Consider the following 57,671-nt stretch of genomic DNA (forward strand, 5'->3'; position numbering starts at 1 on the left):
CCGGCTTACCCCCTTCCATGACACCTCCACTCGGCCTGCACCGAAGTCGCGTTTTGCGGCGTCTGTGAGGGCGATGCTTGAAAAGCAAAAGCGACGCCAGATCGGATTGCTTTGGTCTAAAAGATCAGTATTGCGGCTAAAGCCGCTCCTGCCCGGTCTAATCGAACAGTATTTCTGGCGGTGCCTGGGGCAGCGACCTGATGGCGCGAGACGAGTCAGACGCAGCGTCCCGTCAGCCGATCGCCCGCAAGTGCACGGCAAAGCGTTCGGCCAGCCATTGCGCAGCCGGGCCCAGAGGCTCGTCGCGGCGCCAGGCCAGCTCCACCACCAGCGCTGGCGGGCGCCATTCGCTGGGCAGCTCGACCATGTGCGCCTGGTAGGTCGGGTACTGCACCACATGGCGTGGCAACCAGGCCCAACCCAGTCCGCGCATCAGCCATTCGGCCATGGCGTAGAAGCTGTCGGCCCGCCAGACCTGGGAACTGAGCGCCTCGCCGCCGGGGTAGTCACTTTCCTGCGCGGTGATCAGCAGTTGCCGATGGCGCGCCAGATGCTCGCAGCTCACCCGGCGCTCCCTGGCCAGCGGATGACCGGCAGCGCAGACCGTGACCATTTCCACCGAACCCAGCGAGCGGCGCTCCAGGCAGTCGGGCACCCGCTCATGGTTGAAGAACAGGCCGATGTCGACGCGACGCTCCACCAGCTTGCGCGCTACATCGCCCTGGGCACTGTTGGCCAGTTGCACCTGCAGGTAGGGAAACTGCGCAGCCAGCTCCTCAAGGCTGTCGATCACCGGCTGGTAGGGCATCGCCTCGTCCTGGGCAATGCGCAGCAAGGCTTCCTGGCCGCGCATCAGTGCCGTGGCGCGGCCATCGAGGCGCTCGCAGTGACGCAACAGCTCGCGGACATCCTCCAGCAGCGCCTCGCCCTGGGAAGTCAGGCGTGGCTGGCGACCACTGCTGCGCTCGAACAAGGTGATACCCAGGTCGGCCTCCAGCAGCGCGATGGCATTGCTGATCGCCGACTGCGCCTTGCCCTGCTCCCGCGCCACGGCAGAAAACGAGCGGCGCTCGGCCACCCGGGCGAACAGGCGCATGTGTTCCAGATTCCAGACTCCGGCCATCAACCTATCTCCAAAACAGATGGGTAATGACTTTACCCCATGCATGGCGGGCTTAGAATCGCCCCATCGCAACCGGAGTACGACCATGAATGCCTATTACCTGCTGGCCATCGCCATCTGCGCCGAAGTCATCGCCACCACCTCCATGAAAGCGGTCAAGGGCTTGAGCACGCCGCTGCCCTTGCTGCTGGTCATCGTCGGCTACGCCATCGCCTTCTGGATGCTGATCATCGTCGTGCGCAGCATCCCGGTGGGCGTGACCTACGCCATCTGGTCGGGGATGGGCATCGTCCTGGTGAGCATCGCGGCGCTGTTCATCTACGGCCAGAAACTCGACCTGCCCGCCATGCTGGGCATGGGCCTGATTGTCCTGGGTGTGGTGGTGATCCAGCTGTTCTCGAAAACCGCCGGGCACTGATGGGCGGTTCAGCCGCGCTCATTACCCTTATAATGGCCGGCATCGTTTACGCCATGAGGTGCCCATGCCATCTGTTATCTCCACCGACGTCCTGATCGTGGGCGGCGGTGTCGCCGGTCTCTGGCTCAACGCCCGCCTGCGTCGCGAGGGGTTTTCCACGGTGCTGGTGGAAAACGCCAACCTGGGCGGCGGGCAGAGCCTCAAGTCCCAGGGCATCATCCATGGCGGTGCCAAATACGCTCTGCACGGGGCGCTGACCGGCGCTTCGGAGGCCATTGCCGACATGCCGCGGCGCTGGCGCGAAGCGCTGGCCGGCCAGGGCGAGATCGATCTGGCCGGCGTGCACCTGCTGTCCGAGGCCCATTACCTGTGGTCGCCGGGCACCCTGGCCGGCAACCTCACCAGCTTCTTCGCCAGCAAGGCGGTACGCGGCCGCGTCGACCAGGTGAAGGGGAATGACCTGCCCCCTGCCCTGCAACACTCGAAATTCAAAGGCAAGGTCTACCGCCTGGCCGAGCTGGTGGTCGACGTACCGAGCCTCATCCAGCGCCTGGCGCAACTGGCCGGTGACAGCCTGCTGGCCGGCCAGCGCATCGAGCCGCTGCTGGAGAATGGCCAGTTGGCCGGCCTGCGCGTCGATGAGCGGGAAATTCGCGCCCAGCGCGTAGTGGTCAGCGCCGGTGCCGGCACCGCCGACCTGCTGCAGGCCCTCGGTATCGCCCAACCGAAGATGCAGCGCCGCCCGCTGCACATGGTGCTGGTCAAGGGGCCGAGCCTGAAGCCGCTGTTCGCCCACTGCCTGGGCGGTGGCCCCAAGCCGCGCATCACCGTCACCACCCACCCGGCCGCCGACGGCCAGAACGTCTGGTACCTGGGTGGCGACATCGCCGAGGCCGACGGTGTGGCCCGCGAACCGGCGGCGCAGATCGCCGCCGCACGCCAGGAACTGCACAACCTGCTGCCCTGGGTCGACCTGGAGCAGGCGCAATGGGCGACCCTGCGGGTCGACCGTGCCGAGCCCGAGCAATCCGGCCTGGTGCGCCCGGACAACGCCTTCCTCGATGTGCAGGGCCCGCTGCTGGTCGGCTGGCCGACCAAGCTGGCCCTGGCGCCGGATTTCGCCGACCGGGTCATCGCCGCGCTGGCCAGGGACGGCGTACTGCCGACCCACGCTGCACTGCCCGCCGACCTGCCCAAGCCCCCCGTGGCCACACCTGTCTGGGACCAACTGCTGCCATGAGCCTGCCAACCCTGCACGAGCTGCACCGCCCGCTGGGCAACACCGGCCTGAGCGTCTCGCCGCTGGGCCTGGGGACCGTCAAGCTGGGCCGCGACCAAGGGGTCAAGTACCCCAGCGGCTTCAGCATTCCCGATGACCAGCAGGCCGCCGCCCTGCTGCGCCAGGCCCGCGAGTTGGGCATCAACCTGCTCGACACCGCCCCGGCCTACGGCATCAGCGAAGAGCGCCTTGGCCCACTGTTGCGCGGCCAGCGCCATGACTGGGTGATCGTCAGCAAGGTCGGCGAAGAGTTCGACAACGGCCTGTCGCATCACGACTTCAGTGCCGCCCATACACGGATGTCGGTGGAGCGCAGCCTGAAGCGCCTGCACACCGACTTCATCGACATGGTGCTGGTGCATTCCGACGGTAACGACCTGGCGATCCTCAACGACAGCGAGGTCTACCCGACCCTCGCCGCGCTCAAGCGCGAGGGCAAGATCCGCAGCTATGGCTTCTCTGGCAAAACCGTCGAGGGTGGCGTGCTGGCCCTGCGCGACGGAGACTGCGCGATGGTCACCTACAACCTCAACGAGCAGGGCGAAAAACCGGTGCTGGACGAGGCGGCGGCGTTGGGCAAGGCGATTCTGGTGAAAAAGGCCCTGGCCAGCGGTCATATCTGTCTGGAGCCCGGCGTAGACCCGGTGCGCGCCAGTTTTGAACTATTGTTTGGGCACCCCGGAGTCGCCAGTGCCATCGTCGGGACCATCAACCCGGTGCATCTGGCGCACAACGTGGCCAGCGCCGCAGCGGCCATTCGCCGCTGATTGCAGGCGGCCGACCCCAACGCGAGAAGGAGCCGATATGCCGCGAACCCTGATCAGGAAGAACCCCTCCAACTTCAAGACCCTGTCACTTTATGTAGAAGCGACCCCCGAGGGCTTGAGCTATGAAAGCATCGGCATGCCGCTCAACTTCACCCAGACCCTGCAGCGGCGCCGCAAGGTCGAGGTGCCGGACACCGAACGCTTCGCCCTGGAACTGGCCAACCTGGGCGTCTCGGTGCGCCTGACCCTCAGCTGGCAGAACCGCGACTACTGGGTGCTGGTACGCCAGAAGCGCAAGGACCGCGGCGACGTGGTGCTCAAGCTGATTTCCGGCTACGTGCCGGCCCATGAACTGAACCTGCCGCTGCATACGGCGATTCAGGAAGTCGCCGAGGAATGCCTGATCGAAACGCCGCAGGGCTGGCTCAGCGGTCGTTACCAGGACACCTGGCTGCCGGCGCCCTACGCCGCCGCGCTGCATTACCGCGAAGCCATGCCGTTCCTGCTCAGCCCGCTGTCCGGTGCGGCGCGTCCGGTGCGCTGTGGCAACCTGGCCCTGCTGGAACGCCCCCGCGCCTATGTGCACCTGCCCACGGCCTCACTGCAGCTGATCTACGACCTGCGCCTGGAGATCCCCCGTGAAGCGCGGCCGGTGAGCCTGTTCCATGTCGATGAAAGCCTGGAAGATCAGCACCTGGTCGCGCGCCTGAACCGCAGCAAGCCCGACCTGTACCTGATGCCGCTGGAGAACGGTGAGCCACTGCCAGAGCTGTACACCCTGCGTCGCGACCAGCTGTGTGCGGTCAACACCCGCGGGTTGTACCTGGCAGAAAGCTTCGCCCGGCAGGACGGCTGGGTGGTGAGCGAGGAGCGGATTCGCTGGAAGGACTGGCTGCGCCAGCAAGGCATGACCCCGCCGCCAAAGAAGAGCGGCCTGACCCGCCTCACCGGCAAGGCCCGCGAGCTGGTGCAGCGCGCGCGTTCACGGTTGCAGAAATGACCCGGCGCCGGGCTACGGAAAGTCCGCAGCCCGGCGCCGACAGACGCTGATCACTGTTGGCGGATCTTCTCGACGATCGCCGTGGTCGAGCTGTTTTCCACCAGGCCCAGCACTTTCACCTCACCGCCGTTGGCGCGGACGATATCGGCACCCACCACCTGGTCGACACTGTAGTCGCCGCCCTTGACCAGCACGTCGGGCTTGATGTGGCTGAGCAGGTTCTCTGGCGTGCCCTCGGGGAAGCTGATCACCCAGTCCACCGCGCCCAGGCCGGCCAGCACGGCCATGCGCCGGTCGACGCTGTTGATCGGCCGACCGGGGCCTTTCAGGCGGCTCACCGAGGCGTCGTCGTTGATCGCCACGATCAGTCGATCACCTTGGGCGCGGGCCTGCTCCAGATAGGTCACGTGACCCGCATGGAGGATGTCGAAGCAGCCGTTGGTAAAGACGATCTTCTCGTTGTGCGCGCGGGCATCCTCGACCGCCAGCAGCAGTTGCTCCAGCCCCAGCACGCCACGCTCGGTGCCCTCTTCACGCTGGATGGCGCGGCGCAGCTCGGGCGCGCTGATGGCGGCGGTACCCAGCTTGCCGACCACGATGCTGGCGGCCAGGTTGGCCAGCCCGACCGCATGCGGCAGCTCTTCACCGGCGGCCAGGGCGGCGGCCAGGGTGGAAATCACCGTATCGCCGGCGCCGGTCACGTCGAACACCTCACGGGCACGGGCCGGCAGATGCAGCGCCGGGTGCTCGGCACGCAGCAGGGTCATGCCGTGTTCGCCACGGGTCACCAGCAACGCACCCAGGTCCAGCTCGCGCATCAGTTGCCCGCCCTTGGCCACCAGCTCGTTCTCGTCGCGGCAATGGCCGACGATGGCTTCGAACTCGCTGAGGTTAGGCGTGATCACGCTGGCACCACGGTAGATGGAAAAGTCCTTGCCCTTGGGGTCGGCCAGCACGGCGATACCGCGCTCACGGGCGGCCTTGATCAGCACCTGATGGTTCTTCAGCGCGCCCTTGCCGTAGTCGGACAGCACCAGCACCTTGACACCATCGAGCAGGTTGTCGACCTCGACACTCAGGGCCAGGGCATCGGTGGCGAAGGGTTCTTCGAAATCGATGCGCAGCAGCTGCTGGTGGCGGCTCATGACCCGCAGCTTGACGATGGTCGGCTGGTGCGCAATGCGCTGGAAACGCGCCTGCACGCCAGCCGCCTTGAGGCTGTTGGCCAGGCTGTCGGCGGCTTCGTCCTCGCCGGTGACCCCGACCAGCGACGCCGGGGCGCCCAGCGCGGCGATGTTCAGTGCCACGTTGGCTGCACCGCCGGGACGGTCCTCGATCTGGTCGACCTTGACCACTGGCACAGGCGCCTCGGGAGAAATGCGCGAGGTGCCACCATGCCAGTAACGGTCGAGCATGACATCGCCCACCACCAGGACAGGCGCTTGATCGAAACGCGGCATGGATAACTTCATAGGAGCGACTCTTGGCAGAACGGAACAGGGGGCGAATCTTAGCACAGGGGGCTGACCCGCCAAGGCTGGTTAGCCGACGTATGCCGTCGGCACGGATGGATGACCCTGGCGGCCACGCGATGGCTGCGCCGAAGCCCCTCAACAATTGATGACTGCGGCCGTTAAAAAGGCAAAGGACCCACCAGACTTCAAGGAGAAATCATGATCGGCATCCACTCGGTCACCCTTCAGCTGCGCTCCCAGGCTACTGCCACCTCAGCGATCAGCACTGCAGGCAACCAGACCGGCGCCGGCAATCGCGTCTCGTCAACCGCAACCAGCAGCCTCACGGCGCTGGGCAGGCAACTGGCCGAGGCCGCCCAGCGCGCCGATGCGCGGTATGCAAGCATGGACCGCCAGAGCCTCGGCGCCTGGGCCAGCAGCCGCCTGGCGCAGATCGGCGGCGCATCCTGGGAAATCAACAAGGCCAACTACGCCAACGAGAAGCCGGAATCCGACGACCCCGAGCGCCTGGCCCTGGCCCGCCAGGCCAGCGAAGCGGTCAGCGGCAATGCCGGTGCCAGCAACCCCTTTCAGTCGCTGCCCGACGATCAGCTGACCCTGATCATCTACGACGACAGCGGCGCCTTCACCGTCAACGAACGGCGCGCCGCGCTTAAAGTCGACAGTGAGCGCGAGTATGCCTGGCGACGCATCGCCGTCGCCAAGGCCATGAACGAATACAACAGCACTGGCAAGCTGACCAAGTTCTTCGGCGAGGTGCTCGACCACTACAAGGGCCTGCCAGCTGTCGAACAGGCTCAGTACCCGGCTGACTATGCGCCGCGCCTGCAGCACTGGATCGACCTGGACTTCAACTACAAGACCCACCGCGCCGAAGGCCACGCTGGCGCTTCGACGGCTCTGGTGGAGCAGCTTCTGGCGGCAGGAGCGACGAGCACGAGCGGCTCGCCGGATGAGCTCGAAGCCCTCTGGAAGAACCTGAGTGAGCAGCTTTGAGACCGCTGCTGCGCCCGCCACCGAGGGCTTTCGTGGTATGGGCCGCGAAAAGATCAACGACCCTGAGCCGGTCTTGGCGACCAGGCGGCCACGGCGTGGCTGAAGCCAGTGGCGATCAGACCGCGCCGACCGGCGCCGGCTCGTCCAGGCCCATGGCGTGCAGGCGTGCGTAGTAGCCGTTCTGCGCCAGCAGCTGGGTATGGGTCCCGCGCTCGACGATGCGGCCGCCGTCCATGACCAGGATCAGGTCGGCTTTCTCGATGGTCGACAGGCGGTGGGCGATCACCAGGGTGGTGCGGCCCTTCATCACTTGGTCCAGCGCCGCCTGGATGTGCCGCTCCGACTCGGTGTCCAGCGCCGAGGTGGCTTCGTCGAGGATCAGCAGCGGCGCGTTCTTCAGCAGTGCCCGGGCAATCGCCAGGCGCTGGCGCTGGCCACCGGACAGCAGCACGCCGTTCTCACCCACCTCGGTATCGAAACCGGCCGGCAGGCGGTCGATGAACTCCTTGGCATAGGCGGCGGCGGCAGCGGCCTCGATGTCGGCGCGCGGGGCGCCGGCCAGGTCGCCATAGGCGATGTTGTTGGCCACGCTGTCGTTGAACAGGGTGACGTTCTGGTTCACCTGGGCGATGTGGCGGCGCAGGTTGGTCAGGCGATAGTCGTTGATATCCACGCCATCGAGGAGAATCTGCCCGGTTTCGTGGGCATAGAAGCGCGGAATCAGGTTGGCCAGGGTCGACTTGCCGCTGCCGGAACGGCCAACCAGGGCGACCATCTGGCCGGGCTCGGCGGTAAAGCTGATGTCGTCGAGCACCAGGCGGTCGGTTTCCGGGTAGGTGAAGCTGAGGTTCTGCACCTCCAGGCGACCTTGTACACGCTCGATCGTGTAGGTGCCGGTATCGACTTCCGGGGTCACGTCGAGCTGTTCGAAGATGCTTTCCGCACCGGCCACGCCTTTCTGGATGGTCGAGCTGACTTCGGACAGCTGGCGGATCGGCTTGGGCAGCAGACCGGCGGCGGTGATGTAGGCCACCAGGTCACCGGCGGTGGCCTCGCCACGCAGGAACAGCACCAGGAACATCAGTACCGCCATGGCGGTATAGATCACCAGCTGCAGCATGGGGGTGTAGACCGCGCCGGTCTTGGTCATGCGCAGCTGTTTCTCGGTGTTGCTGTCGCTGGCCTTGGCGAAGCGCTCCATCTCGTACTTTTCGCCGCCGAAGCTGCGCACCACCCGGTAACCCTGGATGGTTTCCGAAGCCACGTGGGTGACATCGCCCATCGCCACCTGGATCTTCTTGCTCTGCTTGCGGAATTTCTTGCTGGCACTGCCGACCATCACCGCGATCAGCGGCAGGATGGCGAGCATCACCAGGGTCAGCTTCCAGTTCATCCACAGCAGGTAGATGAACAGGAACACCACGGTCAGGCCTTCGCGGATCACCACCTTGATGGCATCGGTGGCGGCGCCGGTGACCATGGTCACGTTGAAGGTGATGCGCGAGATCAGGTGCCCGGAGTTGTGCGTATCGAAGTAGCGGTTGGGCAGCACCATCAGCTTGTTGAACAGCTCGACGCGCAGGTCGTGCACCAGCCCCAACGAGACCTTGGCCAGAAAATAGTTGCCCAGGAACGAACCCAGGCCCTGCCAGGCGGCGATCAATACGATCAGCAACGGCACGGCCTGCAACAGCTGCAGGTCCTTGAGCCAGGGCACATTGGGGAACAGCACGGCTTCAGGGTTGGTCAGGCCGTCGACGAAATACTTGAGAATGCCGGCCAGCATGGGCTGGGTAGAGGCGAAGATCACGAAACCGACGATGCTGAGCAGGAAAATGCCCACATACGGACGCACGTAGGACAACAGGCGCAGGTAGATCTTCACGCTGGACGGCGCGGACGATTCATTGGCTGACATGGGAATCCGTCGAGTCAAAAAGAGGCCGGATTGTATCACAAGGCTTTTTACCGACTGATTGCGCCCGGCTGAACGACAGCTGGTGGTTGCCCACAAAAAAGGCTGGGCGAGGCCGTGCAGCGAAGCGGCCTGGCAGAGCCTGTTCGCGACGCCGTGCCGCGCAAGGCAGCCGTTTTCCGCCAGCCTGGGTTAACATACCCGGCTTTCAGCCCTTTATCGGGCGCAGAATCCGGAGTATCGATGCAAGCGCTTGACCATGCCCGCTACCTTGACCTGGTCCAGGACGCCGAAGTCCTGGAGGCCGATGGCACGGGCGACAAGGTGCTGCGCCTGGCCGACGGCTCGATGCTCAAGCTGTTCCGCCGCAAACGCTTGATCAGCTCTGCTGCCTGGTACCCCTACGCCACCCGCTTCGCTGACAACTGCCAGACCCTCGCCCAGCGCGCCATCCCCTGCCCACAGGTGCGCAGCGTGTTCCGCGTGGCGGCGATCCAGCGTGACGCGGTGCACTACGACCCGCTGCCCGGTCGTACGCTGCGCCAGCTGCTGGACAGCGCCGCCAGTGACGACGAGCTGCGCGGCAGCCTCGGGCGTTTCATCGCCGAACTGCATGGCAAAGGCATCTATTTTCGCTCGGCGCACCTGGGCAACGTGGTGCTGACGCCCGAGGGCGAGCTGGGGCTGATCGACATCGCCGACATGAAGACCTTCCGCCAGCCGCTGCGCAAGTCGCTGCGCCTGCGCAACTTCAAGCACATGCTGCGTTATTCGCAAGACCGCCAGTGGCTGCTGGGCGACGGCAACCCGGTGTTCGTCCAGGCCTACCTGCAGGCCCAGGACCTGTGCAGCGAAGCGGAGCTGCAACAGGCCATTGGCTGATCGGTATCGCCCTCAGCCGGGCAGCGCTTCGCGGCCAGGCGCGATGCCAGCATTCTTCTGTACCTTGCGGGCCAGGATCATCGCCGCCGGCAGCAGGATCAGCAGCCACAGCTCGTCGGGGTTGCCGACCAGCTTGCTGCCGTCGAAGTTGAGCATCACCAGCGCGCACAGCAGGTAGCAGCCCCACGGGTCACGCTGGCGCCAGGCCTGCCAGAGGGTCAGGCCCATCACCGCGACGAACAGCACCAGCGACACCGCCCCGAAGTACAGGCCCATGGCCACGAAGACGTTGTGCGGGTGCTGGATCGGAATGCCACCGGTCAGCGTCCGGGTGGTCTGGAAGTCCACGCCGCAGCCCAGCAGCCAGCCGCAATGCCGCCACTCGTCGGTCATGATCTCGAACAGCTCGATGCGGAACGAGTCGCCGCGCACGAACAGCAGGCGCACCCACTGGTCTTCCCAGCACAGCCAGACGACGGTGACGACCACCAGCACCGCGCCGACCAGCGCCAGGCTGCCACGGCGCGGATAACGGTAGAGAATCCACAACGCCCACAGGCCGAACACCACGGCGATCCCCACCAGCGCGGTGCGGGTCTGCACCACTACGGCGGCGGCCAGCAGGGTCAGCAGCACCGCGCAAAAGGCTTCGATCCAGCGCCGCTGGCGAACCCACAGCGGCAGGGCCAGAGCCAGGGCACAGACCAGCAGGGCACTGGCATAGATGACGTTGCTCAGCCGCCCCGGCAGGATCGCGACGCGCTGGCCGAAGACGAACTGGCCGGTCATCCAACTGTGCAGGCTGCTGGCGTAGAGATACAGGCACACCGCCCAGAACAGACCGCGCACGAACAGCCCGCCGTTGAACAGGCGCACCGGCACCAGCGCGGCAATGATGAACACGAACAGACTGACGTAGGCGATGTGCTTGTAGAACTGGAAGTCCCCGGCGTACACCGCCGGCACCAGGAACCACAGCATGAAAGCGGCCCAGACACGCCCCAGCGGCTGGCTGAACACCCCGCCGCCCTTGCTCTTGAGCAGGAAGAACAGCCCCGGCAGCGCCATGCAGGCGTAGAACAGGTTGTTGGTGAACTTGGCCGAGTCGTACAGCAGGAAGCTCAGCAGAAAAGCCGACAGCACAGAGCCGAAGTAAAGCTGGAGTTTGCTGAGCGGAACGCGGGCAGCTTCAAGCGACATGATTGAGTAACCAACCTATTAGCAGGCCCGCAACCAGCGTGGCGAGCAGCTTGACCCGTTCGCGGCGCTTGCGGCGTTGTTTATCCAGGCGCTCCTGGGGAACCACCACATGACTGCCGAAGCCGGTGTGCAATACCGCGTCGTTTTCCAGGATCAGGGCGTAGCGATTTTCGTCAGCATAGACCCGCGAAAGTTTCTTTTCGCCGCCGTGATCGGCGTAGGGCGCATGCTGCTGGTAGTCCTTGAGCCGGCGCAGGCCGGGGTTGAAGGAGAACCCCTGCCACTCTTCCTTGTGCGAACCGAGCTTGTAGAACGGGATGCCCTGCAGCACCTCGCGCTCGTGCAGGAACACATAGGGACTGTGCACCATCAGGTCGTGGTTGAAGCTGCGCAGCCACACCTGTAAAGCCTGCGGGTCGTTGACCAGCAGGGTCATGGACTCTTCGATGAAGCCGGGACGGTAGAAGTCCCAGTCGTCTTCGCAATGGAACACCCATTCGGTTTCGATCAGCGCGTAGGCGGCATCCACCGAGCGCATCTGGCCGAGCTTGGGGTTGTTGACGATGAACCGAGTGTGCGCGCGCCAGTGCTCGGGAATGCAGGCCCTGACCTGCTCGTCACCGGAATCCTCGGTGATCAGCACATGACGGATGGGCGCTGTATTGAAACGGTCGAAGGTTTCCAGGGTGCGCTTCAACAGGTCGAAACGGCCACAGCTGGTGACGACCAGCGTGATATCGCTGTTTTCGCTGAATACCATCTTGGGTTCCCAATTATTGTAGGTTCGGAGGCATTACACGCCGAGCCAGGCACGGACACGGTCCAGCAGGCCGGGCACCGGGCGTGGCCGCAGCGGCGCCTGCATGGCGTCCACGATGGCCTTGCCAAGGGCGTGGAATGTATAGCGTTGCTCGGCCAAAGTCTGCCCGTTTCGCGAGATTTCCACGGCCTTGGCCGGGTCTTCACGCAACTGCTGCAGCTTGCCGCGCAACTCGTCGATGTCGCGGTACAGCACGATGTTGTGCATGTCTTCGAAGCCCAGGGCGCGGTTCTCCTCGGCGCCCTGGTCGTAGGCGAACAGCACGCAGCCGCAGGCCATGGCCTCGAAGTTCTTGATCATGTATTCGCCCATGCCTACGTCGGCACTGACGAAGAAGCGGATACGGTTGAGAGTATCGCAGTACTCTTCGCCGGATTTGGTGCGGGTGACCAGCAAGGGCTCGACCTGGGCCAGCTCGTCGAGAAACGCCTTGCGGCCGCTGTAGGCCACGCTGCGGGTGCTGCCGACGAACGCCAGCTCGATGTCGCGCTCACGGCCCTGGCCGTGTAGCAGGGTCTGGTCGTAGCCTTTGGGCACGAACACCGCATCGAAGCCTTCCTGGCGCAGGCGCTCGGTGACCATGAAGCCCGAGCTGATCACCCGCGCCCACGGCAGTTGCCGGTAATGGGCGCTGAACTTGCCGGTGTACTTGCACGGGATGTAGTTCTGGTAGGCGTCGTGCTCGAGGATCACCAGGTTCGGCAGGCTGCGGATGAACGCCACCTGGCGCACCTCCTGCTTGAAGCGCAGGAAGAACAGGATCCGGTCGTACTGGCTGACGTCCACCTCGCGGCGGAAGTAGCCACGCAGGTCGCGCTGCTCTTCGGAACTCAGCCAGCGCAACTCGCAATCGCAATGCGCGGCGACACCGTCGTACAGGCGGTCGAGGATGGCGCGTTGTTCTTTCTGGACCAGAAATAGGACTTTCATCGGTTTCCTTGCAGTACTGCTGCCTGCTCAAGCTGAATCAGATATCGCTGCGCCAGAACAACTCGTGTCGACGTACAGCCTTGCGGAAAAACTCGTTTTCGCCCTCGGCCGGCCAACGCCGTCCGGCCAGCCTCTTTTGCAGGGCACGACGCAGGCGGCGCTTGAACGGCATGGGCGGCTGCAGGTCGTGCATCATGCCCAGCGCCATGGCCTTGTCGCGGCGCACCTCGGCAGGCAGCACCAGGCTGTAGGGCTCGCGCAGCGGCTCGGCCTCGAAGACCGGCGGCAGGCTCACACCGGTATGCGCATCGCCCATCGGCCAACGGTCGTTGTCGTGCAGGTGGTTGGCATAACAGAGGATGGTGCGAGGCTGCCAGTCCAGGCCCTGCAAGGCCTCGCGCACGGCAGCCTGGGCACAGATATGGTCGGGATGCGGGTCGATGAGCGGGTCGGGCATCACCAGCACCTCCGGGCGCGCCGCGCTGATCAGGGCGCGCAGGTCGGCCAGCAGGTTGTTCCAGCTCGGTACGCCGTCATCACCCGGCAGCGCCAGGGCATTGAACTGGCGGAACAGCCGGGTATCGTCCAGCTCGGCTTCGCGCGAGGCCACCGCCCGGTCAGGCTCGGCCTGCATGGCCGGCAATTGCAAACAGAAGTAGCCCAGTTGCACGCAGCGCTGCTCGGGCACACCGGCCCAGCGCGGCACGGCAATGCTGTCCCAGGCGCGCAGGCGGCCTTTCAGGCGCGCCGCGTCAGCGCGGCTCATGCCCATGCGCTGATAGTGCTCGGCTTCGATTTCCCCGGCGGTGAGGGTGACGATCCAGGCTTCGTCGGCCTGACTGTACAGGCCGTAGGCTGCCAGTTCGGCGTCGTCGGCATGCGGGGCGATGACCATCACCCGCTGGCGCCGTGCATCACTGGCGCCGAACACCCACAGGCGCGGCTCGCCGACCAGCCGACAGAAGCGCCCGCGCAATTGCAGACGACCTTCGCCCAGCGCACCGCCCAGCCCGGTGAGATTCAGGTAACGCAGGCCATTGACGCCACGCTCGAACGCCTGCACATCGGTTTCATCGCCAGCCGACAGCTGCACCTGCGGATCGAAAAAGCGTCCCAACCAGCGGCTGCGCAGCGTCACGGCCAGGATCAGCGTTTCATCCCCCTGCAGCGGCTGCGGCAGCGTGACCGCCAGGCGCTCGCCGTGCAGGCGCACCCCCGGCACTTCGGCCTCGGCGCTGAAGCGGTATTGGTAATCTTCGCCGGGGGCGTAGAACAGGTGGTCAGCGAACCAGGCATCATGGGCGACCCAGGCCAGCAGCGCCAGCAGCGGCACCAGCCACCAGCCCAGCCACGCGCCACAGGCGAGCAGCATGAGCAGGCCGACCAGCAGGCCGATGCGCTTGTTGCGCCGATGGCGCCGGAGTAACTGCTGCTTGCGGCTCAAACCTGGAATACCGGTACGGGGTTGCACCAACGTTCCTTGTACTCGCGGTCGGCACGGCCGAACGAGAAGCGCAACGGTTTGTTCAGGGCCCGGGCGCTTTCCCAGGCGCTCTGGGTGTTGATGAAGCTCAATACGCTGCCAGGGCTGAAGGCCTTGGTGTCGGGGTCTACGCCACCGTTGACGTACTCGACGCTGACCCAGTCTGGCGCTTCGACCCTGTAGATCAGCTGAATGGCAATCGGACGGCCTTCGAGGAACAGCACCGAGCCGATCAGCCAGTCACGCAACAGGCCAAGCACCTCGGCCATGCGCTCGGCACCGGTGGCCGCGAAGCCCCAGCGCCGCTCGAACAGCTCGCAGTACATGCGCGCCAGGGTGGCGCTGTCGAACTCGCTGACCGCATGTACCGTGCCACCGGCCTCTTCGAGCAGACGCAGTTCACGACGCTGGTTGTAGCGGAATTTCTTGGACAGGTCTTCGGGCTCGCGGGCCATGGCCAGCGACTCGGCCTGGGGCTTGAGGGTCGCCACCCGCCCCTGGTTGAGCGTCGACAGGTAGCGTCCGGTGTGGCGCACGGCGGCCTCGGCACCTTCGGCCAGAGGCAGGATGATTTCGGCGTTGCCGAGGTCGAACAAGCCTTTGCTGCCGCGCCGCTTGAGTTCGTTCTTGTCCAGGGCCAGGCAACGGCCCCAGGTGGCAATGGCGCCCTGCAGCTGGCCGCCCTGCTCCCAGCTCAGGTAGCGCACCGGAATGCCGGCCAGTTCGGAAAGCCGCGCCACCACGTCGGGGTGAGTGGCCACACTGCCGCCATGGCGCTCCCAGGCTTGTCGGTAGGTGTGTGCATCGCTGAGCGACCAGCCGCGTTCGCGCCAGCCCTGAAACAGGTTGAGCATCAGGACCCCGCAACCAGACGGCTGACCTGCGGCAGGTGCCAGAACACCTTGCGCACCGCATGATCGGAGAAGCGTTCGCGCAGGCGCGTCAGCATCTGTTCTGCACAGTCCTGGCGCTGCGCCTCGTCGAGCCTCGACAGGTGCACCAGGGCCTGGGCCAGGTGCTCGGCATCACCGAGCGGGAACAGCACGCCGACGCCTTCCACCACCTCCTTGGCGCCACCGCAGGCGGTGGCCAGCACCGGCACCCCGGCGACCATGGCCTCCAGCAGCACCATGCCGAACGGCTCGTGATCGGAGCTGAGGGCGAACAGGTCGAACGCCTTGAAGTAGCGCCGTGCCTCGGGCACCTGGCCGAGGAACAGCACCTGCGAGGCGATACCCAGCTCCATGGCCAGGTCCTTGAGCGACTGCTCCAGGCGCCCCTTGCCGAGGATCACCAGGCGGCTGTCTGCCGGCAACTGCGGCAGGGCCAGGGCGAAGCCACGCAACAAGGTCGCCTGGTCCTTGTCCGGGTGCAGACGCCCGACATTACCGACCAGCCAGGCATCGGCGGGCAGTTGCAACTCGCGGCGCGCGTCTTCGGCACTGAACTGGCTGCCCTGCAGCTGCTCCACATCGATACGGTTGTACAGCGTCTCGATACGCTCGGCCGACCACCTGGGCAGGCTCTTGCGCATGTCGTCGCGCACCGCGTCGGACACCCCGAGCAGGCTCAGGCGCTGGCGGAACAGGTTGGCGAACAGCCGGCGGCTGCCGCGCTGGTAGTCGCCGAAGGCATGGTGCACGCCGATCACCGGCAGGCGGGTGGCCAGCAGGGCGATGTACACCGGCTTGAAACGATGCGCGATGCAGAACTCGAACGACCGGCTGGCGGCGATATTGCGCAAGGCAGCGATGGCGCCCAGCTTCAGGCCACGAATGGCGCTGGAGCTGTACTCCATGAACAACACTTCGTCCGAGCCGCAGTCAGCGATCACGTCCGGGTCGTGCTCGCCGGTGAGGAACACCGTGGTCACCCGGTAGCCCTGGCCGGCGAACAGGCTGGCGTACTGGCGTGCGCAGTCCAGGAACGGCCCATCATAGCCGTGGCAGAACTGCAGGACGTGCCGCTCAGCCACGTGGCTCATACGGGTCCACACCGTCTTTGACGACCAGGATGTCTTCCATGATCAGGTATTGCAGGTCAGAGCCGTAGAACATGTTCAGCGCGTCGGTCGGCGAGCAGATCATCGGCTCGCCACGGCGGTTCAGCGAGGTGTTCAGCGACACGCCGTTGCCGGTGAGGTTTTCCAGCGCCTTCATCATGTCGTAGTAGCGCGGGTTGTACTCGCGCTTGAGCACCTGGGCACGGGACGTGCCGTCTTCGTGGACGACTTCCGGCACGCGGGTCTTCCACTCCTCGGCGACCTCGAAGGTGAAGGTCATGAACGGCGCCGGATGGTCGACCTTGATCATCTGTGGGCCGACGGTGTCGAGCATCGATGGGCAGAAGGGTCTCCAGCGCTCACGGAACTTGATCTGTTCGTTGATGCGGTCGGCCACGCCCGGCACGCTCGGGCAGCCGATGATCGAGCGACCGCCCAGGGCCCGCGGGCCGAACTCCATGCGGCCCTGGAACCAGGCCACCGGATTGCCGTCGACCATGATCCGCGCGATGCGCTCGGGCATGTCGTCGATCTTGCGCCACTGCGGCGCGTTCGGATGGCGCGCGCAGGCGGCGATCACGTCTTCGTTGCTGTACGCAGGGCCGAGGTATACGTGTTCCATCTTCTCGACCGGCACGCCACGGGCATGCGACACATAGGCCGCCGCACCGACGGCAGTACCGGCGTCGCCGGAGGCCGGCTGCACGAACAGTTCCTTGACCTCGGGACGGGCGATGATCTTCTGGTTGAGCTTGACGTTCAGCGCGCAGCCGCCGGCGAAGGCGATCTTGCCGGTTTCCTTGAGGATGTCGCCCAGGTAGTGGTCCATCATCTGCAAGGCCAGCTTCTCGAACAGTGCCTGCATGCTGGCGGCGTAATGGATGTATGGCTCGTCGGCCACGTCACCTTCACGCTTGGGACCCAGCCACTCGATGAGTTTGGGCGAGAAGTAGAAGCCCTTGCCCTTCTCTTTATAGCGACGCAGGCCGATGACGTTGGCCAGCTCGGTGTTGATCACCAGCTCGCCGTTCTCGAAGCTCGCCAGGCGCGAGAAGTCGTACTTGCTGGCGTCGCCGTACGGCGCCATGCCCATGACCTTGAACTCGCCGTCGAGCATCTCGAAGCCGAGGAACTCGGTGATCGCACCATACAGGCCGCCCAGGGAGTCCGGGTCGTAGAACTCCTTGATCTTGTGGATCCTGCCGTTCTCGCCGTAGCCGAAGAAGGTGGTGGCGTATTCGCCCTTGCCGTCGATGCCGAGGATCGCGGTCTTTTCCTTGAAACCCGAGCAATGGTAGGCACTGGCGGCGTGGGCCAGGTGGTGCTCGACCGGCTCGATCTTCACCTTCTTGGTGTCGAAGCCCAGTTGCTCCAGGCACCAGACGATCTTGCTGCGGTAGCGCTTGTAGCGGCGGTTGCCCATCAACAGTGCGTCGAGCGCGCGGTCCGGGGCGTACCAGTAACGCTTGGCATAGTGCCAGCGGGCCTTGCCGAACAGGCTGATCGGCGCGAAGGGAATCGCCACCACGTCAACGTCGGAAGGCTTGATGCCGGCCTGCTCCAGACAGAACTTCGCCGACTCGTAAGGCATGCGGTTCTTTGCGTGCTTGTCGCGGACGAAGCGCTCTTCTTCCGCCGCGGCAATCAGCTTGCCGTCGATGTACAAGGCAGCGGAAGGGTCATGGCTAAGGGCGCCGGACAGGCCCAGGATCGTCAATGCCACTAGGGTCTAGCCTCTTTAGTCTGCATGCAGGCGCCGAGCGCCCGCAAAAATGTGTGCCCTGCACGGTCGGCGAGGGTCGGCCAAAGCGCGGGATTATAGCTTATAAGCTATCAATTTGGCGTGAAGCCTCATCGAGACAGCCTGGAGGAGACAGAATGCTCCACGCAATAACTATGTAGCGCCCGCATGGCCGCACACCGGGATTGATTGCCTGAACGATCAATGGGCTTCGCGCCCTCCCCATGTGTGCCCATACAGGAAGACTGCACCTCATGACCCTGACTGAAACATCTCCCGCCAGGCTGGCCGCCCTGGTCGAACGCCTCGAAGGTCGCGCTGCCAGCCAGCTACGTCAGTTTGAAGAACTGCCCCGGCCGACGGCTGGCGACCAACCGGACCTCAAGGACCTGCTCAAGCACCTGCACCGCTACTGGAAAACGCCCGACGCCCAGGGCACGGCACGCCGCCAGGCACAGGCGCAGGCACTGCGCGATGACATCCACGACGAAGCGCTGCTGAGGATCGCCGACGGCAGCCTGCACCCCGGCTACCTGGACTGCCTGCTGCCTGCCGTCGGGCACACGGACGAACATCCGGATGCCCAGCTGATCTATCTGGCCGCCGAGGACAGCGCTGGCCAGCCCCTGCACGGCGCACTGCTAGCTCGCCGCGCCGATGGCGCCTGCCTGCTGTACGTGCCGGGGCATGGTATCGAGGGCTTCGTCAGTGAAGCGCAACTGCGCGAGGAGTTGAGCGGCTGGCTGAACGACCAGGCCCTGCGCAGCCTGCTGCTGCAATGCACAAGCCGCGAGTACCAGCAGTTGACGCAACAGATCGACGCCGACCCCGACCTGGATGCACGTCCCTTCAGCACCGAAGACCTGCTGCTGGTGCCGGTTGCCGGCGATCCTTTCCAATGCGCCATCGATCAGTTGCTCGACAAACAACGCCAGGACCTGGGCCACGTATGCGCTCAATTCCCGACTCAGGAACAGGACCTGCCGGCCTGGCAGCTGGAACTGCAAGCCGCATTGCACATCTCCGGGCTGCTGGGTCCAGCGGCGATGCTGCGGCGACGTCAGCAGGAACAGGCGCAGCGCCGTCAGGCCCGACAGCTTCCACACTGGTTGCGCTACGCGACGCCCGAAGAAAAGCAGCGTTACCTGAACGCACTGCTGGCCTACGACCGTGCCCGCATCGCCCTGGACAACCTGATGCAGGGCTGCGGCTCAGCCGCGTCCTTTGCCCGCACACGGCTGACCGCCTGCATCCAGAGCGAGCTGGGTTACGACCTGGACCCCGATCGCGTGGTCGCGACCACTCGACGCCTGAGCCCACTGGGCAGCGAGCCCTACGAGACGCGGCGCAGCCTCACTGACCTCGCGCTGTACGGGCTTTACGAGGGCGACCTGAACAACGACTCCAGCTTCCAGACCGCCACCCGCCTGAGCCTGGATGACCAGCCGCTGCAGAGCACCTACCCGTTGCTGACGCCCGCGTGGCTGGCCGGGACTGTCGCACGCCTCGACCTGCGCGCCCGCTTCGGTGAAGCGCAGCGCCAGCGGTATGGCAATGCCCAAGTGAAAAGCGCCATGGACGAAGTGCTGCGTCAGAAATTGCTGGTGCAGGCCACCGCTGCGCTGTACCAGGGCCATATCCAGGCCAGTGACTTTCTGTTCAGTGAAGCGCTGCTGGGTCAGCCGGGCAGCCCCCGGTTCACGGTCCATCAGGTGCGCTTGAACAATACGCAGGTGCTGGCCGACCTGCTGCTGATCAGCCTGCCAGACAACCAGGGGCAAGGGCCGCGTCTGCTGCTGTGGACGCCCGAGAGTCCCGACGGGCAGCCGCTGCGGGTGTTCCGCAACGAGCGCCAGGTGCGCCAGGCGCTGGTCGCCTGGAGTGCTTCACAAGCGCATTGCGACTACCTGCTCGAACAGACCCTGCCGCAGCAACGCCAGGCCCTGCGCGAGCAGTTGCTGGCATTGCGCGAACAGCCCCAGCCCCCGCAGGACTTTCTCGGTTTCATCGAGCATCCGGGCTTCAACGATGCGCTCTACGCCATGAGCACGGCACAGGTGCGCGTACGCCTGGCCGAACAGCAGCAGCACACCCCGGACTGGTACCTGCGTGCCAGCCCGGAGCAGCGCCAGGCATTGCTGGCCCATGAAGAAGCGATCGAGGGGCTGACGCGCCAATACCGAGCCTTGCCACACACCCAGCTGCCGGAGTACGAACACTTCGTGCACCAGCAGGCCAGCCGCAAGATCAATGCACTGCTGGGGCTGCCCGAGGGCACGGTCGACCCGGACCAGATCATCGTCAGCTCACCCCGCGAAACCTTGAGCTACACCCGCCTGTTACGCGATGGCTACGACGACACCCTGGGGTTCCTGACGGCCACGGCCGACACCCAGGCGACCTTCACCGGCCCGCAAGGCGTCGACCTGTCGCCGCTGACCCCGGAAAAGGTCGCCGGCTCCGTGCGCGGGGCATGGGCGAGCGACGCCTGGGTCGCCCACCTGCAAAGCACCCTGCTCGCCCCGCACAGTGACGGCTATAACGAGCGGCGCCGGCTCAGTCTGACGATCACCCAACTGCAAATGCACCACGCGGCACTGCTCAGCCTGCTGCAACGGCAGGTCTCCACCCGGCAATTCACCTGGCTGAGCGAATCCATCGCGCGCATGGACGAAGCCGATGAGCACAGCCGCCAGCGCTACCCCGTCTACCCACTGCACTTCGTCGTCGAGAACCCGTTCATCGCCTCCGGCGTCCCGGCCCTGGGGGAGGTCATCAATGCATTTGACATCCCCCTGGCGCGCCGCGAGACCGCCCTGGGCTGCTTCGTTTTCTGTCCCGCCGACAGCCGCCAGCCCGAGCAGGCCCTGCTCTACACGCCAGGCGCGCCGGATGGTCTGGCCTGGCGCCCGCTCAGCCAGTTCCACAATACCCTGCATGCGCCGGGGATGAGCGACTACTACAAAGACCGCTGCCGCCTGGCAATGAACCGGACCCTGGCGTTCTGGTTCATCGACCTGAAGAAAACACCGCAGGCCACGCCGCCGACGCTGCCTGACGAACCGCTGACAGACCTGCGCGCGGCCTGCTTCGACCAGGTCCTGCTGCGCAAGATCCGCGATGTGCAAGACAGCACCAGCGGGCGCAGTGACATGATTTCGCGCCTGGTCTGGAACAGCATCGAGCTGGTGGCCATGGCGGTAACACTGCCCTTCCCGCCTGCCAGCTTCGCTGTCGGCGCCCTGCTGACCTTGCGCGACAGTGCCCGCGCCCTGCAGGCGCTGAGCGAGGGCGACCGCGAGGCAGCCAGCCTGCATCTGCTGGGCGCCTGGCTCAATGCCCTGGGCGCTGCCGGCGATGCCAGCGCCGGGCTCAAGGGTTTCGGTGGCTTGCTGCATGAATTGGCCGACCGCGGCGGACACAATCCGGCGATGACTTCGCTCAGGCAGGCCCAGGCCGCCACGGTGGCACGCATCGAAGCGACGCTCGGCCCGGTCCTCGACAACGCGGCGCATGACGCGCAGAAACTGCTGCTGGGTGTCCGCAAGGGCGTTGCCCAACCGCACCCAGGCCTGGCCGGGGTCTCGACGCCCCCGGCCAACCCGGCCTATGCCAGCCAGCGCTCGCTGGATGGCTTCGAAGCGATCGCCAGCGGCCACGCCCGCGGCGTCACACGCATAGACGGGCATCACTACATTCCCCTCGACGGGCGCGTCTACGAGGTGCAGTACGACGCGGGCCAGCGCCTGTGGCAGATCATCGACCCGGCCAACCCCTTCGCCTTCTATGGCAAGCAGCCGGTGCGCCTGAATGCTGACGGCCAGTGGCAGGTCGTGGATATCCGGGGCCTACGCGGCGGTGGCGGGCACCGCTTCGAACGACTCGAGAACGAGCCGACCACGCCGACAACCGCGTCAACCTCGTCTGCCGCGACGACGGCCTATGAACTGGGCGAGCAGTGGAAGCCGCAGGTCATGGGCATTGCCATTCGCAACTGGGTGCCACCCGTGGATGTTGGCCTGCCGCTGTCGGCGGAGTTCTTCGCGCCCCTGCTCAGGGAGGGTCGCGAAGTCTATGCCGGGCTGCGCGAAACCCTGCGCAAGGACGCCGAGAGCTTTTTCCAACAGGCCAGCCTGGCGGCCAAGGCCGACCTGCCGGCACTGCAAGAAGCGATGACGCCCGACGACCTGATCAAGGCGGTGTTCGATCGCAGCCAGGGCATGGTGGTCAGCGAGCGCCTGCAGTCGGTGGCCAGCAAGCAGTTTCTGATCGACCACATGCCGCGCCTGGCCGAACAGAACGTCGAAATTCTCTACCTCGAACACCTGTTCACCGACCTGCATGTGGACAAGCTGCGCAAGTACCACAAGCTGGGCAGCCGCTCGCGGGGCGGTTCGGCCGAGATCAAGGAGCACCTCGACAGCCTGAACCAGGGCGCCCTGATCAATGGCCTGGACCACAAACATGATTACTACCACGTGATCAAGGCCGCGCACCGCCACGGCATCGAAGTCCGCCCGTTGAACTCTTCGGTGAGCTACGACTTCCTCGACAGCACCGCGCCGCTGCCGGCAGACGCCCCAACAGCGGCGCAGAAGATGGCGGTGTTCTTCGGCTCACGCATCATTGCCGCCGACACCGCGCAGGCTCCGGCACGCCGCTGGGTTGCACTGCTCGAACAGCGCCACGCCAACACTCATCGCGGGGTCCCGGGCATCGCCGAACTGCACGGCGCAGTGAGCGTTCGCGTCGAAGATGTCGCCGCTCAGCAGCCCGTGCGTATCCTGCGCGACCTGCCGGAGGCCGCCGCCGAGCCGCCCGCCAGCCTGGGCGACTTCCGCCTGGAGATGCCCAACCCGAGGGTCAGGCGCGCCACCACGGCCAGCGAAACCAGCGTGCCGGCCCAGAAGCCGGAAAAACTGGATCTCGCCCTGGCGCAATTGCTGCGTCGCCAGGAGTACCGGGCCAGCACCGCACGGCCGACGCCCGCCCTGAGCCGCGCCCTGCTCGACCAACCGGGCCCGCACGGCTTCGAGCTGGACGAGGCTGGCCACTGGCGACGTGCAGCGGCGGCCGACTGGCCGACCTCTGGCGAACCGACGGCCTTGCAACGCTCCCTGGCCGACCCGCTGTACCAGATGCCGACCGAGCATCTGGACGCAGCCCACGAACTGGCGTTCTTCGAACATCGTGGCCTGCACCCGCTCTACAGCCTGGACAAGGACAGCCTGCGCCCGGCACGTCGACTGTTCTTCACGCTACGCGCCCGGCTGCAGCGCGATGCCCGCACGTTGAGCGAGATGCCCCTGCCACCGCGACCGACACTGCCCGATATTTCGGGACTCGACACACACGCCGAGCTGATCGACCGCCTGTATGAACAGACCTCAGGCCTGGTGATAGGCGAATACCACAGCTCCATCGCCAGCAAGCAGTTCATCATCGACAATCTGCCGCACCTGGCACGGCGCGAGGTCAAGACCCTGTACCTGGAACACCTGCAGACCGACATGCATCAGCTCGACCTGGACCTGTTCTTCGACAAGGGCCTGATGAGTAAGCGCCTGCTGCACTATCTCAAGCAGATGGACCGAGGTTTCTTCACCGACCCGGCGGGCGTGTACACATTCGAGCAACTGGTGGTCAAGGCGCGCGAACACGGTATCGAGGTGCGGGCGCTGGACTGCATGCCCAGCTACTACTTGAGAACCCTGCAGAACGGCAGCCGCCACGACCGGCTGCGGATGATGAACTTCTTTGCTTCACGCACCCTGCGCCGGCATCAGGAACTGGCAGGCGCGCATCACTGGATCGCACTGGTCGGAGAAACCCACGCCAACCGCTTCGAAACCGGCATACCCGGCCTGGCGGATCTGGAGCAGGGCATCAGCCTGAGGGTGTATGACCTGCCGCCAGGGGAACATTTCGGACCTGCCGGCGACCCAGGGCGCCTGGCGGGCGACGAGCTGGGCGGGCACCGGGCCTTCGTGCGCAACGACTTCGCCCTTGGCCTGCCCACCGCTCATGGTCCGGTCAACCTCGGCGACGAGCTGCTGCTCGACTTCCAGGGCAGCCCGGTGGAGCGCCAGCTGTACCGGCCTGGGCTGTTCACGATCGAGAGCGCCGAAGACGGCGGTTCGGTCATCGTTCATCGCTCGCGGCGCAATCAGATCGAGCGCACCCCCGTGCTGCGCAATGCCGAGGGGCGGCTGTACGTCGACCGTCAACGCTGGCGGCGCATTCACCTGCAGCCATTCGAGGACCTGCCCACGCTGGTCAGAGCCCTGGAGCGGATGAACATGACTCAGGTCAGCTAGCCTGCGCTGACCTCTGTGTGGGTGGCTTCAGCCGGGATGCTGTTCGTCCGCTGTAGCGGGAATGCGCTGCTCCAGCAGACGGTACAGCGCGCTGCCGGCCGGCCAGTTGCGCAACAGCCGCGCGCGGTCGCGGGCGTAGGCAGGTGCGAAACTGGCCGCCGAGCCGTGCTGGCACAGCGCGTCCAGATCGATCAATGCCCAACGCCCGTCATGCCAGAACAGGTTATGCCCCTTGAGGTCACCGTGGCTGATGCGCTCGCGGCGCAGCTGGGCGAGCAGTTCGTCGAGGGCCACCAGCTCGTTCTCCGGCACTTCGGCGTTGGCCACATAAGGGGCCCACTTGGCGATCAGGTCCGGCCCATCCAGGTATTCGGTGACCAGGTAGGCGCGACGCCGCAGGCCCAGCACCCGCTCCTCGCGCACCGCCAGCGGCTTGGGCGTGGCGATGTCGAGGAACGCCAGGCGGTTGCCCTCGCGCCAGGAGTGCCAGGCGCGGCTCGGGCGCCAGAAGCGCTTGAGCCAGTGGCTGAAGTTCTTGATGTTGTAGCGCTTGATGACCAGCAGACGGCCCTGTACCTCGACCCGCGCCACGCTGGCGGCACCACCGGTCTTGTACAAGTGCCCGGCATCGAGCAGTTCATCGGCGCGGTCGAGCACCGCCGGCATGCTCTGCACTTCGTCACGGCGCACCGCCTGGAAGCGCGACGCCGAGTCCTCGACGCTGAACAGGCTGCATTCCCGGCAGGTCTTGGCCAGGAAGTCCTTCAGGCGCCACTGGCGCACCTTGTCGATCTGTTTCTGCAAGGCCTCCAGTGGCAGCGCGTGCTCGGCGTTGGCCAGCAGGTACCAGACCAGCAGCTCTTCGGTGAAGGGTTCGAAGCGCTTGGGCAACTGGGCGAAGAACACGCCGAGGTTTTCCAGCACCTTTTGCCGCGACAGCGGCTGACCGGCCTGCTCCACGCCGATGCCGGCCCCGTCGATCCAGTACAGCTGGTCGTCGCGGCGCAGCAGGTTGTCCAAGTGCAGGTCCTGCTGCCACAGGCCTTTCTGGTGCAGGCCGGCGATGGCGCCCAGCGCCTCGGCGAGCACCGCCTGCTGTTGGTCCGCCAGGGCAGGCAGGTGCTCGACCGCTTTCCAGGCATCGCCCAGGCTGGCCGCGTTCTCCAGGTACTCGAACAGCAGCCAGCCGCCCTCGCCCGCTTGCAGGCCGTCAGCCAACAGCAACGGCGTGGTGACGCCTTGTGCCGCCAGGGCGCGCACGCCCTCCAGCTCGCGCTGGAAGTGTCGCGACGCCTTGCTGCCCACCAGCAGCTTGGCCAGCACCGTCCGCCCGCGCCACACCCCGGCACCGACGTAACGCTGGCCTGGCAGCACACGCAGCAAGGTGAGCAATTGCAGTTCGGCAGGGCCGGCCGCGTCGGCCAGGCTCAGGGTCAAGGGCAGTGCCGGTGCGCGTCCGGCGTTCTGGAGTTCGGAAAGACGCATCAACGGTTCTCTGTCAGTGGCGTTGCTTGTGTTTGCCGCGTCGGCTCAGGCGCTGCAGCCAGGCATCGACCGCCGCGCTGCGCGGCGGCGCCTGCAGATAAGCAGCCAGGAACTCGCGCCGCTCGGCCTCGCCCCAGAGCGGCGCACGACGAAACAGCGGTTCCAGGTCCTTGGTCAGGTCGCGCTGGCCGAACAGTGCCGGGCGGGTCTTCTCCAGGTCGATCAGTTGCGCGGCATAGCCTTCGCCCTGGGCCTGAAGAAAGATGTGCTTGGGGTAGAAGCAACCGTGAATCTGCCCTGCCCCATGCAGCGTGCGCGCCAGTTGCCCACAGGCCTGGAGAATCGCAAGGCGCGCGGCTTCGGCCAGCTCGCTCCAGCGTAGCAGCAGGGCATCCAGATCGGTCCAGCCGTCCAGCGCCCGGGTCATCAGGATCGCCCGACGCTCGCCGTTGACCTTGCGCTCGCCATAGAACACCGCCTGCAACGCCGGAATGCCCAGTGTGCGGTAGCGGCTGATGTTGCGAAACTCGCGGGAGAACGACGGTTCACCGAAGGGCCGGTGCAGGGTGTAGGTCAGGTAGTTGGCCTGCCGCTTGAGGTAGAAGCCCTGGCCTTCCAGTTCCAGGCGGTAGACGCTGCTCCAGCCACCGCGCCCGGTATTGGGTTCATCCACCGCGTCGAGATCCAGCGCCCAGAGCGCCTCGAAATCGGCCAATCCATGGCGCTCGAGCAGGGCCTGCTCGTTGCTGGCAATGAAAAGGCTCATTCGCGCCCCTCGAAAAAACTGACCACATGACGGATGCGCTTCTTGTCCGAGGCATTGAGGTGCGAGCGCTGGCGGTATTGCAGGTAGAAGCGCAGACGCTGAGTGGCGGATAACTGGTATTTGGCGACCTTGTCCAGGCAGGCCAGGTCCTTGGTGATGCGATAGCGCAACAGGAAGCCCCACCAGAACGCGCCGTTGGGGCAGTCGATCAGGTACAGGCGGTCCTGGTCGTCGACCAGCAGGTTGCGCCACTTCAGGTCGTTATGGGTGAAGTGGTGATCGTGCAGGGTACGCGTGTACACGGCCAGCTGGCGGCTGATGCGCTCGACCCAGGCCGGGTCGTCGAGGCGTGGGTCCTTGCGCTGGGCCATGACCCACAGGTCTTCGGTGCGCGGTAGCTCGCGGGTGATCATCGCGCCACGATCGTAGGCGACGCCGTTGCGCTCCAGACCCCAGGCCACCACGTCGGCGGTGGGAATCCCCCACTTGGCGAAACGCTTGAGGTTCTGCCATTCGGATTTGACCCGTGGTCGGCCAAGGTAGCGGCGCAGGCCCTTGCCGGCGCCGAAGTAGCGCTTGACGTAGTAGCTGACCCCGTCACGTTCGACGCGGATCACCTCGGACAGCGGGTCGCGGGTCAGTCGTTCGCCCTGCAGGGCGAATACCGCCTCCAGGGAACCGAAGTCATCGGCCAGCGCCGCATACTCCGGCGCCAGGTTCCAGCCCGCCATCAGAGTGCATCTCCGTAACGTTGCTTGCGTTCATAGAGTTTGTCGGCCTTTTTCTCCAGCCAGCGCAGCAGCGCCGCTTCACGCTGCAGCACCTGGCGCAGCGGCTGGCGGAAGTAGCCGCGCAGGAAGCGCAGCTTGTCGCGCCGCGTCAGGCCGATGTCCAGCGCCGAGAAATACAGCGCCGCCAGGTCCTTGTTGCGCCAGCGCGGGGTGATGGCGCGGCGGGTCTGGGCGCGATGCAGGTCGATCACCGAGAGCCTGAAGTCATCCGCCGTCACCGGGCGGTCGGTATGCAACAGGAAATGGCAGATGTAGCAGTCGCGGTGGTTGACCCCGGCGCGGTGCATGGTGCCGACCAGGCGCGCCACCTCGGCGATCAGCGCGCGCTTGAGGCGCGGCTCGGGCGGCGCGTTGCGCCAGTTCAGGCTCAGGTCTTCCAGGCTCAGCGTCGGCGCCAGTTCCTCGGTGATGATGAACGAGTGCTGCGCCGCCGGGTTGTTGCCGCGCTCGCCGTAGGCCACGGCGGTCATGGTCGGCACACCGGCCTGATGCAGGCGCTCGATGGCCTTGAACTCCTGGCCGGCACCCAGCACCGGCAGCTTGGCGCTGAACAGGTTCTTGGCCACTTCGCCCCAACCGATGCCACGGTGGATCTTCACGAAGTAACCGCGCCCGTCGACTTCGGTGCGCAGCGTGCGCCGCCCTTCCAGCTCGCGGTACACCTGGCCCTGCAGTTGCTCGACCTCGGCGAAGGCATCGCGTGCGGCCCACAGGCTCTTGAAAGGTTCGGCTAGGAACAGCTTCATGCTTGAGGCTCCGCCAGGATCACGTCCGCCGCGTGCTGCGGCATGCTGTACAGGTCGGCGCTGTCGGCGAAGGCCAGGCCGTTGCGCCCCCACTGCGCCCGTGCTGCGTCGTCTTCGAGCATCTGCGCCAGGTAGCGGTTGAACTGCGCCTGCTCGAACGGCTCATCGAGTACCAGGCCACAGTCGGCCTCGGCAATGTAGTGGGCGTAGCCGCACACCGCGCTGACCAGCACCGGCAAGCCGGCGACCAGGGCTTCGAGCAGGACCGTGCCGGTGTTCTCGTTGTAGGCCGGGTGGATCAGCAGGTCGGCGCCGAGCAGGAAACGCGGGATGTCGCTGCGGCCCTTCATGAAGGTGACCTGTTCGGTCAGCCCCAGCGCCTTGCTCTGCAGCTGGAACACCTTGGGGTCGTCCTGGCCGATGACGAACAGCCGCGTACGCTTCTTCAGTGCTGCCGGCAGGGCCGCCAGGGCCTTGAGGCTGCGGTCCACGCCCTTGGTCTTGAAGCCCGAGCCGATCTGCACCAGCAGGCGCTCGTCGGCGCCCAGGCCGAACTCCTCGCGGAACGCCTGGCGGATCTGCGGCGCATCGGCCGGCGCGCGACGGTCCTGGGAAATACCCGGCGGCAAGAGGTGAAAGCGCGACAGCGGCGTACCGTAGTGCTTGATGAACAGCGGCTGCTGGACCTCGGAGATCATCAGCACCTGGGTCCTGGCCTCGGGGGCGAACACCGCGCGCTCGTACTCGGCGAAGTGCCGGTAACGGCCCCACTTGCGGTACAGCGGATTGCGCAGGGTCTGGGCCTTGTCCTCGAAGCAGCCGTCAGCGGCGTAGTAGACATCCAGGCCGGGCATCTTGTTGAAGCCGATCAGCCGGTCCACCGGGCGCCTGGCCAGGTCCGCCTGCATCCAGGCGGTGAGCTTTTCGTTGCGCCGATGGTTGAACAGCGCCTTGACCGGGGCCACCAGCACTTCGAAGCCGGGCGGCACATCGCCTTCCCAGATCAGGGTGTAGACACGGATCTGGTGGCCGCGCTGCTGGCACTCCAGGGCAATGCGCATGAAGTCGCGCTGCAGGCCACCGAACGGAAAGTATTTGTAGAGTACGAAAGCCAGTTGCATCAGCCAGGTTCCTTTGCCAGCAACAGCGCGCCCAACTGGCTCGCTACCCGCTCGGGATTCAGACGAGTGAAGCACGGCGGCCACTCGCGTTGGAAATCGAACCGCGACTGCTCGTCGGGGCTCGGCTTGTAAGTGCATTTCTTCTGCAGGCACGGCGCGCAGGCTGGCCAGTCGCTGGCCAGGTGCACCTGCGACTGGCCATAGGCACCGGTCAGCCCGGGGTTGGTCGGGCCGAACAATGACACGGTGGGCACGTCGAGGGCAGCGGCCAGGTGGCCAATACCGGTGTCTACCGCTACGCAGGCTTCGGCACCGGCCAGCACCCGCGCCACGCCGGCCAGGTTCAGGCGCGGCAGCACGGCGGCATTGCCCAGGCCCTCGGCGATTCGCTCGGCGCGGGCCTTTTCCGCCGGGTTGCCCCACGGCAGGCGCACCTGCAGACCGCGTTCGGCCATGCGCTCGGCCAGTTGCCGCCAGTAGGCCTCCGGCCAGTGCTTGGTGGCCCAGGTGGTGCCATGCAGGAACAGCACATAAGGCGCCTGCAGGCTGTCGTCCAGCGGCTCCAGGCGCTTGAGGCCGTAGTCGCCAAGGCCGGCCGGCAGCGAATAGCCCAGGGCCTGGGCGAACAGCTGGCGCAGGCGCTCGACCGCATGCTGCCCACGGGCAACCGGATAGCGTCGGTTGGCGTCGTAGAAGCGGCTGGCCAATGGCTCACGGGCCGACTGCGGGTCCAGGCCGGCCACCGGCGCATTCACGTAGCGGGTCAGCCAGGCGCTCTTGAACAGCCCCTGGGCATCGATGACCAGGTCATAGTGCGTGCGGCGCAGGCGCTGCTTGAAGGCACGCCACTCGCCGCTCTTGAAGGTCTGCCAGAGGTTCTTGCGCCAGCGCCGTATGGCCACCGGGATCACCGCATCGACCGCCGGGTGCCAGCTCGGAATTTCCGCGAAGCCTTCTTCCACCACCCAGTCGAAACGTATGCCCGGCACCGCCCGCGCCGCATCGGTGAGCGCTGGCAGGGCATGGATGACGTCGCCCAGCGAGGATGTCTTGATCAGCAGTACCCGCAAGATCAGCGCACCTCGACCGGGGTGCCGCCCAGGCGGCCGAGGGCCTCGGTCACCGCCGCAGGCTCCAGCAGGCGCAGGCAGTTGTAATGGCCGAAACGGCAGGTGCGGTCGAAGCACGGCGAGCATTCCAGCCCCAGGCGCACGATTTCCACGTCATCGGCCAGCGGTGGGGTGAAGCCCGGCGAGGTCGAACCGTATACCGCCACCAGGGGACGGTTCAGCGCGGCGGCGACGTGCATCAGGCCGGAATCGTTGGACACCACCGAGGCGGCACAGGACAGCAGGTCGATGGCCTCGGCCAGCGAGGTTTCGCCACACAGGTTGGTGACTTCTTCACGCAGGCCGGGGATCAGCTCCTGGCGGATGCTCTCGCCCACCGGGTGGTCTTTCTTCGAGCCGAACAGCCAGACCTGCCAGCCCTGGCGGATCAAGGTGTCGGCCACCTGGGCGTAGTGTTCGGCAGGCCAGCGCTTGGCTTCACCGAACTCGGCGCCCGGGCACAGCGCCAGCACCGGCTGTTCGAGGCTCAGACCGAAGCGTGCCAGGGCCGCCTCGCGGGTTGCCGGGTCAATGCTCAGGCTCGGGCGCGGGTACGGCTTGGGCAGCTCGGCTCCCTTGTCGTAGGCCAGGGCCATGAAACGCTCGATCATCAGCGGGTAGCGCTGCTTGTCGAGCAACCGCACGTCGTTGAGCAAGCCATAGCGGAACTCGCCGCGCCAGCCGGTGCGCCGTGGAATACCGGCGAAGAACGGCACCAGCGCGGACTTCAACGAGTTGGGCAGCAGGATCGCCTGGTCGTACTGGCCGGCCAGCGACTTGCCGATGCGCCGCCGGGTGGCCAGCTCCAGGGCACCGTGGCCGAGCGGGAAGCTCAGCGCGGCGCGCACCTCGGGCATGCGTTCCAGGATCGGGCGGCTCCATTCCGGCGCCAGTACATCGATTGCGCACTCGGGATGCCGCTGCTTGAGACACTGGAACAGCGTTTGCGCCATCACCATGTCACCGACCCAGCTAGGTCCAACGATCAGAATGTTCATGCTCAATCCAAAAACGGCCAGGGAGGCTGGCCAGGCTGCGTGACACGTTCACCCAGCCTGCCGCCTCCCTGTTTCAAATGTCCAATCCCGCTGTTGCGGCCCTGCGGCCACCGCCCGGCGGCATCCTGCGCAAGCCGGGTCTAGGTTTTGTACGAAAAGTGCCTGCGCTCGGTCATGCTGCGTTAAAAACAGGCTCGGAATGCTCATTTACTCCAGTAAACTCCGCTTCCTCGCCTGTTTTTGCCTTGCCTGACCTTCGCTCGCCGACTTTTCGTACAAAGCCTAGCTGAGTCCCAGGGCGGCCCAGATGCGCATGACCTCGCGCCGCTGCTCCTGGAACTGATCGCCGGCCACCACGCCGGCCTGCTTCTGCAGGGCCTGGCGGTGCGCTGCCGAGCGGTAGGCCTTGTAGGCTTCACGCAGCAGGGCGGCATCGGCGCCAGGCAACAGCCCGGCCTCTTCGAGGCCTTCCAGAATGCGGATGTTATCGGTGTAGCGCAGCAGCTGCGGGTAATCCCGCGACCACGCCAGGGCCGCGTATTGCACCATAAATTCGATATCGACGATACCACCGGCATCCTGCTTGAGATCGAAGGGCAACGCCGCATCGAAGGCGTTGGCAGCAGTGCCGGCGGCACTGGCCTTGCTGCCCAGGTTGTCGCGCATCTTGGCACGCATCTCGCTGACCTCGATCCGCAACTGCGCCAGGTCGCGCTGACGGCCCAGCACCTGGGCGCGTACCTGCTCGAAGGCCGCTTGCACGTCGGCACTGCCGGTCAGTACCCGGGCACGCACCAGGGCCTGATGCTCCCAGGTCCAGGCCTCGCTCTCCTGATAGCGGGCGAAGGCACCCACCGAGCTGACCAGCAGCCCCGAAGCGCCCGACGGTCGCAGGCGCATGTCCACTTCATAGAGCTGGCCAGAGTTGGTCTGCGCGGTCAGCAAGTGGATGATCCGCTGCCCCAGGCGGGTGAAGAACTGCGCGCCGTCGATGGGTTTGGCGCCGTCGGTCTCGGCCTGCGGGTCACCGTCGTGGATGAACACCAGGTCGAGGTCCGAGCCATGCCCCAGCTCGATGCCCCCCACCTTGCCATAACCAACGATGATGAATGCCGGGTCGCACGGGCTGCCGTCCGGCCGGCGTGGCGTACCATGCCGCGCCACGCTGTAGCGCCAGGCCAGGGCCAGCACCTGCTCAAGGATCGCCTCGGCCAGCCAGGTCAGGTAGTCGCTGACCTTCATCAGTGGCAGGCTGCCAGTGATCTCCGACGCCGCCACCCGCAAGCCGTGGGCCAGCTTGAAGTGGCGCAGAGCTTCCATCTGCTGTTCCAGGTCGTCCTCGGGGATGCGCACCAGACGCTCGTGCAGCTCGGCGGCCAGTTCCGGCGCCAGCGGCGGGCTGAACAGCCGGCCCTCGTTGAGCAGTTCGTCGAGCAGCAGCGGGAAGCGTGCGATCTGCTCGGCGATCCACGGGCTGGCGGCGCACAGGGTCAGCAGGCGACGCAATGCGTCGGGGTTTTCGGTGAGCAACACCAGGTAAGCCGACCGGCGGGCCACCGCCTCGACCAGCGGCAGTACGCGCTCCAGCACCAGGTCGGGGTCGTCATGCTCCACGGCCTGGGCCAGCAGGCGCGGAATGAATGCATCCAGGCGCTCACGTCCAATGCGCTGGATGGTGCGCATCTGCGGCCCGGAACGCAGCGTGGCCAGTGCCTTGAGGGCCCGCGCCGGCTCCTTGAAACCGCCTTCCTGCAACTGCCGGCACGAGGCTTCTTCGTCCTGGCCTTCATCCCACAACGGCAGCCACTCGCCGCCGACCATGGTTTCGCCGGTGTCCTGCTCATCTTCGCCGTCCGGGTCGGCGATCACCTGGCGGAAGTGCCAGGACACCCGTTCGCGCCAGTGCATCAGCCGCTCATGAAAACTCGCCCAGTCGGCGAAGCCGAGCATGAAGGCGATGCGCGCCTGATCCAGTGGGTCGTCCGGCAGCATCTGGGTCTGGCGGTCGGCGATGGCCTGGATGGCATGCTCGGTGTAACGCAGGAACTCGTAGCCTTCGCGCAATTCGCCGACCACCGCCGCCGGCAGGTAGCCCTGGCCTTCGAGGGTGGCGAGCACCTTGAGCAGTGGCCGCTGCTGCAGGCTCAGGTCGCGTCCACCGTGAATCAACTGGAAAGCCTGGGCGATGAATTCCACCTCGCGGATGCCGCCGGCGCCCAGCTTGATGTTGTCGGCCATGCCCTTGCGGCGCACTTCCTGCTGGATCAGCTGCTTCATGGTGCGCAGCGCTTCGATGGCCGAGAAATCCAGGTAGCGGCGGTACACGAAGGGCCGCAGCATCTCCAGCAACTGCTCGCCGGCCGTCTGGTCACCGCCCACCACGCGAGCCTTGATCATCGCGTAGCGCTCCCAGTCGCGCCCCTGGTCCTGGTAGTACTGCTCCATGGCATTGAAGCTGAGCACCAGCGCACCGGACGAGCCATAGGGTCGCAGGCGCATGTCGACCCGGAACACGAAGCCGTCGACGGTCACCGGGTCGAGTGCCTTTATAAGCCGCTGGCCCAGGCGGATGAAAAACTCCTGGTTGTCCAGCGGGCGCTTGGCGCCCACGGTCTCGCCGCCTTCGGGATAGGCGAAGATCAGGTCGATATCCGACGAAAGGTTCAGCTCGACCGCGCCCAGCTTGCCCATGCCAAGAATGACCATGTGCTGCGCCTGGCCGCTGCGTCGACCGGTGGGCACGCCGAACTGCTGGCAATGACGCTCGTAGAGCCAGTGATAGGCCAGGTCGATACTGGCGTCGGCCAGCTCCGACAGATCGCGGCAGGTCTGCACCAGGTCGGCCTGGCGGGTCAGATCGCGCCAGATGATGCGCACCTGCTGGCGATTGCGCTGGCGGCGCAGCACCCGGCCCAGCTCGTCTTCGCTGCTCACCGTTGCCAGCGCCGCGGCCAGTTGCGCACGCAGCTCGCCAGGCGCGAAGCGGCGCTCGAGGTCGCCGGCCTCGGCCATGTCCAGAAGCATCTGTGGGTCACGGGTGATCTGCTCGACGACGAAGTCGCTGGCCGCGCAGACCCGCGCCAGATCGGCATGACGCGGCGCCGGCCAGGCCTCGAATGCCTGCAGCGCAGCAGCGCCAAGGTGGGCCAGCGAAGCGCGCAAGGCGTGTTCGGCAGTACTTGCGCAAGGCAGCAGAATGGCCGAAATTTCGGCCAGCGAAGGTAGGCTCATGGTCTATCCTTGATCGGCGTGCTACGGGCTATGTGCCATTAATGTAAGAGGATACTGACAGCCAAGGCTGTCGAACAAAGACGATAAATTGCTAAAAAACCCTTTATGGCGATACAAATCACCAATTTTGCAGCAAAATATTCCGCCTTAATCCGATGGTAACCTTCTGTCTCACAACATGACGCGGGTATTTGGGCGGTTTCTCTGTAGTTTTACTACTGAGTTAATCACTCAAGAGGCTGAAAAGGTTGGCGACTTGTAGTAAAACTACACGCCGCCGGCACAACCGCCGGCCATCCAAGAATTTATGTCGGCTGCCCACAAGGCCAGTCGCAAACTCAGGCGTCCGATTCTGGAAGCCTTTCCGCTCTGGAGCAAGCCATGCAAGACCTTGATCCCGTCGAAACCCAGGAGTGGCTGGACGCCCTGGAATCGGTTATCGACAAAGAAGGCGAAGACCGTGCCCATTACCTGATGACCCGTATGGGCGAACTGGCCACCCGCAGTGGTTCGCAGCTGCCGTACGCCATCACCACGCCGTACCGCAACACCATCCCCGTTACCCACGAAGCACGCATGCCTGGCGACCTGTTCATGGAACGCCGCATTCGCTCGCTGGTACGCTGGAACGCCCTGGCGATGGTGGTCAAGACCAACCTGAACGACCCGGATCTGGGTGGCCACATCTCCAGCTTCGCTTCCAGTGCGACGCTGTACGACATCGGCTTCAACTACTTCTTCCAGGCCCCGACCGACGAGCACGGCGGCGACCTGATCTACTTCCAGGGCCACGCCTCGCCGGGCGTCTATGCCCGCGCGTTCCTGGAAGGCCGCATCACCGAAGAACACATGAACAACTTCCGCCAGGAAGTCGACGGCAAGGGCCTGTCGTCCTACCCGCACCCTTGGCTGATGCCTGATTTCTGGCAGTTCCCGACCGTATCCATGGGTCTGGGTCCTATCCAGGCGATCTACCAGGCACGCTTCATGAAGTACCTGGAAAGCCGCGGCTACATCCCGGCCGGCAAGCAGAAAGTCTGGTGCTTCATGGGCGACGGCGAGTGCGACGAGCCGGAATCCCTGGGCGCCATCGCCCTGGCCGGCCGCGAGAAGCTGGACAACCTGATCTTCGTCATCAACTGCAACCTGCAGCGCCTCGACGGCCCTGTGCGCGGCAACGGCAAGATCATCCAGGAACTCGAAGGCGTGTTCCGTGGTGCCCAGTGGAACGTCAACAAGGTCGTCTGGGGTCGCTTCTGGGACCCACTGTTCGCCAAGGACACCGACGGCGCCCTGCAGCGCCGCATGGACGAAGTCATCGACGGCGAGTACCAGAACTACAAGGCCAAGGACGGCGCATTCGTCCGTGAGCACTTCTTCAACACCCCGGAACTCAAGGCCATGGTCGAAGACCTGTCCGACGAAGAGATCTGGAAGCTCAACCGTGGCGGCCACGACCCGTACAAGGTCTATGCGGCCTACCACCAGGCGGTCAACCACAAAGAGCAGCCGACCGTCATCCTGGCCAAGACCATCAAGGGTTACGGTACCGGTGCCGGCGAAGCCAAGAACACCGCGCACAACACCAAGAAGGTCGATGTCGACAGCCTGCGTCACTTCCGTGACCGCTTCGACGTGCCGATCAAGGACTCCGAGCTGGAGCACCTGCCGTTCTACCGTCCGGAAGAAGGCAGCGCCGAGGCCAAGTACCTGGCCGAGCGCCGCGCTGCGCTGGGCGGCTTCGTGCCACAGCGTCGGGCCAAGAGCTTCAGCATCCCGACTCCGCCACTGGACACCCTGAAGGCGATCCTGGACGGCTCGGGCGACCGCGAGATCTCCACCACCATGGCCTTCGTGCGCATCCTGGCGCAACTGGTCAAGGACAAGGAAATCGGCCACCGCATCGTACCGATCATCCCGGACGAAGCCCGTACCTTCGGTATGGAAGGCATGTTCCGCCAGCTGGGTATCTACTCCTCCGTCGGCCAGCTGTACGAGCCTGTCGACAAGGACCAGGTGATGTTCTACCGCGAGGACAAGAAAGGTCAGATCCTCGAGGAAGGCATCAACGAAGCCGGCGCCATGTCGTCGTTCATCGCTGCCGGTACGTCGTACAGCAACCACAACCAGCCGATGCTGCCGTTCTACATCTTCTACTCGATGTTCGGCTTCCAGCGTATCGGTGACCTGGCCTGGGCCGCTGGCGACAGCCGTACCCGTGGCTTCCTGATCGGCGGTACCGCCGGCCGGACCACCCTGAACGGCGAAGGCCTGCAGCACGAAGACGGCCACAGCCATATCCTGGCGGCCACCGTGCCGAACTGCCGCACCTACGATCCGACCTACGGCTACGAGCTGGCGGTGATCATCCAGGACGGCATGAAGAAGATGACCGAAGAGCAACAGGACATTTTCTACTACATCACCGTGATGAACGAAGCCTACACCCAGCCTGCCATGCCGGCCGGCGTCGAAGACGGCATCATCAAGGGCATGTACCTGCTCGAGGAAGACACCAAGGAAGCCGCCCACCACGTCCAGCTGCTGGGCTCGGGCACCATCCTGCGTGAAGTCCGCGAAGCGGCGAAGATCCTGCGCGACGAGTACAACATCGGTGCCGACGTATGGAGCGTGACCAGCTTCAACGAACTGCGCCGCGACGGCCTGGCCGCCGAGCGCTTCAACCGCCTGCACCCCGGCCAGAAGCCTCAGCAGACCTACGTCGAGCAGTGCCTGTCGGGCCGCAAGGGTCCGGTCATCGCTTCGACCGACTACATGAAGCTGTTCGCCGAGCAGATCCGTCAGTGGGTACCGTCCAAGGAATTCAAGGTCCTGGGCACCGACGGTTTCGGCCGCAGCGACAGCCGTCGCAAACTGCGTCACTTCTTCGAAGTCGACCGTCACTTCGTCGTGCTGGCCGCTCTGGAAGCGCTGGCCGACCGTGGCGACATCGAGCCTAAGGTAGTGGCCGAGGCGATTGCCAAGTTCGGCATCGACCCGGAAAAACGCAACCCGCTGGACTGCTAAGCGTCTGTCACGGATTCGTCCGTCGCACGGGCGCAGTGCCTGAAACAGCCGACGGTGCGGAATTTGCCCCTGGCAAATGAGCACCCGAGGCTGTTTCTTCAACCGCCCGCGCCCACACAGACTGAACGCAACAGGTTCTCCGAAGGAGAGACATAGTGAGTGAGCTAATTCGCGTACCCGACATCGGCAACGGTGAAGGTGAAGTCATTGAGTTGATGGTCAAGGTCGGCGACCGCATCGAGGCCGACCAGAGCATCCTGACCCTGGAGTCGGACAAGGCGAGCATGGAGATCCCGGCTCCCAAGGCCGGCGTCATCAAGGCCATGAAGGTCAAGCTGGGCGACCGCCTGAAAGAAGGCGACGAACTGTTCGAGCTGGAAGTCGAAGGCGAGGCCGCTGCCGCCCCCGCTGCAGAACCCGCCGCCGCTGCCCCAGCCGCCGCGCCAGCCCCGGCTGCCGAAGCGCCTGCTGCGGCCCCGGCCGCCGCACCTGCCGCTGCCAGCGTGCAGGACATCCACGTGCCGGACATCGGCTCGTCGGGCAAGGCCAAGATCATCGAAGTCCTGGTCAAGCCGGGCGACAGCATCGAAGCCGACCAGTCGCTGATCACCCTCGAGTCCGACAAGGCGAGCATGGAGATTCCATCGCCTGCCGCCGGCGTGGTCGAGAGCGTCGAAGTCAAGCTGGAACAGGAAGTCGGCACCGGCGACCTGATCCTCAAGCTGAAGGTGGCGGGCGCCGCCCCGGCTGCCGCTCCAGCGCCCGCCGCGGCACCGGCCAAGGCCGAAACCGCGCCTGCTCCGGCCGCTGCCCCTGCCGCGCCGAAAGCCGAAGCAGCACCGGCTCCAGCTCCGGCTGCCGCGCCAGCCAAGGACGGTGCCAAGGTTCACGCCGGCCCGGCGGTTCGCCAACTGGCCCGCGAATTCGGCGTCGAGCTGAGCGCCGTGGCCGCCACCGGTCCGCACGGTCGCATCCTGAAGGAAGACGTGCAGGCCTACGTCAAGGCCATGATGCAGAAAGCCAAGGAAGCACCGGCCGGTGCGACCGGGGGTGCTGGCATCCAGCCGATTCCGGAAGTGGATTTCAGCCGCTTCGGTGAAATCGAAGAAGTGCCGATGACCCGCCTGATGCAACTGGGCGCTACCGGCCTGCATCGCAGCTGGCTGAACATCCCGCACGTGACGCAGTTCGACCAGGCCGACATCACCGACCTGGAAGCCTTCCGCGTGGCGCAGAAAGCCGTGGCCGAGAAAGCCGGCGTGAAGCTGACCGTGCTGCCGCTGCTGCTCAAGTCCATCGCCCACCTGCTCAAGGAGCTGCCGGACTTCAACGCTTCGCTGGCGCCGAGCGGCAAGGCCGTGATTCGCAAGAAATACGTGCACATCGGCTTCGCCGTGGACACGCCGGACGGCCTGCTGGTACCGGTGATCCGCAACGTCGACCAGAAGAACCTGCTGCAACTGGCGGCCGAAGCAGCCGAGCTGGCCGAGAAGGCGCGCAACAAGAAGCTCACTGCCAACGACATGCAGGGTGCCTGCTTCACCATCTCCAGCCTCGGCCACATTGGCGGCACCGGCTTCACGCCGATCGTCAACGCGCCGGAAGTGGCAATCCTCGGTGTTTCCAAGGCCACCATGCAGCCCGTCTGGGATGGCAAGGCCTTCCAGCCACGCCTGATGCTGCCGCTGTCGCTGTCCTATGACCACCGCGTCATCAACGGCGCCGCCGCTGCACGCTTCACCAAGCGTCTGAGCGAACTGCTGGCCGACATCCGCACCATCCTGCTGTAACAGCGACCGGCCCCGCCCATATGGCGGGGCCGGCCTGCGTATTGCGAGCTGCCACGCTCGAACCTCAACCCCGCCATGGCGGGGCTTTTTTTTGCCCTGCATCACAGATCGAAGCGACCAAGGCCGAAATAGAGCATCTGAGGGCCGTCAGCATGAACCCTGATCGACGACACATGTCCGACAACCTAACGACGGACATATATTCCGGTTACTTTTATAGCACTAAGCCATCGTGCTCTCTTGTAAGGCAGTGCGGCATGATGCAACCTTGCCGGACTTGAAAATAACCAGCGCATTGCCCGCGCGATCAGAATCCGGGAAGCGAGTTTGTTCATGAAAAGCCAGACCGATGCTGCCGGCAGAACGGCAGCCGAGGTAGTGACGCAATTGCCCGTGCCTTCGCGCCTGGGCATGCTGCGTTTCGAGCGGCTTAATGAAGCCAATTGGGCGCTGCTCTATCTGGACCCAGGCTGTGAAAAAACCTTCGGCATGCCGGCGATAGAACTGTGCTCGCTGATCGGCTCGCCCTTCGCCAGCCTGATGGAACCCGAAGCCCGTTATCAGCTGCACGACGACATCCAGCAGCAACTGATCGGCTCTTCCCATTATCTGATCCGCTATACCCTGCACACCGCCCACGGCCCACTCTCGCTGGTGGAGCTTGGCGAAGCCTTCAAGCAGCACAACCGGCACCTGCTGCGCGGCTACTTCATGGTTCTCGACGCACCAGCAGGCGACACCGATGCATCCGCCCTGCCCGAGCGGCGGCCCGGCCCTTACAGCTACGCTGCCCAGCTGGAGCGCGCCCGCGCCCAGCAGGAGCTGATCCTGCGCTTGTCACGCCAACGCTACTCGGCCAACTCCCTGCAGGAAGCGGCGCGGCTGATCACTCGCAGTGCCTGCGAGATCTACGACATCGCCTGCGCCAGCATCTGGAACCTCGACGGCCATCTGTTGAGCGCCGTGACCGAGTACGCCCGGGAAAGCGGCGAACATCGCCTGCCGGCACCGATCGACATCAGCCTGTCGCCGATCTACCACGACGCCCTGCTCAACAGCCGGGCGATCGACGCCTGCGACCTGCATGACCCGCGTATCCAGGACCTGAGCACCGACATGCAGGCACGCGGTGCGACTGCATTGCTCGACGCCAGCATCCGTATCGACGGGCAACTGATCGGCGTGCTGTGCCTGGAGCACACCGGCGGCCAGCGCCAGTGGCTCCCGGATGAAGTGGCCTTCGCCGGGGAGCTGGCCGACCAGTTCGCCCTGGTGCTGAACAACCATAACCGCCGCGCCGCCACCAATGCCCTGTATCTGTTCCAGCGCGCCGTGGAACAGAGCGCCAACGCCTTTCTGCTGGTCAATTGCGACGGCGTGGTCGAGTACGTGAACCCCAGCTTCACGGCGATCACCCAGTACTCCGCCGAAGAAGTGCACGGCCACAAGCTGGCCGAGCTGCCGGCACTGGAGAACCTCAGCAACCTGTTCGATGCGCAGTCCAGCCTGGCCAACAGCAACAGCTGGCAGGGCGAGTTCAAGAGCCGGCGCAAGAACCTGGAGCCCTACTGGGGGCAGCTGTCGATTTCCAAGGTCTATGGCGACAATCGTGAGCTGACCCATTACATCGGCATCTACGAAGACGTCACCCAGAGCAAGCTGGCCCAGCAGCGCATCGAGCGCCTGGCCTATACCGACAACCTGACCAGCCTGGGTAACCGCCCGGCGTTCATCCGCCATCTGGACGAACGCTTCGCGCGTGACAGCGACACGCCGATGAGCCTGCTGCTGGTGGACATCGACAACTTCAAGCGCATCAACGACAGCCTGGGCCACCAGACCGGCGACAAGCTGCTGATCAGCCTGGCGCGCCGCCTGCGCAACACCTTGAGCCCGTCCGACGTACTGGCGCGCTTCGCCAGTAACGAATTCGCCGTACTGCTCGACCAGACCGGCCCCGAGGCCGGGCAGAGCATCGCCAACCAGGTGCTGATGACCCTGGACAAGCCGATGTTCGTCGACAACCAGCTGATCAGCGTCACCGGCTCCGTGGGCCTGGCCTGCGCGCCCCTGCATGGCCGTGATCCGCAGACCCTGATGCGCAACGCCGGCCTGGCGCTGCACAAGGCCAAGGCCAACGGCAAGCATCAGGTGCAGGTGTTCACCGAGGCCTTGAACGCCGAGGCCAGCTACAAGCTGTTCGTCGAGAACAATCTGCGTCGCGCGCTGAGCCAGAGTGAACTGGAAGTCTTCTACCAGCCCAAGCTGTGCCTGCTCTCCGGGCGCCTCACCGGCCTGGAAGCCCTGTTGCGCTGGAAGCACCCGGAAAAGGGCATGATCCGCCCGGACCAGTTCATCAGCGTCGCCGAAGAAACCGGCCTGATCATCCCGATCGGCAAGTGGGTGGTGCGTCAGTCCTGCCAGATGAGCAAGGCCTTGACCGCTGCCGGCTTCGGCCCTTTGCAGGTGGCCATCAACGTCTCGCCCAAGCAGTTCTCCGACCCGGAGCTGGTGTCGTCGATTGCCGCCATTCTCAAGGAAGAGGCGCTGGACCCGTCACTGCTGGAGCTGGAACTGACCGAAGGCTTGCTGCTCGAAGCCACTGACGAAACCCGCCTGCAACTGGACATGCTCAAGCGCCTTGGCCTGTCGCTGGCCATGGACGATTTCGGCACCGGTTACTCGTCGCTGAGCTACCTGAAGAAATTCCCCATCGACGTGCTGAAAATCGACCGCAGCTTCATTCGTGACATTCCGGATGACGAAGGCGACATGGAAATCACCTCGGCGGTGATCGCCATGGCCCACAACCTGAAACTCAAGGTGGTCGCCGAAGGCATCGAGACCGCCGCCCAGCTGACTTTCCTGCGCCGTCATCGCTGTGACGTCGGCCAGGGCTACCTGTTCGACAAGCCCATCCCCAGCGAAGAGCTGATCGAGCGGCTGCACCGTTACCCGCACAAGCCGCTGGCCTGACAGATCTCTCCTGACCGGGTCTTTCCCGACCGGGTCTTTCCTGCCGCTCCGTTCCGGGGCACACTGTGTGTCCGTTTTTTTCAGCGTGCGCCGCCAGCCAGTCTGGCGGCCTGTGCTCTTGAGAGGATCTGCCCATGACCCTGCGCTCGGAAATCCTGGTGAACAAGAACGTATTGCCGACTGCCGAACAAGCCTTGCCGGGCCGCGAGACACCGATGCAGGTGCCGGAACAGCACTTCGTCAACGGCAACCCCCTGCTCGGCCCCTTCCCCGGCAGCGTGGAATTCGCCCTCTTCGGCCTGGGCTGCTTCTGGGGGGCCGAGCGCCGCTTCTGGCAGAAGGAAGGCGTGCACAGCACTGCAGTCGGCTACGCGGGTGGCTTCACCCCCAACCCTACCTACGAAGAAGTCTGCTCGGGCCTGACCGGCCACACCGAGGTGGTGCTGGTGGTCTACGAACCCGAGGTGGTCAGCTACGAAGAGCTGCTGAAGATGTTCTGGGAACTGCACAACCCGACCTCGGGCATGCGCCAGGGCAACGACATCGGCACCCAGTACCGCTCGGCGATCTACTGCACCAAGCCGGAGCAACTGGAAGCCGCACTGGCCAGCAAGGCCCGCTACCAGGCTGAGCTGGACAAGGCCGGACTGGGCGAGATCACCACCGAAATCGCCGAGGCGCCCACCTTCTATTACGCCGAGGCGTATCACCAGCAGTACCTGGCGAAGAACCCGCAGGGCTATTGCGGCATCGGCGGCACCGGCGTGTGCATGCCGGCCTGACCGGCACAGGTCCAGCCGTCATGTGGCTCGGTAATTGGAGCGGCTTTAGCCGCGAAAGCGCCAGGAAATTCAGCGCATCTGTTGTGAACATGCGCTCGCTTCGCGGCTGAAGCCGCTCCTACCCGGTCTGATCGAACTGTATTGGCTTTAGCCGCAATACAGTTCAGTTAGACCGTGGGAGCGAGCTTGCTCGCGAAGGCGGCGTTCACAGCAAACTCAGCGAGTTTGCCAGCTTTTCGCGAGCAAGCTCGCTCCCACAAGCGCAAAGCGCTTAATCGAACAGTATTGGCTTTGGCCGGGATGTTACCGGCCCGGGCGGGTGTTACTCGGCGATCAGCCAGTCCATTTTCCAGCCGCCCTGGGTCTGGCCCAGCTTCTCGGCAAGATACGGCAACAACTCACGCAGCTCTTCTTCCAGACCCCACGGCGGGCTGGCGATGGCCAGGCCGGAGCCGTTGAGGCTGGCCGGGGTCTCCAACGGGTGGACATACAGTTCCACACGCAGCAGCTTCGGCGCGCCGCTCTCGGCCAGGTCCTGGTAGAAACGCTTGAGCTGGCGCGGGTCCTTGATCGGATACCAGATGGCCGCCATGGTCTGGCGCATGCGGCCGATGGCCTCCTTGAGCGCCACGCTGCAACGCTTGAGTTCATCGAGCTGCTCGAAAGGCGGGTCGATCAACATGATCGCGCGCTTCTCGGCCACCGGCAGCAAGGCCCGAGGCACGTGCCAGCCTTCACCCAGATGCACGGCAACGCGGCGGTCATATTTCATGTTGTCCTTGAGCAGCGCACCGTCTTCGGGGTGCTTCTCGTTGAGCAGCACACGGTCCTGCTCACGGCTCAGGCGCCTGGCCAGCTCCGGGGAACCGGGGTAGTAGCGCAGCTCGCCGGTCTTGCGGTTCATGTGGCGCAGCACCTCCATGTAACCGGCCGCCGCCGCTGGCAGGTCGGGCGCGTCCCACAGGCGGCCGATACCCTCGACCCATTCTCCGGTACGCGTCGCTTCGTCACCCTGCAGGTCATAAAGGCCAATGCCGGCATGGGTATCGATGTAGGCGAACGGCTGTTCCTTGCGCGACATCAACGCAATCAGGCGGGTCAGCACGATATGTTTCAAGACGTCGGCATGGTTGCCGGCATGGAAGGCGTGGCGGTAATTCATGGCAGCTCCTGGAAGGCTGCATAGTCTAGCAAACCGCAGGCGCGAAAAGGCCCGGTAAAGCCGTCACAAAACCGGGGCCCGAATTCCGCGGACCGAGGGCGACCAACCACTGGCACCGCATCGGGCAAGCCCAGTGTGCGGCCACGGCCGCAGCAGTGGTTAGCCGAAAACGACGTGTTCTTAGGTAATCTTGCCATCGCCGACACCCAGACTTGCCGGGTCTGCAAAGGCCTTACAGAATCCAGTCATCCCTCTAGATCGGCGAAGGAACAACGTCATGATGCACGCAGACCTGATTGACCAGGACGACCTGATCGGCAAGCTCCGCGCACTGGGCTTCGAAACCCCTTCGGGCGCAACGCCTGAACAGGCCTGCGAGCAGGCCGTGCGCGGCCTGACCGCCGAACGCGCCATCGCCCTGCGCCGCATGGTGGAAAGCATGCTGGGCGGCAGCGCGACCATCCTGCCCGCCGTGCGCCAAGCCATCGACCAGCAGCTGCTGCCGGCCCTGGTGGCCTACAAGCAGAGCCACGCCTGAGCACACGCCCCGCTCGCCGCCCGGCGGCGGGGCACTCCGCGGCAGGTCAGACCCGCACGCTGGCGAAGGTCGACTCGTTGCGCGCCTGATTGAGGGCAGACATCGGCCCCGACAGCGGCGACAGCACCATGGCCTGGGGAATCGGCATCATGGCCACCTGCTGGGCGGTATTGGAACCCACGCGCTCGTCGCGCGGCGGAATGCCGAAGTACTCGCGGTAACACTTGGAGAAGTGCGGCGTGGATACGAAGCCGCATACCGAAGCCACCTCGATGATCGACATGGGGGTCTGCTTGAGCAGTTGCCGCGCGCGGATCAGGCGCAGCTTGAGGTAATAGCGCGACGGTGAGCAGTGCAGGTACTTCTGGAACAGGCGCTCGAGCTGACGACGCGACACCGAGACGTACACGGCCAGTTCGTCGAGGTCGATCGGCTCCTCCAGGTTGGCCTCCATCAGCGCGACGATTTCCTGCAGCTTGGGCTGGTTGGTGCCGAGCATGTGCTTGAGCGGTACGCGCTGGTGGTCCTGCTCGTTGCGGATGCGCTCGTAGACGAACATCTCCGAGATGGCCGCCGACAGCTCGCGGCCATGATCACGGCTGATCAGGTGCAGCATCATGTCCAGTGGCGCGGTGCCCCCCGAACTGGTGAAGCGGTTGCGGTCGAGGGTGAACAGACGGGTACTCATGGTCACCCGCGGGAAAGCTTCCTGCATGGCCGCCAGACATTCCCAGTGCACGCTGCAGTCGAAACCATCGAGCAGGCCGGCACAGGCCAGCGCCCAGCTGCCGGTGCACACGGCGCCCAGGCGACGCGACTGGCGAGCCTGCGACTGCAGCCAGGCGACGTGCTCACGGGTCACGGTGCGCTGGATACCCACGCCACCACAGACGATCACGGTGTCGAGCGCCGGGGCGTCGTTCATCGCGGCATCCGGGGTGATCTGCAGGCCATCGCTGGCCCACACCTGACCACCATCCAGGCTCATGGTGGTCCAGCGGTACAGCTCACGACCGGACAGCTGGTTGGCCATGCGCAGCGGTTCCACCGCCGAGGCCAGGGAGATCAACGTGAAATTATCGAGCAGCAGGAAGCCGATGGACTGGGGTGCGCGGTTCTGGGCAGCTGCCCCGGCATTGAACGAAGTCATCACGGAATCTCCTCACACATGAGCGGTGGGTGGCCTGAAGTCCAGGCTCTCATTCTTATTGCCCTACACAACGGAGGGCTGTACGAAATACAGGGCAATTCCCATGCCTGAAGTTTCCCGAGAGCGACAAAAAACCCGAAAACGACGTCGCTGAGCGTAACTACGACAGCGACCCCTGCGTTCAAAATGCGACAAATCGGACTTTTTATTGAACGGTTGAGCAATTTGGTAGCACTAAGGAGGGGGAAGAAACAGCCTGGCCAGGGTCGGTGTCACTGCCGGCACGCTGCGCCAAAAGAATGCGTTACCGCATTTTGCTGACCCACAGTCGGGCAAGGACTGCCTGCCATCGGCGGCGCCGATTCAACCAGGCTGGAACTTTTCCCAGGAGTGATGGCAGACGCACGGACACATCACGAGCGTTCAGGATCGCTCGACCGCGCGGTTTATCTTCAGATGTTCCCGCCGCACGACAGCGTCCCGCGCCGACGTGCCATTGCCCAACAGCGTCATGCGCGCCATCCCTCGATAATTCGGGGCCTTGCAGCCGTTTTCAGGTACTTCGCGGCGGGCCGGCAGAGGCGACGAGACTGGAAACGACGTCGCACACGCTGGATACGACCCCGCCTGCACTGGTTACGACGCACCCAGTAGGCGTTTTTTTTTCGCTGGTAGATGATCGGACCCGACTCGATCGCAAGGCACCGTGATGGGCTTCTTCCGAAGCCTGGCCCAAGAAAGTCGCGTCATGCTCCCCTGGAAAATGACGACGAGAAGAAGATCACAGGAGCTCACCCCATGAAAGGTTCAAAGTCGTTGCTGTTGGCCGCCATCCTCGGTGCCCCGATGCTGGCTCATGCTGCAGAACCCGAAGCGTGCCACACCGTCAACTTCTCCGATGTCGGCTGGACCGACATTACCGTCACCACCGCCGTGACCAGCGCCGTGCTCGAATCGCTGGGCTACAAGACCAAGACCACCATGATCTCGGTACCGGTGACCTACAAGTCGCTGGCCGAAGGCAAGAACATGGACGTGTTCCTGGGCAACTGGATGCCGACCATGGAAAACGACATCAAGCCTTATCGTGAGGCCGGTACCGTCGACACCGTGCGCGCCAACCTGGAAAACGCCAAGTACACCCTCGCCGTCCCCCAGGCGCTGTATGACAAGGGCCTCAAGGATTTCTCCGACATCGCCAAGTTCAAGAAGGAACTGGACGGCAAGATCTACGGCATCGAGCCAGGCAACGACGGCAACCGCCTGATCCAGAGCATGATCGACAAGGACGCCTTCGGCCTGAAGACCGCCGGCTTCAAGGTCGTCGAGTCCAGCGAGGCCGGCATGCTGTCGCAGGTCGACCGGGCCAATCGTCGCGGCACCGACGTGGTATTCCTCGGCTGGGAACCGCACCCGATGAACACCCGCTTCAAGATCAAGTACCTGACCGGCGGCGACGAGTTCTTCGGCCCCAACTTCGGCCAGGCGACCATCTACACCAACACCCGCAAGGGCTATACCGAGCAGTGCAGCAACGTAGGGCAGCTGCTCAAGAATCTGTCGTTCACCCTGGAAATGGAAAGCACCCTCATGGGCAAGGTCCTGGACGACAAGATGAAGCCAGACGCCGCCGCGCGGCAATGGCTCAAGAGCAACCCGCAGGTGCTCGACACCTGGCTGGCCGGCGTCACCACCGTCGACGGCAAGCCAGGGCTGGACGCCGCCAAGGCCAAGCTCACCCAGTAATACCCTGGAAACCAGGCTCTCCGGGCCTGCCGCCTTCAATCTTCACGCAAGCGGACACCCGATATCATGTTGACTGACCACAAGCTACCCCTGGGCGAGTACATTGCCGCCTTCGTCGACTGGCTGATTCGCCATGGGGCCAGCTATTTCGACGCCATCGCCTCCTTTCTGGAAATGATGATCCACGGCCTCACGTTTTCCCTGGCCTGGTTCAACCCGTACGTGCTGATCGGCCTGATCGCCGCATTGACACACTTCATCCAGCGCAAGTGGGGGCTGACCGTCTTCGTCATCCTGTCGTTCCTGCTGATCCTCAATCTGCATTACTGGCAGGAAACCCTGGAAACCCTCGCACAGGTACTGTTCGCGACCCTTGTGTGCGTGGTCATCGGCGTGCCCTTGGGCATCGTCGCGGCCCACAAGCCCTGGTTCTACACGATGATGCGTCCGCTGCTCGACCTGATGCAGACCGTGCCGACCTTCGTGTACCTGATCCCCACCCTGACCCTGTTCGGCCTCGGTGTGGTACCTGGCCTGATTTCCACGGTGGTGTTCGCCATCGCGGCGCCTATCCGTCTCACCTACCTGGGCATTCGTGACGTGCCCACCGAACTGCTCGATGCCGGCAAGGCCTTCGGTTCGTCGCAGCGGCAACTGCTGACCCGCATCGAACTGCCCTACGCGATGCCAAGCATCGCCGCCGGTATCACCCAATGCATCATGCTTTCGCTGTCGATGGTGGTGATCGCCGCCCTGGTGGGCGCCGACGGCCTGGGCAAGCCCGTGGTCAACGCACTGAATACCGCCGATATCGCTGTCGGTTTCGAAGCCGGTCTGGCAATCGTCCTGCTGGCAATCATGCTCGACCGTATCTGCAAACAACCAGAACCCAAGGCAGGACCCGACGCATGAGCATCATCAAATTCGAAAACGTCGACGTCATCTTCCACAAGGACCCGCGTGACGCGCTCAGACTCCTGGACCAGGGCAAGACACGCGGTGAAATCCTCAAGGAACTGGGCCAGATCGTCGGGGTTGAAAAAGCCAACCTGGAAATCAACAAGGGCGAGATCTGCGTACTGATGGGCCTGTCCGGCTCGGGCAAGTCCAGCCTGTTGCGCTGCATCAACGGCCTGAACACCGTGAGCCGCGGTTCGCTGTTCGTCGAACACGAAGGCTCGAAGATCGACATCGCCAACTGCACCGCGGCCGAGCTGAAAATGATGCGCACCAAGCGTATCGCCATGGTGTTCCAGAAGTTCGCCCTGATGCCCTGGCTGACGGTGCGCGAGAACATCAGCTTCGGCCTGGAAATGCAGGGCCGCCCCGAGAAGGAGCGGCGCAAGCTGGTGGACGAGAAACTCGAGCTGGTGGGGCTGACCCAGTGGCGCAACAAGAAGCCCGACGAGCTGTCCGGTGGCATGCAGCAGCGCGTCGGCCTGGCCCGTGCGCTGGCCATGGACGCTGACATCCTGCTGATGGACGAGCCGTTCTCGGCCCTCGACCCGCTGATCCGCCAGGGCCTGCAGGACGAACTGCTGGGCCTGCAGAAGAAACTGAGCAAGACCATCGTGTTCGTCAGCCACGACCTGGACGAAGCGCTCAAGCTGGGCAGCCGCATCGCCATCATGAAGGATGGCCGCATCGTCCAGTACAGCGTGCCGGAAGACATCGTGCTCAACCCGGCCGACGAGTACGTGCGCAACTTCGTGGCCCACACCAATCCGCTCAACGTGCTTTGCGGCCGCAGCCTGATGCGCAGCCTGGACAACTGCAAGCGCATCAACGGCTCGGTATGCCTGGACCCGGGCGGCGACTCCTGGATCGACCTGGGCGAAGGCAACGTGATCAAGGGCGTACGCCAGGGCGAGGCGCCGCTCGCGGTGCAGAACTGGCAGCCTGGACAGGATGTCGCGCAGCTGGAGCGTCGCCCGACCGTGGTCGACTCCAACATCGGCATGCGTGACGCCCTGCAGATCCGCTACCACACCGGCAACAAGCTGGTGCTGCAGGACGGTAGCAAAGTGGTAGGCATTCTCGGTGACACCGAGCTGTACCACGCCCTGCTTGGCAAGAACCACGGCTGATTCCGTGGCCCCTGGGCCGCCGCGCTCGCCGGACGCAATGTCCGCTGCGGGCCGGCGGCCCCTCCCTCCGGCCTGCGCCACTTGTGACTTTTTCCAGTCCCCACCGCCTTTATTGATTTATCGATCAGTCAAAAAAAACTAGACTGCGAGCCCGTGTCCCTCCAGCAAGTCAGGAGACAGCGCTTCATGCCCAAGGTCGGAATGCAACCCATTCGTCGCCAACAACTGATCCAGGCCACCCTGTCGGCCATCGATCAGGTGGGCATGGGTGACGCCAGCATTGCCCTGATCGCGCGCCTGGCCGGGGTTTCCAACGGCATCATCAGCCATTACTTCAAGGACAAGAACGGGCTGATCGAGGCGACCATGCGTCACCTCATGAACGCCCTGAGCGCGAACACCGCCGCACGCCGCCGGGCACTGAGCGACGACAGCCCGCGCGCTCACCTGCGGGTCATCATCGAAGGCAACTTCGACGTCAGCCAGGTCAACGGCCCGGCCATGAAAACCTGGCTGGCCTTCTGGGCGACCAGCATGCACCACGCCTCGCTGCACCGCCTGCAACGCATCAACGACCACCGCCTGTACTCCAACCTGTGCTGCCAGTTCCGCCGCGCCATGCCGGTCGACCAGGCGCGCAGCGCCGCCCGTGGCCTGGCCGCACTGATCGACGGCTTGTGGCTGCGTGGTGCGCTGTCTGGCGACGCGTTCGACACCGACCAGGCGCAACGCATCGCCTGTGAGTACATGGACCTGCAGCTGAGCAAGACCGGCGCCTGAGCCTACTCCCGATAGGTCGGCCAACCCTGTGGGACCGGCTTCAGCCGGGAAGCCTTTGGCGGTTCAGGCCCCTCCCACAGGCATGGGCTGGCGCGCTATGCTCGGCAACAGCCCACAAGGAGCTTCAGGCCGCATGTTCGACTTCCATGCCACGCTCAAGCAGCGTTTCGCTGCCCTGCGCAGTGATGCGCCATTCTTCTCGATCCGCCACGTGCGGCGTACCCAGCAGCAGTTGTCGGTACGCCGCAACGTCGCCCAGCCGCTGTCGCTGGGCGAAGACCAGGGCGCCATGCTCACGGTGCGCCTGAACGGCGTGGAAGCCTATGCGGCCACCCACGACCTCTCGCAACATGGCCTGCAGGCCGCCCTGGAGCGCGCCGAAACCCTGGCCCGCCATCTTGCCCGCCATGCCCTGCTGGATCTGCGCGACTACCCGGTGGTCAGCGCCCAGGCCGACTACCTGTCGCCGCACCTCGACGAGCCCTTCCCGACACCTGGCGAAGCCTTGCAACTGCTGCTGGAAGAGTCTGCCGCCGTACCCCGCGACGAACGCCTGGTCGACTGGCAGGCCAGCCTGGGCCTGGAAAGCGTCGAGCAGATCTACCTCAACAACGCCGGTGCACAACTGCGCCAGGCCCAGCGCTTCGTCTATCCGGGCCTGAGCGTCACCGCCTGGGACGGCCACGACAGCCAGACCCGCAGTCTGGGCGGCAGCAACTTCGGCCAGCAGGGCGGCGCGGAAATCATCCGCCGCAGCGGCCTGCTCGGCGCCGCGCCGCGGGTGGCCGACGAGGCCCTGCAACTGGTCATGGCGCCCAACACGCCCAGCGGCCCACGCGACCTGCTGCTGATGCCCGACCAGATGATCCTGCAGATCCACGAATCCATCGGCCACCCGCTGGAGCTGGACCGCATTCTCGGTGACGAGCGCAACTACGCCGGCACCAGCTTCGTGAAAGCCGAAGACTTCGGCACCCTGCAGTACGGCTCGGCACTGCTCAACGTGACCTTCGATCCGGAGATTCCCGAGCAACTGGCCAGCTACAGTCACGACGACGACGGCAGCCCGGCCAGCAAGCAGTACCTGATTCGCAACGGCGTGCTGCAACGGCCGCTGGGCGGGGCCTTGTCGCAATACCGTAGCGGCCTGCCCGGGGTGGCCAATAGCCGGGCCTGCAACTGGAACCGCGCGCCCATCGACCGCATGGCCAACCTCAACATCGAGCCGGGCGAGCGCTCCTTCGCGCAGCTGGTGGCCGGTATCGAACGCGGCATCCTGATGGCCACCAATCGCTCCTGGTCCATCGACGATGCACGCAACAAATTCCAGTTCGGCTGCGAGTGGGGCCAGTTGATCGAAGACGGCCAGCTCAAGGGCGTGGTCAAGAACCCCAACTACCGCGCCGTCTCCGCGCAGTTCTGGCGCAGCCTGAGCGCAGTGGGCGATGCCAGTACCTTCGAGGTGCTCGGCACGCCCAATTGCGGCAAGGGCGAACCCAACCAGGTGGTGCGGGTCGGCCACGCCTCGCCGGCCTGCGTGTTCGACGCCGTGGACGTATTCGGAGGAGACGCCTGATGGACCGTCAGCAACAATTCGAAGCCCTGGTGGCGGTGCTGCGGGCGGGTGTCGCAGACGGTGAGCAGTTCACCCTGGCCTACGACGCCGAAGCCTCGGACTTCATTCGCTTCAACCACGGCCAGGTGCGCCAGGCCGGGCACGTGCAGCAGGCCAGTGTCAGCCTCAAGCTGATCGTCGGTGCCCGACACGCCGATCTGAACCTGACCCTGGCGGACGACCCGGACGAAGACCGCCTGCGCCTGCAAGGCGGGCTGCGCCAGTTGCGCGCCACCCTGCCCCTGTTACCCGATGACCCTTACCTGCTGCCCAATACCGAGGCCTGGAGCAGCGAGAGCTGGCAGACCGCCGCGCTGCCCGACAGCGCCACCGTGGTGTCGCGCATCGGCGAACTGGCCCGTGGCCTGGACCTGGTGGGCATCTATGCGGCCGGGCCGATCTATCGCGGCTTCGCCAGCTCGTGGGGCGCCATGGGCTGGCACCAGGCCAATAGCTTCAATTTCGACTGGAGCCTGTTCCACGCCAACGGCCAGGCGGTGAAGGCCAACTATGCCGGTCTGCATTGGGACGACGCGGTGTTCAGCCGCCAGTTCGAACAGGCCCGTGAGCAACTGCACTACCTCGGCCTGCCCGCAATCACCCTGCCCCCCGGCCAGTACCGGGCCTACCTGGCTCCTGCGGCCATGGACGAGATTCTCGGCATGCTGGCCTGGGGTGGCTTCTCTGCCCAGGCCATCGCCAGCAAGCGCAGCCCGTTGCAGCGCCTGTATGACGGCGAGGCAAGCTTCAACCCGGCGTTCAGCCTCAGCGAGGCGGTCAGCGGGTCGCTGTCAACGGCGTTCTCCCGCGAGGGCTACCCACGCCGCGACCTGCAACTGATCCGCGCCGGGCAGGCCGGCGAGCGGCTGGTGGACTCCAGCAGCGCCGCCGAGTACCAGCTGGCGGCCAACGGCGCCAATGCCGGCGAGTGGCCCAGCGCCTTGAGCCTGGCGGCGGGCGACCTGGAGCAAGGCGAGATTCTTCAACGCCTGGGCACCGGCCTGTACATCGGCAACCTCTGGTACCTGAACTTCTCCGACCTGCCGGCGGCGCGCCTGACCGGCATGACCCGTTTCGCAACCTTCTGGGTCGAGGACGGTCGGATCAAGGCACCGGTCAACACCATGCGTTTCGACGACAGCGCCTACAGCCTGCTGGGCGAGCAGCTCGAAGCCCTGACCCGCGAACGCGAGCTGATGCTCTCCACCAGCACCTACGAGCAGCGCCAGACCTCGTCGAGCCACCTGCCCGGTGCCCTGATCAATCGACTGACCCTCACGCTGTAATAAAGGCCGCGGATGACCACTTCGACGCCCCTGCTGGACGACAAGACCCTGCGCTGGATGCCCTGGGTGATTGCCATTGCCTTCTTCATGCAAAGCCTGGACGGCACCATCCTCAACACGGCCCTGCCGTCCATGGCCCACTCGCTGCAAGAAGACCCGCTGCGCATGCAGTCGGTGATCATCGCCTACATGCTGACCATCGCCCTGCTGATCCCGGCCTCCGGATGGATCGCCGACCGCTTCGGCATCAAGCGCATCTTTTTCAGCGCCATCCTGCTGTTCAGCCTTGGTTCGCTGCTGTGCGCCATCTCCTGGAACCTCAACATGCTGGTCGGCTCGCGCATCATCCAGGGCCTGGGCGGTGCACTGATGCTGCCCATCGGGCGGCTGATCGTGCTGCGCGCCTACCCGCGTTCGGAGCTGGTGCGGATCATGAGCTTCATCACCGTACCCGGCCTGCTCGGCCCGCTGCTGGGTCCGACCCTGGGCGGCTGGCTGGTCGAGATCGCCAGCTGGCACTGGATCTTCCTGCTCAACATTCCGGTAGGCATCCTCGGCTGCTACGCCGTCAAGCACTACATTCCCGACCTGCCCGGCGGCGGGCGGACGCGCTTCGATACCGTGGGTTTCATGCTGTTCGGCGCGGCCATGCTGCTGATCACCATCGCGCTGGAGGGCCTGGGCGAGCTGAACCTGCCGCACCTGCGCGTGGTCCTGCTGCTGTTCGCCGGCATGGGTTGCCTGGCCGCCTACTGGCTGCGCGCCGGGCACGTGGAAGCACCGCTGTTCGCCCCCGACCTGTTCCGTACCCGCACCTTCGCCGTGGGCATTCTAGGCAACCTGTTCTCGCGCCTGGGCAGCGGAGCGCTGCCCTTCCTGATGCCGCTGTTGTTACAGGTCGCTCTGGGCTACTCGCCGTCGCAGGCCGGCATGAGCATGCTGCCCCTGGCCGCCGCCGGCATGTTCGCCAAGACCATCGCCCGCTGGCTGATCGACGCCCTGGGCTACCGCATCATTCTCACCGGCAATACCTTGCTGCTCGGCCTGCTGCTGGCCAGCCTGGCGCTGGTCGACGCACAGACACCGTACTGGGTGTTGCTGGTTCTGCTGGCCCTGCTGGGCGCGGTGAACTCGCTGCAATTCACCGCGATGAACACCGTGACCCTGATCGACCTGGACGACGCCAGCGCCGCCAGCGGCAACAGCCTGCTGTCGGTGGTCGCACAGTTGGCCCTGAGCCTGGGCGTGGCCTGCGCGGCGGCGCTGCTGGGCGGTTTCAGCAGCGATATCGGCAGCGGCACCACCGACGTGCTGGGCGCGTTCCAGTTGACCTTCCTCAGCGTCGGCGTGCTCTCGGTGTTCGCGGCAGGAATTTTCCTGCAGTTGCCGGCCCGGGCCGCCAAGAGCATCCCGCATGCCTGAGCACTGAGGCGCAACAGAGGCTGATCGAATCAGGCCGCAGGCAAGCGGCGGGGTACTTGCCTGTCGGGCCGGGGCATTAAGCGCCCCGGCGATTTGCTACACTACGCGGCATTTTGCTTCTCAGGCCCGCCGTCGTGACCCAAACCGCTTTCAACACCCTGCCCCTTTCCGCCGCCATGCTGGCCAACCTGGAGTCGCTGGGCTACGCCAGCATGACGCCGATCCAGGCACAGAGCCTGCCGGTGATTCTCAAGGGCAAGGACCTGATCGCCCAGGCCAAGACCGGCAGTGGCAAGACCGCCGCTTTCGGCATCGGCCTGCTGAATCCGATCAACCCGCGCTTCTTCGGTTGCCAGGCCCTGGTGATGTGCCCGACTCGCGAGCTGGCCGACCAGGTGGCCAAGGAAATCCGTCGCCTGGCGCGTGCCGAGGACAACATCAAGGTCCTGACCCTGTGCGGCGGCGTGCCGTTCGGCCCACAGATCGGCTCTCTGGAGCACGGAGCGCACATCATCGTCGGCACACCGGGGCGCATTCAGCAGCACCTGAGCAAGGGCACGCTGAAGCTCGACGGCCTCAACACCCTGGTGCTCGATGAAGCCGACCGCATGCTCGACATGGGCTTCTACGACTCCATCGCCGACATCATCGGCCAGACCCCCAAGCGCCGGCAGACCCTGCTGTTCTCGGCCACCTACCCCGAGGGCATCCAGCAACTGGCGTCGACCTTCCTGCGCGACCCGACCACGGTCAAGGTCGAAGCGCTGCACGACGACACGCAGATCGAGCAGATCTTCTACGAAATCGCGCCCAACCAGCGCCTGGACGCCGTGGTGCGGGTCCTCAACCATTTCCAACCGGTGTCCTGCGTGGCGTTCTGCTTCACCAAGCAGCAGGTCCAGGATGTGGTCGACCACTTGGGCGCCAAGGGCATCTCGGCGGTCGCCCTGCACGGTGATCTGGAACAGCGCGACCGCGACCAGGTGCTGACGCTGTTCGCCAACCGCAGCACCTCGGTGCTGGTGGCCACCGACGTGGCGGCACGCGGCCTGGACATCGACGCGCTGGACATGGTGATCAACGTCGAGCTGGCGCGTGATGCGGAAAACCACATCCACCGCATTGGCCGTACCGGTCGCGCCGGCGAGAAGGGCTTGGCGGTCAGCCTGGTGTCGCCGGCGGAAAGCCACCGCGCCCGAGCCATCGAAGAACTGCAGGACGGCGCGTTGAACTGGCAGCAGTACGACGAGCTGAGCAGCAAGGGCGGCGCCAAGCTGCTCGCGCCGATGACCACCCTGTGCATCGCCTCGGGGCGCAAGGACAAGCTGCGCCCCGGCGACATTCTCGGCGCGTTGACCGGCGAGGCAGGATTGCCAGGCAAGCAGGTGGGCAAAATCGCGATCTTCGACTTCCAGGCCTACGTGGCCGTGGAGCGTGACGTGGCCAAACAGGCGCTGGAGCGTCTGAACAAGGGCAAGATCAAGGGCAAGTCGCTGCGCGTGCGGATTGTCTGATAACCGCCATAGAGGCTGAACCTGTGGGAGCGAGCTGGCTCGCGAAAGCCTCACCGAGACGTCCTGTTCTCAATGGCCTCTTCGCGACCAGGGCCGCTCCCACAGCCAGTTTTGGAAACTTCTGCATCGCTCCCCACGAGAGGAATTCGCTGTGCCCGCAACAGACGTTGTCATCATCGGCGCCGGCGCCGCCGGCCTGATGTGTGCCCTGACTGCCGCTGCCCGCGGCCGCCGGGTGATGGTCATCGACCACGCCAATAAACCGGGCAAGAAGATCCTCATGTCCGGTGGCGGGCGCTGCAACTTCACCAATATGTACACCGAGCCGGCCAATTTCCTGTCGCAGAACCCGCACTTCTGCAAATCGGCGCTGGCCCGCTACACCCAGTGGGACTTCATCGACCTGGTGCTGCGCAACGGCGTGCCGTATCACGAGAAGAAACTCGGCCAACTGTTCTGCGACAACAAGTCCAGCGACATCCTGCAGATGCTGCTGGATGAGTGCGACAAGGCCGGTGCCAGCCTGCACATGGACACCTCGGTGCAGCAGATCGACAAGACCGACAGCGGCTACCGCCTGCAGACCACCCTGGGCACGCTGACGTGTACCTCGCTGGTGATCGCCACCGGCGGGCTGTCGATCCCGACCCTGGGCGCCACCGGTTTCGGCTACCAGGTCGGCCAGCAGTTCGGCCATCGCTTGCTGCCAACCCGCGCCGGGCTGGTGCCCTTCACCATCACCGACCAGCTCAAGACGCTGTGTGGCGAGCTGTCCGGTACTTCGGTGGACTGCCTGGTGAGCTGCAACGACACCAGCTTTCGCGAGAACATCCTGTTCACCCACCGTGGGCTGAGCGGCCCGGCGATATTGCAGATCTCCTCGTTCTGGCAGGCGGGCGACACGGTGCACATCAACCTGCTGCCCGACCGCGATGCCCACGAATGGCTCAAGCAGCAACAGGCCGAACGCCCCAACAGCGAGCTGAAGACCCTGCTGGGTGAAGTCTTCACCAAGAAAATGGCCACCCTGCTGGCCGAGCAGTGGTTCACCTCGAAGCCCATGAAGCAGTACACCCACGCCGAGCTGGCGAGCATCGCCGAAAAACTGGCGGACTGGCAGGTGGTGCCGGCCGGTACCGAGGGTTACCGCACCGCCGAAGTGACCCTGGGCGGCATCGACACCCGCGAGGTGTCGTCCAAG

At 65.0% G+C, this 57,671-nt stretch carries 41 protein-coding genes (1 of these 41 running past the window's edge); 21 read left to right on the forward strand and 20 right to left on the reverse strand.

All coding sequences use genetic code 11. The features are described 5' to 3' along the window. Window positions 1–232: 232 nt before the first annotated feature. Window positions 233–1,123, reverse strand: a complete 891-nt coding sequence (locus tag QZ497_RS17435) for a LysR family transcriptional regulator (RefSeq protein WP_295477225.1) — start codon at window positions 1,121–1,123, stop codon at window positions 233–235. Window positions 1,124–1,208: 85 nt separating this feature from the next. Between QZ497_RS17435 and QZ497_RS17440 the strand changes: the two genes are divergently transcribed. The 4 genes from QZ497_RS17440 to QZ497_RS17455 all read left to right on the forward strand — a co-directional run bounded on the left by QZ497_RS17440 (window position 1,209) and on the right by QZ497_RS17455 (window position 4,587). Next, window positions 1,209–1,541: an SMR family transporter gene (locus tag QZ497_RS17440; protein ID WP_295477227.1), complete on the forward strand. Its 333-nt coding sequence runs from the start codon at window positions 1,209–1,211 to the stop codon at window positions 1,539–1,541. Between the two features lie 64 nt (window positions 1,542–1,605). Beyond that, window positions 1,606–2,781, forward strand: a complete 1,176-nt coding sequence (locus tag QZ497_RS17445; RefSeq protein ID WP_295477229.1) for an FAD-dependent oxidoreductase — start codon at window positions 1,606–1,608, stop codon at window positions 2,779–2,781. After that, window positions 2,778–3,587 carry an aldo/keto reductase gene (locus tag QZ497_RS17450; protein ID WP_295477231.1) on the forward strand — a complete coding sequence of 270 codons (810 nt, stop codon included), beginning with the start codon at window positions 2,778–2,780 and terminating at the stop codon, window positions 3,585–3,587. Before QZ497_RS17445 ends, QZ497_RS17450 begins: the two co-directional genes overlap by 4 nt. A gap of 37 nt (window positions 3,588–3,624) precedes the next feature. Further along, a complete protein-coding gene (locus tag QZ497_RS17455; protein WP_295477233.1) occupies window positions 3,625–4,587 on the forward strand; it encodes a metal ABC transporter ATPase in 963 nt (320 codons plus the stop codon). 50 nt (window positions 4,588–4,637) lie between these two features. Here the strand turns inward: QZ497_RS17455 and hldE are convergent, their stop codons facing one another. Further along, on the reverse strand, window positions 4,638–6,059 hold the full coding sequence (gene hldE / locus QZ497_RS17460; protein WP_295477235.1) for a bifunctional D-glycero-beta-D-manno-heptose-7-phosphate kinase/D-glycero-beta-D-manno-heptose 1-phosphate adenylyltransferase HldE: 1,422 nt from the start codon (window positions 6,057–6,059) through the stop codon (window positions 4,638–4,640). A gap of 201 nt (window positions 6,060–6,260) precedes the next feature. Here hldE and QZ497_RS17465 point away from each other — a divergent pair, with 201 nt between their 5' ends. Further along, window positions 6,261–7,058: a hypothetical protein gene (locus QZ497_RS17465; RefSeq protein WP_295477237.1), complete on the forward strand. Its 798-nt coding sequence runs from the start codon at window positions 6,261–6,263 to the stop codon at window positions 7,056–7,058. Window positions 7,059–7,173: 115 nt separating this feature from the next. Here QZ497_RS17465 and msbA read toward each other — a convergent pair whose 3' ends face one another. Beyond that, window positions 7,174–8,976 carry a lipid A export permease/ATP-binding protein MsbA gene (msbA, locus tag QZ497_RS17470; RefSeq protein ID WP_295477239.1) on the reverse strand — a complete coding sequence of 601 codons (1,803 nt, stop codon included), beginning with the start codon at window positions 8,974–8,976 and terminating at the stop codon, window positions 7,174–7,176. A 240-nt stretch (window positions 8,977–9,216) separates the two neighbouring features. Here msbA and QZ497_RS17475 point away from each other — a divergent pair, with 240 nt between their 5' ends. Continuing rightward, on the forward strand, window positions 9,217–9,855 hold the full coding sequence (locus QZ497_RS17475; RefSeq protein ID WP_295477241.1) for a phosphotransferase: 639 nt from the start codon (window positions 9,217–9,219) through the stop codon (window positions 9,853–9,855). A gap of 12 nt (window positions 9,856–9,867) precedes the next feature. Here the strand turns inward: QZ497_RS17475 and QZ497_RS17480 are convergent, their stop codons facing one another. Genes QZ497_RS17480 through QZ497_RS17510 form a run of 7 tightly spaced genes read right to left on the reverse strand, consistent with a single transcriptional unit; the run spans window position 9,868 to window position 18,013 of the window. After that, complete coding sequence (locus QZ497_RS17480; protein WP_295477243.1) at window positions 9,868–11,055, reverse strand: O-antigen ligase domain-containing protein; 1,188 nt, start codon at window positions 11,053–11,055, stop codon at window positions 9,868–9,870. Then, window positions 11,045–11,815, reverse strand: a complete 771-nt coding sequence (locus tag QZ497_RS17485) for a glycosyltransferase family 2 protein (RefSeq protein ID WP_295477245.1) — start codon at window positions 11,813–11,815, stop codon at window positions 11,045–11,047. The genes QZ497_RS17480 and QZ497_RS17485 overlap by 11 nt, the downstream gene beginning before the upstream one ends. Before the next feature lie 33 nt (window positions 11,816–11,848). Continuing rightward, window positions 11,849–12,805, reverse strand: a complete 957-nt coding sequence (locus QZ497_RS17490) for a glycosyltransferase (RefSeq protein ID WP_295477247.1) — start codon at window positions 12,803–12,805, stop codon at window positions 11,849–11,851. Between the two features lie 37 nt (window positions 12,806–12,842). After that, complete coding sequence (locus QZ497_RS17495; protein WP_295477305.1) at window positions 12,843–14,249, reverse strand: PIG-L family deacetylase; 1,407 nt, start codon at window positions 14,247–14,249, stop codon at window positions 12,843–12,845. Continuing rightward, window positions 14,246–15,142, reverse strand: coding sequence for a GNAT family N-acetyltransferase (locus tag QZ497_RS17500; RefSeq protein WP_295477249.1), 897 nt, complete (start codon window positions 15,140–15,142; stop codon window positions 14,246–14,248). Before QZ497_RS17500 ends, QZ497_RS17495 begins: the two co-directional genes overlap by 4 nt. Continuing rightward, on the reverse strand, window positions 15,142–16,272 hold the full coding sequence (locus QZ497_RS17505; RefSeq protein ID WP_295477251.1) for a glycosyltransferase: 1,131 nt from the start codon (window positions 16,270–16,272) through the stop codon (window positions 15,142–15,144). The genes QZ497_RS17500 and QZ497_RS17505 overlap by 1 nt, the downstream gene beginning before the upstream one ends. Beyond that, a complete protein-coding gene (locus QZ497_RS17510) occupies window positions 16,256–18,013 on the reverse strand; it encodes a carbamoyltransferase (protein ID WP_295477253.1) in 1,758 nt (585 codons plus the stop codon). The genes QZ497_RS17505 and QZ497_RS17510 overlap by 17 nt, the downstream gene beginning before the upstream one ends. Before the next feature lie 272 nt (window positions 18,014–18,285). On the opposite strand from QZ497_RS17510, the gene QZ497_RS17515 reads away from it, so the two are divergent. Then, complete coding sequence (locus tag QZ497_RS17515) at window positions 18,286–24,348, forward strand: membrane-targeted effector domain-containing toxin (protein WP_295477255.1); 6,063 nt, start codon at window positions 18,286–18,288, stop codon at window positions 24,346–24,348. 27 nt (window positions 24,349–24,375) lie between these two features. Here the strand turns inward: QZ497_RS17515 and QZ497_RS17520 are convergent, their stop codons facing one another. From QZ497_RS17520 to glnE, 8 genes are all read right to left on the reverse strand, one after another. After that, window positions 24,376–25,833, reverse strand: a complete 1,458-nt coding sequence (locus tag QZ497_RS17520) for a lipopolysaccharide kinase InaA family protein (RefSeq protein ID WP_295477257.1) — start codon at window positions 25,831–25,833, stop codon at window positions 24,376–24,378. A gap of 13 nt (window positions 25,834–25,846) precedes the next feature. Continuing rightward, window positions 25,847–26,599 carry a lipopolysaccharide kinase InaA family protein gene (locus QZ497_RS17525; protein WP_295477258.1) on the reverse strand — a complete coding sequence of 251 codons (753 nt, stop codon included), beginning with the start codon at window positions 26,597–26,599 and terminating at the stop codon, window positions 25,847–25,849. Continuing rightward, window positions 26,596–27,330, reverse strand: coding sequence for a lipopolysaccharide kinase InaA family protein (locus QZ497_RS17530; RefSeq protein WP_295477260.1), 735 nt, complete (start codon window positions 27,328–27,330; stop codon window positions 26,596–26,598). Before QZ497_RS17530 ends, QZ497_RS17525 begins: the two co-directional genes overlap by 4 nt. After that, window positions 27,330–28,136 carry a lipopolysaccharide core heptose(I) kinase RfaP gene (rfaP, locus tag QZ497_RS17535; protein WP_295477262.1) on the reverse strand — a complete coding sequence of 269 codons (807 nt, stop codon included), beginning with the start codon at window positions 28,134–28,136 and terminating at the stop codon, window positions 27,330–27,332. The genes QZ497_RS17530 and rfaP overlap by 1 nt, the downstream gene beginning before the upstream one ends. Next, entirely contained in the window at window positions 28,133–29,257 is a 1,125-nt protein-coding gene (locus QZ497_RS17540; protein ID WP_295477265.1) for a glycosyltransferase family 4 protein, read from the reverse strand. Before QZ497_RS17540 ends, rfaP begins: the two co-directional genes overlap by 4 nt. After that, on the reverse strand, window positions 29,257–30,327 hold the full coding sequence (waaC, locus tag QZ497_RS17545) for a lipopolysaccharide heptosyltransferase I (RefSeq protein WP_295477267.1): 1,071 nt from the start codon (window positions 30,325–30,327) through the stop codon (window positions 29,257–29,259). Before waaC ends, QZ497_RS17540 begins: the two co-directional genes overlap by 1 nt. 2 nt (window positions 30,328–30,329) lie before the next feature. Further along, a complete protein-coding gene (gene waaF, locus QZ497_RS17550; RefSeq protein WP_295477268.1) occupies window positions 30,330–31,364 on the reverse strand; it encodes a lipopolysaccharide heptosyltransferase II in 1,035 nt (344 codons plus the stop codon). A 282-nt stretch (window positions 31,365–31,646) separates the two neighbouring features. Then, on the reverse strand, window positions 31,647–34,595 hold the full coding sequence (gene glnE, locus QZ497_RS17555) for a bifunctional [glutamate--ammonia ligase]-adenylyl-L-tyrosine phosphorylase/[glutamate--ammonia-ligase] adenylyltransferase (protein ID WP_295477270.1): 2,949 nt from the start codon (window positions 34,593–34,595) through the stop codon (window positions 31,647–31,649). A gap of 381 nt (window positions 34,596–34,976) precedes the next feature. Here glnE and aceE point away from each other — a divergent pair, with 381 nt between their 5' ends. The 4 genes from aceE (at window position 34,977) to msrA (ending at window position 43,170) form a co-directional block, all read left to right on the forward strand. Continuing rightward, on the forward strand, window positions 34,977–37,622 hold the full coding sequence (aceE, locus tag QZ497_RS17560; protein ID WP_295477272.1) for a pyruvate dehydrogenase (acetyl-transferring), homodimeric type: 2,646 nt from the start codon (window positions 34,977–34,979) through the stop codon (window positions 37,620–37,622). A gap of 155 nt (window positions 37,623–37,777) precedes the next feature. After that, complete coding sequence (gene aceF, locus QZ497_RS17565) at window positions 37,778–39,412, forward strand: dihydrolipoyllysine-residue acetyltransferase (protein ID WP_295477274.1); 1,635 nt, start codon at window positions 37,778–37,780, stop codon at window positions 39,410–39,412. Between the two features lie 333 nt (window positions 39,413–39,745). Continuing rightward, window positions 39,746–42,388: a GGDEF and EAL domain-containing protein gene (locus QZ497_RS17570; protein ID WP_295477276.1), complete on the forward strand. Its 2,643-nt coding sequence runs from the start codon at window positions 39,746–39,748 to the stop codon at window positions 42,386–42,388. A 134-nt stretch (window positions 42,389–42,522) separates the two neighbouring features. Beyond that, entirely contained in the window at window positions 42,523–43,170 is a 648-nt protein-coding gene (gene msrA, locus QZ497_RS17575) for a peptide-methionine (S)-S-oxide reductase MsrA (protein WP_295477278.1), read from the forward strand. A gap of 322 nt (window positions 43,171–43,492) precedes the next feature. Here msrA and rlmJ read toward each other — a convergent pair whose 3' ends face one another. Beyond that, complete coding sequence (rlmJ, locus tag QZ497_RS17580) at window positions 43,493–44,332, reverse strand: 23S rRNA (adenine(2030)-N(6))-methyltransferase RlmJ (protein ID WP_295477280.1); 840 nt, start codon at window positions 44,330–44,332, stop codon at window positions 43,493–43,495. Window positions 44,333–44,609: 277 nt separating this feature from the next. Here rlmJ and QZ497_RS17585 point away from each other — a divergent pair, with 277 nt between their 5' ends. After that, entirely contained in the window at window positions 44,610–44,870 is a 261-nt protein-coding gene (locus tag QZ497_RS17585; RefSeq protein WP_295477282.1) for a hypothetical protein, read from the forward strand. Between the two features lie 46 nt (window positions 44,871–44,916). Here the strand turns inward: QZ497_RS17585 and QZ497_RS17590 are convergent, their stop codons facing one another. After that, complete coding sequence (locus QZ497_RS17590) at window positions 44,917–46,020, reverse strand: GlxA family transcriptional regulator (protein ID WP_295477283.1); 1,104 nt, start codon at window positions 46,018–46,020, stop codon at window positions 44,917–44,919. A gap of 798 nt (window positions 46,021–46,818) precedes the next feature. On the opposite strand from QZ497_RS17590, the gene QZ497_RS17595 reads away from it, so the two are divergent. The 9 genes from QZ497_RS17595 to QZ497_RS17635 all read left to right on the forward strand — a co-directional run. Next, complete coding sequence (locus QZ497_RS17595; protein WP_295477284.1) at window positions 46,819–47,766, forward strand: choline ABC transporter substrate-binding protein; 948 nt, start codon at window positions 46,819–46,821, stop codon at window positions 47,764–47,766. Between the two features lie 63 nt (window positions 47,767–47,829). Beyond that, window positions 47,830–48,678, forward strand: a complete 849-nt coding sequence (gene choW / locus QZ497_RS17600) for a choline ABC transporter permease subunit (RefSeq protein ID WP_295477307.1) — start codon at window positions 47,830–47,832, stop codon at window positions 48,676–48,678. Then, window positions 48,675–49,853, forward strand: a complete 1,179-nt coding sequence (gene choV / locus QZ497_RS17605) for a choline ABC transporter ATP-binding protein (RefSeq protein ID WP_295477286.1) — start codon at window positions 48,675–48,677, stop codon at window positions 49,851–49,853. The genes choW and choV overlap by 4 nt, the downstream gene beginning before the upstream one ends. Window positions 49,854–50,039: 186 nt before the next feature. Then, window positions 50,040–50,633, forward strand: coding sequence for a transcriptional regulator BetI (gene betI, locus QZ497_RS17610; protein ID WP_295477288.1), 594 nt, complete (start codon window positions 50,040–50,042; stop codon window positions 50,631–50,633). Window positions 50,634–50,766: 133 nt separating this feature from the next. Then, window positions 50,767–52,209, forward strand: a complete 1,443-nt coding sequence (locus tag QZ497_RS17615) for a TldD/PmbA family protein (RefSeq protein ID WP_295477289.1) — start codon at window positions 50,767–50,769, stop codon at window positions 52,207–52,209. Beyond that, window positions 52,209–53,534, forward strand: coding sequence for a TldD/PmbA family protein (locus tag QZ497_RS17620; protein ID WP_295477290.1), 1,326 nt, complete (start codon window positions 52,209–52,211; stop codon window positions 53,532–53,534). Before QZ497_RS17615 ends, QZ497_RS17620 begins: the two co-directional genes overlap by 1 nt. A gap of 12 nt (window positions 53,535–53,546) precedes the next feature. After that, window positions 53,547–54,956 carry a multidrug transporter subunit MdtD gene (gene mdtD, locus QZ497_RS17625; protein ID WP_295477292.1) on the forward strand — a complete coding sequence of 470 codons (1,410 nt, stop codon included), beginning with the start codon at window positions 53,547–53,549 and terminating at the stop codon, window positions 54,954–54,956. 134 nt (window positions 54,957–55,090) lie between these two features. Then, complete coding sequence (gene dbpA, locus QZ497_RS17630; RefSeq protein ID WP_295477294.1) at window positions 55,091–56,470, forward strand: ATP-dependent RNA helicase DbpA; 1,380 nt, start codon at window positions 55,091–55,093, stop codon at window positions 56,468–56,470. Window positions 56,471–56,621: 151 nt separating this feature from the next. Then, window positions 56,622–57,671 carry the 5' portion of an NAD(P)/FAD-dependent oxidoreductase gene (locus QZ497_RS17635; protein WP_295477296.1) on the forward strand. It continues 129 nt past the right edge of the window, so only the first 1,050 of its 1,179 coding nucleotides appear in the window; it begins with the start codon at window positions 56,622–56,624; its stop codon lies beyond the right edge, outside the window.

It is taken from the genome of uncultured Pseudomonas sp. (assembly GCF_913777995.1).
Taxonomy (GTDB): Bacteria; Pseudomonadota; Gammaproteobacteria; order Pseudomonadales; family Pseudomonadaceae; genus Aquipseudomonas.

Bases quoted from the DNA above. Each gene is read 5' to 3' on its own strand.
- mdtD (WP_295477292.1), top strand. From the start codon at position 53,547: ATGACCACTTCGACGCCCCTGCTGGACGACAAGACCCTGCGCTGGATG.
- QZ497_RS17620 (WP_295477290.1), top strand. From the start codon at position 52,209: ATGGACCGTCAGCAACAATTCGAAGCCCTGGTGGCGGTGCTGCGGGCG.
- QZ497_RS17475 (WP_295477241.1), top strand. From the start codon at position 9,217: ATGCAAGCGCTTGACCATGCCCGCTACCTTGACCTGGTCCAGGACGCC.
- QZ497_RS17445 (WP_295477229.1), top strand. From the start codon at position 1,606: ATGCCATCTGTTATCTCCACCGACGTCCTGATCGTGGGCGGCGGTGTC.
- QZ497_RS17520 (WP_295477257.1), bottom strand. From the start codon at position 25,833: ATGCGTCTTTCCGAACTCCAGAACGCCGGACGCGCACCGGCACTGCCC.
- QZ497_RS17595 (WP_295477284.1), top strand. From the start codon at position 46,819: ATGAAAGGTTCAAAGTCGTTGCTGTTGGCCGCCATCCTCGGTGCCCCG.
- QZ497_RS17570 (WP_295477276.1), top strand. From the start codon at position 39,746: ATGAAAAGCCAGACCGATGCTGCCGGCAGAACGGCAGCCGAGGTAGTG.
- QZ497_RS17540 (WP_295477265.1), bottom strand. From the start codon at position 29,257: ATGCAACTGGCTTTCGTACTCTACAAATACTTTCCGTTCGGTGGCCTG.
- QZ497_RS17480 (WP_295477243.1), bottom strand. From the start codon at position 11,055: ATGTCGCTTGAAGCTGCCCGCGTTCCGCTCAGCAAACTCCAGCTTTAC.
- QZ497_RS17590 (WP_295477283.1), bottom strand. From the start codon at position 46,020: ATGACTTCGTTCAATGCCGGGGCAGCTGCCCAGAACCGCGCACCCCAG.
- QZ497_RS17515 (WP_295477255.1), top strand. From the start codon at position 18,286: ATGACCCTGACTGAAACATCTCCCGCCAGGCTGGCCGCCCTGGTCGAA.
- QZ497_RS17585 (WP_295477282.1), top strand. From the start codon at position 44,610: ATGATGCACGCAGACCTGATTGACCAGGACGACCTGATCGGCAAGCTC.
- choV (WP_295477286.1), top strand. From the start codon at position 48,675: ATGAGCATCATCAAATTCGAAAACGTCGACGTCATCTTCCACAAGGAC.
- betI (WP_295477288.1), top strand. From the start codon at position 50,040: ATGCCCAAGGTCGGAATGCAACCCATTCGTCGCCAACAACTGATCCAG.
- QZ497_RS17485 (WP_295477245.1), bottom strand. From the start codon at position 11,815: ATGGTATTCAGCGAAAACAGCGATATCACGCTGGTCGTCACCAGCTGT.
- glnE (WP_295477270.1), bottom strand. From the start codon at position 34,595: ATGAGCCTACCTTCGCTGGCCGAAATTTCGGCCATTCTGCTGCCTTGC.
- hldE (WP_295477235.1), bottom strand. From the start codon at position 6,059: ATGAAGTTATCCATGCCGCGTTTCGATCAAGCGCCTGTCCTGGTGGTG.
- QZ497_RS17530 (WP_295477260.1), bottom strand. From the start codon at position 27,330: ATGGCGGGCTGGAACCTGGCGCCGGAGTATGCGGCGCTGGCCGATGAC.
- QZ497_RS17465 (WP_295477237.1), top strand. From the start codon at position 6,261: ATGATCGGCATCCACTCGGTCACCCTTCAGCTGCGCTCCCAGGCTACT.
- QZ497_RS17450 (WP_295477231.1), top strand. From the start codon at position 2,778: ATGAGCCTGCCAACCCTGCACGAGCTGCACCGCCCGCTGGGCAACACC.
- msrA (WP_295477278.1), top strand. From the start codon at position 42,523: ATGACCCTGCGCTCGGAAATCCTGGTGAACAAGAACGTATTGCCGACT.
- msbA (WP_295477239.1), bottom strand. From the start codon at position 8,976: ATGTCAGCCAATGAATCGTCCGCGCCGTCCAGCGTGAAGATCTACCTG.
- QZ497_RS17505 (WP_295477251.1), bottom strand. From the start codon at position 16,272: ATGAGCCACGTGGCTGAGCGGCACGTCCTGCAGTTCTGCCACGGCTAT.
- QZ497_RS17440 (WP_295477227.1), top strand. From the start codon at position 1,209: ATGAATGCCTATTACCTGCTGGCCATCGCCATCTGCGCCGAAGTCATC.
- QZ497_RS17490 (WP_295477247.1), bottom strand. From the start codon at position 12,805: ATGAAAGTCCTATTTCTGGTCCAGAAAGAACAACGCGCCATCCTCGAC.
- QZ497_RS17455 (WP_295477233.1), top strand. From the start codon at position 3,625: ATGCCGCGAACCCTGATCAGGAAGAACCCCTCCAACTTCAAGACCCTG.
- QZ497_RS17525 (WP_295477258.1), bottom strand. From the start codon at position 26,599: ATGAGCCTTTTCATTGCCAGCAACGAGCAGGCCCTGCTCGAGCGCCAT.
- rfaP (WP_295477262.1), bottom strand. From the start codon at position 28,136: ATGAAGCTGTTCCTAGCCGAACCTTTCAAGAGCCTGTGGGCCGCACGC.
- QZ497_RS17435 (WP_295477225.1), bottom strand. From the start codon at position 1,123: ATGGCCGGAGTCTGGAATCTGGAACACATGCGCCTGTTCGCCCGGGTG.
- rlmJ (WP_295477280.1), bottom strand. From the start codon at position 44,332: ATGAATTACCGCCACGCCTTCCATGCCGGCAACCATGCCGACGTCTTG.
- QZ497_RS17615 (WP_295477289.1), top strand. From the start codon at position 50,767: ATGTTCGACTTCCATGCCACGCTCAAGCAGCGTTTCGCTGCCCTGCGC.
- aceE (WP_295477272.1), top strand. From the start codon at position 34,977: ATGCAAGACCTTGATCCCGTCGAAACCCAGGAGTGGCTGGACGCCCTG.
- QZ497_RS17500 (WP_295477249.1), bottom strand. From the start codon at position 15,142: ATGCTCAACCTGTTTCAGGGCTGGCGCGAACGCGGCTGGTCGCTCAGC.
- waaF (WP_295477268.1), bottom strand. From the start codon at position 31,364: ATGAACATTCTGATCGTTGGACCTAGCTGGGTCGGTGACATGGTGATG.